This is a genomic window from Streptomyces griseoloalbus, assembly GCA_014650015.1.
Lineage (GTDB): Bacteria > Actinomycetota > Actinomycetes > Streptomycetales > Streptomycetaceae > Streptomyces > Streptomyces griseoloalbus.
Genome location: BMUD01000008.1, coordinates 286,740 through 334,593 on the forward strand (window position 1 = coordinate 286,740; position 47,854 = coordinate 334,593).

At 69.2% G+C, this 47,854-nt stretch carries 44 protein-coding genes and 1 pseudogene (1 of these 45 running past the window's edge); 9 read left to right on the forward strand and 36 right to left on the reverse strand.

Features of this window, described 5'->3' with window-relative positions; translation table 11 throughout:
* Window positions 1-53, forward strand: the final stretch of a protein-coding gene (locus tag IE178_RS15160) for a thiopeptide-type bacteriocin biosynthesis protein (RefSeq protein WP_193512619.1). Its footprint begins 946 nt before the window's first position; the window shows 53 of its 999 coding nt (coding positions 947-999); the start codon falls outside the window, past its left edge; it ends in the stop codon at window positions 51-53.
* 106 nt (window positions 54-159) lie between these two features.
* Here IE178_RS15160 and IE178_RS15165 read toward each other — a convergent pair whose 3' ends face one another.
* The 6 genes from IE178_RS15165 to IE178_RS15190 all read right to left on the reverse strand — a co-directional run bounded on the left by IE178_RS15165 (window position 160) and on the right by IE178_RS15190 (window position 4,491).
* Window positions 160-438: a hypothetical protein gene (locus tag IE178_RS15165; RefSeq protein WP_318280067.1), complete on the reverse strand. Its 279-nt coding sequence runs from the start codon at window positions 436-438 to the stop codon at window positions 160-162.
* Window positions 439-579: 141 nt separating this feature from the next.
* The gene (locus IE178_RS15170) at window positions 580-1,617 is read right to left on the reverse strand and encodes a hypothetical protein (RefSeq protein WP_193512620.1); all 1,038 of its coding nucleotides are present in this window, start codon (window positions 1,615-1,617) and stop codon (window positions 580-582) included.
* Between the two features lie 313 nt (window positions 1,618-1,930).
* Window positions 1,931-2,401 (reverse strand): hypothetical protein, encoded by a 471-nt coding sequence (locus IE178_RS15175; protein ID WP_193512621.1) that lies wholly within the window; start codon window positions 2,399-2,401, stop codon window positions 1,931-1,933.
* Window positions 2,401-3,519 carry a hypothetical protein gene (locus IE178_RS15180; RefSeq protein WP_193512622.1) on the reverse strand — a complete coding sequence of 373 codons (1,119 nt, stop codon included), beginning with the start codon at window positions 3,517-3,519 and terminating at the stop codon, window positions 2,401-2,403. Before IE178_RS15180 ends, IE178_RS15175 begins: the two co-directional genes overlap by 1 nt.
* A gap of 342 nt (window positions 3,520-3,861) precedes the next feature.
* The gene (locus IE178_RS15185; RefSeq protein ID WP_193512623.1) at window positions 3,862-4,074 is read right to left on the reverse strand and encodes a hypothetical protein; all 213 of its coding nucleotides are present in this window, start codon (window positions 4,072-4,074) and stop codon (window positions 3,862-3,864) included.
* A 69-nt stretch (window positions 4,075-4,143) separates the two neighbouring features.
* Window positions 4,144-4,491, reverse strand: coding sequence for an SPDY domain-containing protein (locus IE178_RS15190; RefSeq protein ID WP_193512624.1), 348 nt, complete (start codon window positions 4,489-4,491; stop codon window positions 4,144-4,146).
* Window positions 4,492-4,708: 217 nt separating this feature from the next.
* On the opposite strand from IE178_RS15190, the gene IE178_RS15195 reads away from it, so the two are divergent.
* Window positions 4,709-4,972, forward strand: a complete 264-nt coding sequence (locus IE178_RS15195; protein ID WP_193512625.1) for a hypothetical protein — start codon at window positions 4,709-4,711, stop codon at window positions 4,970-4,972.
* Window positions 4,973-4,976: 4 nt separating this feature from the next.
* On the opposite strand, the gene IE178_RS15200 is transcribed toward IE178_RS15195, so the two are convergent.
* The 16 genes and pseudogenes from IE178_RS15200 to IE178_RS15270 all read right to left on the reverse strand — a co-directional run bounded on the left by IE178_RS15200 (window position 4,977) and on the right by IE178_RS15270 (window position 18,612).
* On the reverse strand, window positions 4,977-5,465 hold the full coding sequence (locus IE178_RS15200; RefSeq protein WP_193512626.1) for a hypothetical protein: 489 nt from the start codon (window positions 5,463-5,465) through the stop codon (window positions 4,977-4,979).
* A 71-nt stretch (window positions 5,466-5,536) separates the two neighbouring features.
* Window positions 5,537-6,487 carry an SPDY domain-containing protein gene (locus IE178_RS15205; RefSeq protein WP_193512627.1) on the reverse strand — a complete coding sequence of 317 codons (951 nt, stop codon included), beginning with the start codon at window positions 6,485-6,487 and terminating at the stop codon, window positions 5,537-5,539.
* A 113-nt stretch (window positions 6,488-6,600) separates the two neighbouring features.
* Window positions 6,601-7,446 (reverse strand): winged helix-turn-helix transcriptional regulator, encoded by an 846-nt coding sequence (locus IE178_RS15210; RefSeq protein ID WP_193512628.1) that lies wholly within the window; start codon window positions 7,444-7,446, stop codon window positions 6,601-6,603.
* 23 nt (window positions 7,447-7,469) lie between these two features.
* Window positions 7,470-8,297: a large ATP-binding protein gene (locus IE178_RS15215; protein WP_193512629.1), complete on the reverse strand. Its 828-nt coding sequence runs from the start codon at window positions 8,295-8,297 to the stop codon at window positions 7,470-7,472.
* Window positions 8,294-8,962, reverse strand: coding sequence for a hypothetical protein (locus tag IE178_RS15220; RefSeq protein ID WP_193512630.1), 669 nt, complete (start codon window positions 8,960-8,962; stop codon window positions 8,294-8,296). The genes IE178_RS15215 and IE178_RS15220 overlap by 4 nt, the downstream gene beginning before the upstream one ends.
* The gene (locus tag IE178_RS15225; RefSeq protein ID WP_193512631.1) at window positions 8,959-9,435 is read right to left on the reverse strand and encodes a type II toxin-antitoxin system RelE family toxin; all 477 of its coding nucleotides are present in this window, start codon (window positions 9,433-9,435) and stop codon (window positions 8,959-8,961) included. The genes IE178_RS15220 and IE178_RS15225 overlap by 4 nt, the downstream gene beginning before the upstream one ends.
* A complete protein-coding gene (locus tag IE178_RS15230; RefSeq protein ID WP_193512632.1) occupies window positions 9,432-10,208 on the reverse strand; it encodes a glycosyl hydrolase in 777 nt (258 codons plus the stop codon). The genes IE178_RS15225 and IE178_RS15230 overlap by 4 nt, the downstream gene beginning before the upstream one ends.
* The gene (locus IE178_RS15235; RefSeq protein WP_193512633.1) at window positions 10,205-10,804 is read right to left on the reverse strand and encodes a DUF4913 domain-containing protein; all 600 of its coding nucleotides are present in this window, start codon (window positions 10,802-10,804) and stop codon (window positions 10,205-10,207) included. The genes IE178_RS15230 and IE178_RS15235 overlap by 4 nt, the downstream gene beginning before the upstream one ends.
* A 93-nt stretch (window positions 10,805-10,897) precedes the next feature.
* A complete protein-coding gene (locus tag IE178_RS15240; RefSeq protein ID WP_369075346.1) occupies window positions 10,898-11,794 on the reverse strand; it encodes a DNA cytosine methyltransferase in 897 nt (298 codons plus the stop codon).
* A gap of 121 nt (window positions 11,795-11,915) precedes the next feature.
* Window positions 11,916-12,026: pseudogene (locus IE178_RS35965) on the reverse strand (DNA cytosine methyltransferase); the annotation flags it as partial.
* A gap of 119 nt (window positions 12,027-12,145) precedes the next feature.
* The gene (locus IE178_RS15245) at window positions 12,146-13,369 is read right to left on the reverse strand and encodes a DnaB-like helicase N-terminal domain-containing protein (RefSeq protein WP_193512634.1); all 1,224 of its coding nucleotides are present in this window, start codon (window positions 13,367-13,369) and stop codon (window positions 12,146-12,148) included.
* Window positions 13,370-13,592: 223 nt separating this feature from the next.
* The gene (locus tag IE178_RS15250; RefSeq protein ID WP_193512635.1) at window positions 13,593-15,380 is read right to left on the reverse strand and encodes a type IV secretory system conjugative DNA transfer family protein; all 1,788 of its coding nucleotides are present in this window, start codon (window positions 15,378-15,380) and stop codon (window positions 13,593-13,595) included.
* Window positions 15,381-15,537: 157 nt separating this feature from the next.
* Window positions 15,538-16,266 carry a hypothetical protein gene (locus tag IE178_RS15255; RefSeq protein WP_193512636.1) on the reverse strand — a complete coding sequence of 243 codons (729 nt, stop codon included), beginning with the start codon at window positions 16,264-16,266 and terminating at the stop codon, window positions 15,538-15,540.
* Window positions 16,267-16,449: 183 nt separating this feature from the next.
* A complete protein-coding gene (locus IE178_RS15260) occupies window positions 16,450-16,947 on the reverse strand; it encodes a hypothetical protein (RefSeq protein WP_193512637.1) in 498 nt (165 codons plus the stop codon).
* Window positions 16,948-16,973: 26 nt separating this feature from the next.
* Window positions 16,974-17,738: a hypothetical protein gene (locus IE178_RS15265; RefSeq protein ID WP_193512638.1), complete on the reverse strand. Its 765-nt coding sequence runs from the start codon at window positions 17,736-17,738 to the stop codon at window positions 16,974-16,976.
* Window positions 17,739-17,838: 100 nt separating this feature from the next.
* The gene (locus IE178_RS15270) at window positions 17,839-18,612 is read right to left on the reverse strand and encodes a hypothetical protein (protein ID WP_438874379.1); all 774 of its coding nucleotides are present in this window, start codon (window positions 18,610-18,612) and stop codon (window positions 17,839-17,841) included.
* 801 nt (window positions 18,613-19,413) lie between these two features.
* Between IE178_RS15270 and IE178_RS35970 the strand changes: the two genes are divergently transcribed.
* The 4 genes from IE178_RS35970 (at window position 19,414) to IE178_RS15290 (ending at window position 22,521) form a co-directional block, all read left to right on the forward strand.
* The gene (locus tag IE178_RS35970) at window positions 19,414-19,947 is read left to right on the forward strand and encodes a tyrosine-type recombinase/integrase (protein ID WP_318280071.1); all 534 of its coding nucleotides are present in this window, start codon (window positions 19,414-19,416) and stop codon (window positions 19,945-19,947) included.
* 4 nt (window positions 19,948-19,951) lie between these two features.
* Window positions 19,952-20,278 carry a helix-turn-helix domain-containing protein gene (locus tag IE178_RS15280; protein WP_193512639.1) on the forward strand — a complete coding sequence of 109 codons (327 nt, stop codon included), beginning with the start codon at window positions 19,952-19,954 and terminating at the stop codon, window positions 20,276-20,278.
* Window positions 20,279-20,649: 371 nt separating this feature from the next.
* Window positions 20,650-22,035 carry a site-specific integrase gene (locus tag IE178_RS15285; protein ID WP_318280068.1) on the forward strand — a complete coding sequence of 462 codons (1,386 nt, stop codon included), beginning with the start codon at window positions 20,650-20,652 and terminating at the stop codon, window positions 22,033-22,035.
* 60 nt (window positions 22,036-22,095) lie between these two features.
* Window positions 22,096-22,521 (forward strand): hypothetical protein, encoded by a 426-nt coding sequence (locus IE178_RS15290; protein ID WP_193512641.1) that lies wholly within the window; start codon window positions 22,096-22,098, stop codon window positions 22,519-22,521.
* Between the two features lie 85 nt (window positions 22,522-22,606).
* On the opposite strand, the gene IE178_RS15295 is transcribed toward IE178_RS15290, so the two are convergent.
* The 5 genes from IE178_RS15295 to IE178_RS15315 form a co-directional block, all read right to left on the reverse strand.
* Window positions 22,607-24,049, reverse strand: coding sequence for an SCO6880 family protein (locus tag IE178_RS15295; RefSeq protein ID WP_193512642.1), 1,443 nt, complete (start codon window positions 24,047-24,049; stop codon window positions 22,607-22,609).
* Window positions 24,050-24,183: 134 nt separating this feature from the next.
* Complete coding sequence (locus IE178_RS15300; protein ID WP_193512643.1) at window positions 24,184-25,602, reverse strand: SCO6881 family protein; 1,419 nt, start codon at window positions 25,600-25,602, stop codon at window positions 24,184-24,186.
* Between the two features lie 28 nt (window positions 25,603-25,630).
* Complete coding sequence (locus tag IE178_RS15305) at window positions 25,631-26,311, reverse strand: hypothetical protein (protein WP_193512644.1); 681 nt, start codon at window positions 26,309-26,311, stop codon at window positions 25,631-25,633.
* On the reverse strand, window positions 26,311-26,619 hold the full coding sequence (locus IE178_RS15310) for a DUF6112 family protein (RefSeq protein ID WP_023421641.1): 309 nt from the start codon (window positions 26,617-26,619) through the stop codon (window positions 26,311-26,313). The genes IE178_RS15305 and IE178_RS15310 overlap by 1 nt, the downstream gene beginning before the upstream one ends.
* Before the next feature lie 87 nt (window positions 26,620-26,706).
* Window positions 26,707-27,849 carry a C40 family peptidase gene (locus tag IE178_RS15315; RefSeq protein WP_193512645.1) on the reverse strand — a complete coding sequence of 381 codons (1,143 nt, stop codon included), beginning with the start codon at window positions 27,847-27,849 and terminating at the stop codon, window positions 26,707-26,709.
* A 576-nt stretch (window positions 27,850-28,425) separates the two neighbouring features.
* Here IE178_RS15315 and IE178_RS15320 point away from each other — a divergent pair.
* Complete coding sequence (locus tag IE178_RS15320; RefSeq protein WP_193512646.1) at window positions 28,426-29,172, forward strand: DNA-methyltransferase; 747 nt, start codon at window positions 28,426-28,428, stop codon at window positions 29,170-29,172.
* 96 nt (window positions 29,173-29,268) lie between these two features.
* On the opposite strand, the gene IE178_RS35975 is transcribed toward IE178_RS15320, so the two are convergent.
* Window positions 29,269-29,523: a hypothetical protein gene (locus IE178_RS35975; RefSeq protein WP_318280069.1), complete on the reverse strand. Its 255-nt coding sequence runs from the start codon at window positions 29,521-29,523 to the stop codon at window positions 29,269-29,271.
* A 669-nt stretch (window positions 29,524-30,192) separates the two neighbouring features.
* Window positions 30,193-30,630 carry a hypothetical protein gene (locus IE178_RS15330; protein ID WP_193512647.1) on the reverse strand — a complete coding sequence of 146 codons (438 nt, stop codon included), beginning with the start codon at window positions 30,628-30,630 and terminating at the stop codon, window positions 30,193-30,195.
* 801 nt (window positions 30,631-31,431) lie between these two features.
* On the opposite strand from IE178_RS15330, the gene IE178_RS15335 reads away from it, so the two are divergent.
* Window positions 31,432-33,414: a DNA (cytosine-5-)-methyltransferase gene (locus tag IE178_RS15335; RefSeq protein WP_193512648.1), complete on the forward strand. Its 1,983-nt coding sequence runs from the start codon at window positions 31,432-31,434 to the stop codon at window positions 33,412-33,414.
* Here IE178_RS15335 and IE178_RS15340 read toward each other — a convergent pair.
* Window positions 33,329-33,823 (reverse strand): very short patch repair endonuclease, encoded by a 495-nt coding sequence (locus tag IE178_RS15340; RefSeq protein WP_193512649.1) that lies wholly within the window; start codon window positions 33,821-33,823, stop codon window positions 33,329-33,331. The genes IE178_RS15335 and IE178_RS15340 overlap by 86 nt on opposite strands.
* 55 nt (window positions 33,824-33,878) lie before the next feature.
* On the opposite strand from IE178_RS15340, the gene IE178_RS15345 reads away from it, so the two are divergent.
* A complete protein-coding gene (locus tag IE178_RS15345; protein ID WP_085573376.1) occupies window positions 33,879-34,067 on the forward strand; it encodes an AbrB/MazE/SpoVT family DNA-binding domain-containing protein in 189 nt (62 codons plus the stop codon).
* Between the two features lie 19 nt (window positions 34,068-34,086).
* Here the strand turns inward: IE178_RS15345 and IE178_RS15350 are convergent, their stop codons facing one another.
* The 6 genes from IE178_RS15350 to IE178_RS15375 form a co-directional block, all read right to left on the reverse strand.
* Window positions 34,087-36,096 carry an AIPR family protein gene (locus IE178_RS15350; protein ID WP_193512650.1) on the reverse strand — a complete coding sequence of 670 codons (2,010 nt, stop codon included), beginning with the start codon at window positions 36,094-36,096 and terminating at the stop codon, window positions 34,087-34,089.
* Window positions 36,089-37,099 (reverse strand): PD-(D/E)XK motif protein, encoded by a 1,011-nt coding sequence (locus tag IE178_RS15355; protein ID WP_193512651.1) that lies wholly within the window; start codon window positions 37,097-37,099, stop codon window positions 36,089-36,091. Before IE178_RS15355 ends, IE178_RS15350 begins: the two co-directional genes overlap by 8 nt.
* Window positions 37,096-39,879, reverse strand: coding sequence for a Z1 domain-containing protein (locus IE178_RS15360; protein ID WP_193512652.1), 2,784 nt, complete (start codon window positions 39,877-39,879; stop codon window positions 37,096-37,098). Before IE178_RS15360 ends, IE178_RS15355 begins: the two co-directional genes overlap by 4 nt.
* Window positions 39,880-39,942: 63 nt before the next feature.
* Window positions 39,943-41,418 (reverse strand): ATP-binding protein, encoded by a 1,476-nt coding sequence (locus tag IE178_RS15365; protein ID WP_193512653.1) that lies wholly within the window; start codon window positions 41,416-41,418, stop codon window positions 39,943-39,945.
* Window positions 41,419-41,702: 284 nt separating this feature from the next.
* On the reverse strand, window positions 41,703-43,601 hold the full coding sequence (locus IE178_RS15370) for a DUF8724 domain-containing protein (RefSeq protein ID WP_193512654.1): 1,899 nt from the start codon (window positions 43,599-43,601) through the stop codon (window positions 41,703-41,705).
* Window positions 43,601-47,056 (reverse strand): helicase-related protein, encoded by a 3,456-nt coding sequence (locus tag IE178_RS15375; RefSeq protein ID WP_193512655.1) that lies wholly within the window; start codon window positions 47,054-47,056, stop codon window positions 43,601-43,603. The genes IE178_RS15370 and IE178_RS15375 overlap by 1 nt, the downstream gene beginning before the upstream one ends.
* Window positions 47,057-47,854: the final 798 nt, after the last annotated feature.

Here is a 47,854-nt window from a genome sequence, read left to right on the forward strand (position 1 = left end):
CCTGGGCAGCCAGGGCAGCGATCCTGCACCAGACAGCCTGTGCCGGCCTTTGAGCTTGGCGTTTAACCTCACTGGGCTTGGTGTTCCTTGACTGATTCGGCGCGATTGCTAGGCGGGCTGACTGCGAGGCACGGATTGTCCTTCTTCTCATGCTCCGGCTCAGCGGGTGAACGCTTCGGTCAGGCTGATGCGGTAGCCGTCCTCTTCCATCAGCACGGCGGTGACGCCGAACGGGTCGGGGTGGTCCAGCTTGATGGGGGTGAAGGAGAAGTTCACCGCGGCCTGAATCGGCGGCACCAGTTCGCCGCCGGGTTGCGGGACGGGGGCCGGCCTCCAGCCGGGGGCCACCGACGCCCAGCCCTCGGGGCTGCGGGACAGGAGCTGCTCGCTGTAGGGGAACTGGTGCAGGACACGCCCGGCCAGGATGGCGAGCATCATGTTCAGGCAGGGTGCCGGGTCGACGATCGGCAGCTCGCCGGCGGTGGCGACGTCATGGGTCTCCCAGGCGAGCCAGACCTATAGCTCACGGATGAAGCCAGCCGCCCAAGGGGCGCGTACCGTTCCGGCGAAGAGCGGAAGTTATTCAGCGGCGATCGCTTCGCGCAGGCATCCGTCGCAGACGGATTCGCCGTCCGTCGGAGCGTACGGCTTCCCGCAGCGGACGCACTCCTCCATCCCGGAGAAGGTCTCGCCGCAGTGGAAGCACAGGTCGACCGGGTTCCTCGGGGCGGCGGCAGTGAGCACCTCACGCACCAAGGCCTCGACGTCGCAGGCGGGACACCAGTAGACCGGATCCAGTTCGCCGCGGACCGCCGACCACTCGGTGCGGTCCAGGACCTCGTACGCGTATGCCGACGCGATGTCGTCGGGCCCGCGCCGGTAGTGGCAGTACAAGCAGTAGGCGCCCTCCTTGCCCCCGACGATCAAGGCGCACTGGTCGCAGTTCCAGCACTGGACGGTACGGGACTTCACGGGGTCGAGGTCGGGGCGCAGCCGCCGCATCCGCGCCGTGACGTAGCCACGGATCTCGTCGAGCCCTTCGCGGATACGTGCCAGAGACTCAGCCGTCTCCCCGTCCGGTGGGTCGAGGCGGGGCAGCAGTTCGGAGTCCACGAAGTGGATCAGGAACTCCAACACGTCCGCGGCCTTCGCCTCGATCACGTACCGGTTGACCTTGGTGTCGTGCAGGCGGCCATAGTGCTGAAGTTGGTTGCGGAGGCTGGCCAGCTGTTTGAGGTCTTTGTCCTCCTTCGAGCTGATGGCGACACCCGCAAGGTTGACGAGGCGAGTGATCGTCTGATCCACGGTGCAGGTGGTCAGGCTGCCGTCGTCCAGCTCACCGCGCTTTGCGTCGCCAGGGTGTTTGAACACCAGGCTCCAGTGCTCCAACTCCAGCCGGTATTTCAGCAGGCACTCGACGGCGGCCTGCAGGTGTACCACGGCGTACTTCAGCTCCCGGCGGCCGACCTCCTCACCACGTAGGTGATCGACCACGCTGACCAGGTAGTCCAGACCGTTTTCGACCGGCGGGTAGTGAACCTCGGCGGCGAGGTCCTCGCCGCCCGTCGCCAGCGCCGCCTGCTCGGCCGGCGCCGCACCCTCCTTCTCGCCCGTCATCGTGGGTGTGCTCTCCTCTCGGTTCGGCCATTCGATGTCGGGATTTCAGTCCGTCCGCGCGCCCACTGACACCCTTGGCCACACTGGCCATCGCCCCTTGGGCCCGGGTGGGCGATGGACAACGCTACTGCGACGGTGGAGGTGACTTCGACATTTTTTAGTCGCGCCTGGCATGACCGTAGTCCGCTGGGGGCCGGGCGCCGCCCCGACGGGGACGGCTTCTGCTGGGGGCACGAAGCCGCACAGCTTGGTGGGGCCTGTCAGCACCAGATCCCGGTGACGCCGCCCAGAGCGCCACCGGGATCCACCCTTGTCAGCTCAGGCGACGGGCCAGCAGCCGCGGCGGCAGGTGAAACTCCACGCTGGGCTGCCGGGAGCCGTCGTACGGCGCCAGGTTGCGAGCAGCCCACCCCTCCGCTGCCCGAACAACCGACTTGGGGGAGCCGATTAGCAGTGGCAGGACCGACAGCAGCATCCACGTGGCCGATCTGGACTCGCCGTGGATCTTGTTGTTCAGGTGCTCGTTCAGGCGGACGGCTACTGCGTCACCGCGGGTGCGGGAGACGCTGCCGACGTAACGGCAGGTCCCGTGCCCATCCCACACCACATACACCGCCGCAGGCGCGACGACCCGGGCACGGACGATGTGGGGGCTCGCGACGCAGGTGTATGCCTGGAGCTTCTCCTCGTTGACCTGTCCGTCGGCCAGTACGGTCGGTGAAAGAAGCGGCTGGAGCAACGTGGCCACGCCGAGCAGGGGGCGGCGAATGGTTCGGGGAAGCATCAGCCGTCCTCCCCTTCCTCGTTGCTGTGGTTCAGGACCGCTGTCATGGCGTCAGTGAGCGGCTTCAGCGGCTTCTTCGGCCCGTACTCCAGGAAACCCTTGACGCCGTCAAGGCGCTGCTTCCACTCGTCGACCGCTTCCCAGGAACCGAACACCCTCGATCCCAGAGGGTCCGTCTCGGAGAGTTCGGCGAGCGCGTGCGCTGCCTTGGTCGCGGCGGTCACGGCGGAGTCGAGGTTCCTCTGCTCCTTGACGTGCGGAGGGAGAGGGAGTTCGCCGTCCTCCTTGCCGGCCGCAGCCAGCTCCTTCCGGGTCGCGACAACGGTCTCCTCGGCCAGCTTGGTGTCGGCGTACCAGGCCAGGTCCCACTCGAAGCGGATCGACACCTGGGCACGGGCCTTGTCGATGACGGGATCGCCGTCTTCCACCGTGCGCCCGTCGATCACATCGCCCCGCGTGTGGAACGCCTTGACGGTTCGGGTGTCCGTGACGTGGGCGCAGGCGATCGAATGCAACATCTTGCGGCCGCCGAGAGTCGAGGCCAGGAGCGTGAGGAGCCGGGTGGGAGTGGCCCGGTAGGGGGTCTTGAGCGGCTCGGCCTTCACCCCCAGCTTGGAGCCGCGGTCACGGGTGATCAGCCCACGCAGGATGGCCGCGGTCCCTCCGAGAACGGTCAGCTCCGCGATGGCTGCCTCGTCACCGACTAGGGCCTTGGTGAGGATTTCGTCGAGCACCTCCATCGGATCCGATCCCTTCGTGAGCTCCCAGGGGCGCTTCCAAACCAGGTCGGTGATGGTCCCGCCGTTGTCAAAGGCGCGCAGCGCCTGGTCGATGGTGTCGCTGCGATAGGGGGAAAGGATCAACGCGCCTGTGCGCTTGCCGATCAGCTGCCGGTCGGCGCGCCGGAACCCGAATTCCTGGCGCAGCAGCTCCGTCATTTCCACCGCCCGACTTCCGGCCAGGAGAACCTGCTGGTGCACAGCCGAGGCCCACAGCCGGTGCGGAGGAAGGCCGAGGAAGGTGCGGAGGTCGTCGACTCGGGCGGTACCGGTGAGGATCTTGTACTCGTGATCGTTGACCAGACCGGTGGCCCCGGCGTTGCGGTAGACCCGTCGCATGCCCTGGGAGTTCTGTATTCTCAGCTTGGTGGTCTTCAGCCAGCTGCCTGCTGAGAGTGGAACAGAACCTGAAGCCGACCATGCTGGTGCGGCGAGTGGCGCGAATGCTTGGCCGAGCTGCGGGCTCCCAGTGCAGACGGATGCGGCCGAGGGGGAGTCCGGGAGTTCCGGCGGCGAGCCAGGTGACGTCGAGGGGGCCGTCGTGCTGGGTGGAGACGCGCCGGACGAGCGCGCCGCGCATGCCGTCAGGCATGGGGCGTACGGCGAGGTTGTGCAGCGGAAGGAGAAGCGAGGGGTGAGACCGCGACGAGATAGGAGCCTCCGTGGTGTTGAAGGAATTGGTCAGGTCCAGGCGAGGGCGTCGCGTGCCCCCACCGGGAGGTAGCCCTCTTGTCCGTCGTCGGCGATGTACGCCATTCCATCGCGGACGACGACGTCGGCTCCCACGTAGTGGGCGAAGGGGAAGTCGGGGTTGACGGCGAGGCGGACCGGCAGGTCGGGGTCGAGTTCCTGGAGCTGGCGGAGCAGGTGGCCGACGGTCAGGTACTGGGGCAAAAGAATCTCCGAGAGCGGTGGGAGGTGACGAGGCAGCCGGCAAGAAGGGCGAAGGGGTCTGCCCGGCGGTCAGCGCGAGGAATGGGCGACCAGGGCGACGAGGAACCCGGCGACGGCCTCGGACGGGGTGTGGAGACCGAACTCCTGGACCCAGGGGTCGCCGTCGGCGGGCTGTGCCCGGACGTGCCAGACGATGTCGCGCTTCCACGCAGCCGGGTCTTCGGGGAGCCAGCCGACGTAGACACGGCCGTCGGGACTGGTCGCGTGGACGTTGGCCTCTTGGGTGTCGACGATCGCCCAACCCAGGGCGCCCAGGAGATCGAGCACCGGACCGGCGCAGTGGTCGGAGGAGAGCCAGTGGTGGTCGTTCGCTGCGGGGCGGACGACGGCGGGCAGGAGGGTGGCGGAGGTGCTCACGGTTGGACGATTCTTTCGTTGACCTGCGGTTTTCCCGACACCCGTACGTTGGCATGCGGCATCCCGAAGTACGTAGTCGTTTCCCCAGGGATGACGTCTGCCGTGGGCGAACTCGAGGTTGCCAGCGGGTGACTGGAGGCCGGGAATGGATCGGCGGCCACGGTTGTCGTACCGGGGTTGCGGCGACGGGCCGCACGGGACCGAAGGGGGAGCAGGAATGGCCGAGGCGAGCAGACACCGGGACGGTGCCGGGCTGGAGCGCAAGATCCGCGCAGCCGGGCGGCCGTGGACCGTGGGTGACATCGCGATGGTCGCCGACGGCCAGTGGGGCGTCGGGGCGCAGCCCGACCGGTGGCCGGACGAGGAACTGGTGGAGCACCGGATCGCGGAAGGCCGGCGCGTCGAGCTGACGATGGAGGAGCTGGCCCGCGCGGTGGGCCTCCGCGTCGAGGACACCCACCGCGACGAGGGCCCGCGCTGACCGTTCAGCGACGTGGCCCCGTGGTGGGCAGCGGTGGCCCGACGACGGCCGACGGAGACGACGGTTCGGGTACGCGGCCCGAGGCGTGCGGTGCCTGCCCGGAGCGGGCGACAGCGGCCTGGGCCAGCCGGACCGCCGGGGCCTCGGCCACGGGCACGGCGGCCTCACGAGCCTCGACCACACGCCTGATCGCCTGTAGGTACGCACGGCTCTCCGCGTGGGCGACGCGGAGGCTGGCCGCCGATTCGGTGATCCGGTCCAGCTCGTAGAAGTCCGGCACGTACCCGCGTCGGGTCAGAGCGTGCAGACGGTCCTGGTGGGCGGTCACCGCGTTGTCGGTGATGGCCAGGGCCGTACGGATGTGCATGGCCGAGCGCAGGAGCGGGTCCTCGCTGGGGCGGCGGACTGCGAGGACCTCCAGAGCTTCGATGGGCCGGCCCCAGGCTTCCTCGATCATGGTCGTCGCCTGGTCGAGCATGGTGGTGGTGGGCATGACGGAACTCCCGTTGTGCAGGGACGGTTTCGGGTGGTGCGGTATCCCGGAGAGGCCCGGGGCGGCCGGAGTCAGCGGCCGTGCCGTGACGCCGAGGGACCGGTCGGCAGCCGGACGGTGGTTGTGGGCGTGAGGCTGCCCGAGCGGTTCTGCACCGCACCCGCGGAGCGGCTCCGGGCGGCCATCACCCGGAGATCGGCTGCCGTGCGCGGAGCCCGCGTGGCACGGTGGACGGCCTGGGTGACCGCCGTACGGCGTACGTCCAGCGGGGTCGGAGCGCGGGAGACCTGAGCATTGGCGGTCGGCATGACCGAGGCCACCGGGGTCATCGTGACCAGGTGCTGCATCCGCTGGTCGATTTGGTGCCGTTCACGGATCACCGGGGCCGACTCCGCCATCACGGCCGCTGTCGCGGCGATCAGGTGGGACGGGGTGCGAGCGGTGAACACGGCCTTCGCCCGAGTGCCCCACCCCGGTGGACCAGCCCACAGGGTGACGGTCTCGTCGTCTGGGCCGTGGTCGCGCCTGTCGATAACGGCGCCGGCCTGGCCGTCGGGGGCGACGATCTCGATCGTGCCGGGCGAGTCGGGGACGCCGCGCGTCCAGCCGGCATCCGTCAGTGGCCGGACGGCGTCAGTCCAGTAGACCGAAGGGTGCGCCAGGAAGCGTCCGTTGCTCTCGTAGGCGTCGGCCTCGGCGTAGTCGTGGGCGAGCGCGGTGGTGAGGCCGGCGACGATCTCGGCCGGGGTGACGTGGTTGAAGGTGGCGGTCCAGCGGGTGGCGGAGGCGGCCTCGGTAGCCGCGCTGATCTTCCACAGCTCGAAGTCGTCGCCGAACCAGCCGATCCTGATCCGCTGGTCGGGCGAGGTGACGAGGAGCTGACAGGGCCCCTCGTCGAGGTAGTGGTGTGGCCAGTGGGCGACGGGGGCGAAGCCGGCCTCGCCGGTCCCGTTGAAGCCGGCCAGATACATGGGGCTGACCAGCACCTCTTGGTACCGGTTCGGGTCATCAGGGGCGTGCATGGTCGAGGCTCCGGAAGTGAAGGAGGGGAACACGCCCGCGTGCGCGGCAGGACGAGCGGCTGAGCGCACATGGACGCCGTGGCAGTGACGAGTGGTTTCTGGTTCTCACGACGTCACCGACTCCGGCCCGGTGCCGGCTGGGCGGTCAGGGCCGCCAACACCCGCGGCTGGGGCGCGTGGCTGAACATGACGTTCGGCGCGGCGGCGCTCCGCCGCAGGGCCGCCGCGGTCCGGGCACTGTCCGTCCCCGCCCCCAGCGGGACGCTGGTGCGGGTGCGCGTGGCCGTCGCTGCCGGACGTGGGACCGACGCGGCCCTCCGCAGGGCGACGGGCTCGCTCCAGTGCTCGACACTTGCGTAGACGGCCCCCAGCGCCTGGCCAGCATCGGCCAGCACGTAGGGGTCACCGTGTCGAGGGCCCGTCCGGGCGACCAGGCCGTCGGCCTGAAGCCGGAGGAGCCGCTGCCGCGCGAGGCCATTGTCCAGACCGGCCTTCTCGACGATGTGCACGAACCGCATCGGGCCGCCGCCCGAGTCGAGGACCTGGATCACGGCGGTCGAGTGCCGAGGACGCAGCCGGCGCAGGGCGTCCTCGACACGTTCGGCTTCGGCCATCCGGCCTTGCGGCAGGTGGGCGCGGGACCAGTCCGACACCGTGCGCAGTACGGGAGCCAGAGACGTGCCGAGCGCGCTGAGCTGATACGGCGCTCCGCGACGGTCGTCGTCTCGCGTCACCAGTCCGTCAGCGTGCATCGTGGCCAGCCGCTTGCCGACGAACTGCTCGCTGAGGAAGGGGAACTGGGCGGCGACGTCGCGCACGCGCATGGGACGGTTCTCCTGGGCCAGGGTCATCGCTGACCAGGTGGTCCACTTCGGTCCGATCCGGGCAAGCGCATCCTCGACGCGCTGAGCGTCGATCGCAGCGATGGAGAAGGTGGGGGGCTGTGCGGGGGCGGGCATAGTGGCGTCCTGTCGGGGTGGGGTCAGCGGGAGCGGGAGGACGTGGGGGGCGTCCTGGCGACGGGTGCGACGGCTGAGCGAGCAAGGGCGCCGGAGCTGGCCGGGGTGGTGCTGCGGCCGAGGGCGGCGGACACACGGGTCGTCGTCGCGCGAGCGTCACGCAGGGCGGCTTCGCCCTGCGGTGTGAGCGAGAGGAGCTGGCCGGGCCGGTACAGGTTCTCGCTGGTGTCCTGGTGCAACAGCCCCTCGGAGACCAGTCGTTGCACGGTCTCTGACCAGATCGCCGGGGCCTGTCGCTGGGTCTTCTCCCGCGAGACGTACGCGTCCTCGCCGATCGCGGTCCGGCGGAACCGGACGTCGCCGGCCTCAACGGCTTCGAGAGCCACGAGTCGGCGCTCCCTCGCGACGACCCAGTCGTCATCCCGGTCGGAAGTCGTCCTCTGGGCTGGCCCTGGGCCCTTGTTCGTCGAGCGTTGAGCCGAATCCGGCGCGGGTAGAAGACGCCGGTAGGTGGAGATGGACGCGAGGAGCTGGCCGTAGGCCCGGTCCTGCTGCGCGAGAAGGTCTCCGAGTCCGGGGACCGCGGTCCGCAGCAGCGCGTACGACACCCGCGCACCGTCGAGTTCACCGCGACCGACGGGTTCGAGTAGCCGGAGAGCGTCCTTGGCCGCGTGCGTCACCCGGCTGTGCAGTTCGTCCAACTCGTACGCAGCGCCGATCACCTGCGTCACAGCCCGGTACAGCGGATCACCGAGGCGGTACGTGGTGTTGAGTGTGCTGACGTCGGTGACGCCGAGCGTCTCGGCGACGAGGTGGGCTCCGGGGTGCGTGGTCGCGTCGTACGGGTTCACTCCGCCGCCTCCATCCGGGCGAGCAAAGAGCGGACCAGCGTGGGGAGGCCCTTGGGCCCGTCGCCGAGCCAGATCTGGTCGCCTGCCTCGTCGAGCACGTACGCGGCGTCTTCGAGCAGGCCACTGGAGATCTCCATGCAGGCGTCGGTGATCCGGGAAGCGGCGAGCAGCGACTGGGAGAGGACCTCGACGTAGTCGTCCGGCGCGAGACCGGCGGCCTCGGCCGCGGTGCGGATCGCCTGCAGCTCCAGTGCGCTGAATGCGAAGTCGAACTCGTCGTCCCGCTCGGTGTCGCCGGACGTGGCGACGGCCGGGTTGCTGGGCTCCGTGGGGATGCCTACGCGGGTGCAGATCTCGTCGACCGAGGCGGTCAGCTCGGCGAGGGACTCGGTGAGCCACCCCAGCGCGGAGGCGTAGGAGGCCAGGGCGAACAGGCCCGCCGGCGTGGCGGGGCGCGGCTCGGCAGCCACGAACTCTTCGAGTCGGTCGTTCAGCTCGCCGACCACCCGGGGCCCGGCGGCCAGCGCGCCCAGCACGGGGTGCAGGTAGGAGCGGGTGGCGGCCGTCGGGTACTCGGCGGTGAGGATGACGGAGACGCTCTGCGCGGCATCGGTGAGGAGGTCCGCCAGCTCTGTACGGGGCAGCGGGGCGCGGTCGGTGGTCATCGCTGGGGAACCTTTCGGGGCGCAGCAGCCGGGGGAGGCGCCGTTGTCGGAGGGTTTGCTTGGCTTGCCGTCAGCCGGCCGAGGGTGGCGGACGACCGGGACCGGGCGGCCTGCACGCGGGCCTCCGTGGCGGAATCCGTCTCGACGTTCTGTCGGGGGCCGGTGCGCAGGTGGGCCGCGTGGTAGACCGCGTAGTCCTTGCGGCTGCCGGCGGCGACGAGGTAGATCTCGCGCCTGTGGGTCGAGGTCGGCGGGGCCGGGCGGAACTGGATGACCATCCGGTAGGCGACGGAGGGGTCGACGTAGACCTTGTGGAAGCCGGCGAGACGCCCCTTCAACGGCAGGCAGTCGTCGCTGCCGTGGACCAGGTTCTGTAGCTCCAGCAGCGCCAGGTCGCGAATTTCGTCGGGGAGTCGCCGCAGGTCGGCGATGGCGTCGGGGTGCGCGGCGAAGGCGAAGCGGGCGTGGCTCACAGCAGCCTCCCCCGTACCGGACGCCGGACCGGTCCCGCCGGGGTCGTGCGGGGTGCGTCGAGGCCGGTCCGCGGCGTCGCGGAGGCACCGGCCGACCGGGCGAGGGCGATGCGGGCGATGCGGGCCCGGACGACGGCGCCGTCGTGATCGCTGTACTCCGGTGGCTCGGGCAGCGGCCCGCTGCGCTCGTCCAGCCAGGTCTGGGCGGCACCGACGTCGGCGAAGGCGCCCTCGCGCACCGTGTACGTGCCGGCGTCGTGGTCCCACTCCTCGTGGAAGAGACGAACCGGTGCCTGGGCGGCGCGGGAGTCGCGGACAAGCGTCCACGCCTCGCTGGGGTCGTGGTCGGAGGTACAGGTGTCGAGGACCTCGTAGCGCGTGCCCGACCTCTGGATCTGCTGTTCCACCTGAACCGTGAGGTCGTCGGCGGGCTCGGCGTGGTCGCCACCTCGCAGAGCGGTTCGACCGAGCGGGCAGCCTCGTTCTGCAAGCCAGTTCTGGGCGAAGGACGCCGTGGCGTGGCGGCTCGTCTCGAACGTGAACGTGGACCGGCTGAGATCCCGTGCGACCGCGATCGCAACGAGCTGCGGCTCGCCGGGCACCCCCCACGTGACCGACCGGTCGTGGGCGAGGACGAAGCTGTGGGAGCCGTTAGGCGCGGTGTGGTGCTGGGACAGCACCGTCAGGTCGCCGGCCCGGAAAGCCTCCATCGCTTCCTCGGAGGTTTCGTCTGCGGGCACGAGGTCGGCGAGGTCGAAGTCGAAGGCGTTCACGCCGTCACCACCGTCTGCTCGGGCGCCGGGATGGCCAGCACACGATGGTTGGGGCGGCTCACGCTCGTCGTGCAGGCCGCGAAGGGCCCGTCTGGGGCACGCAGGTGCGCCAGCGTCTGGTCCAGGTGGTCGCGGTGCCAGGTCGACGGGCCGGACAGGCCGGCCTCCGTGTCGGTGAACTGCTGCCAGGCGAGCCAGAGCGCGTGGAGCCGTGCGACGGCTTCGGGGTGCTCGTGCCACTGCGCGCACCACGGACGGCTCGTACTGATCTCCCGGCCGTACACCGGGAGGAAGAGGTGGTTCACCCAGTCGCTGAGGGCGGCGAGCTCGACGGCGTACGCCTCCCCGCCCAGGGCGAGGATGAACACCGAGGCGGGACCGTCGGCCTGCCTGTCGTCGGCCGCCTCGGCTTCCGGGGCCTCGTCCGCCGGCTGGCCGGCAGCGGATTCGGGCTCGGAGCCGAGGCGGTCGAGGAGGAAGCCGTGCTGCCTGACCTCGGCCATGGTCTTGGCGAGGGTGCTGGCGAGGTCGTCGAGGTCTCCGTCGGAGACGCGGAACGGCTCGGGTCCGGGGGTGGTCGGGCTGGTGTCGGGCATGGGGGTGTGCTCCATCTGTGGGACGGCGACATGCCCGAGAGGATCCGGAGAAACCGCGGGTTGGTCCGGCCGGAGAAACGCGGTAGTGGAGCGCTACTCGCCCGCGCAGCGGGGACAGCGAGGGAAGGCTGGTGCCAGCAACTGCAACGCCCGAGCGGCTTGTTGCGGGACCACGCCGTTCCCGAGCGCGGTGAGCTGTGCCGGACGCCCGAGCCCCGGGGTGGCGGTGACCCAGCCGGCGTCGAGGCCCTGCATCCACTCCACGAAGTCCGCGCGGAGCCGACCAGCCGCGTCCGTGGGGGCCGGGGCGGGACGGGTGAGCCTCTCCCATCGGGTGATGGCGGCTCCGTACGCTCCCCATCGCCGGTCTGTTCCCCGGCCTCCGGCGACTCCTCCGCCCAGAGCGGCAGGACCACCGCCGACAAGGGGGTTCGCCATCCCTCCCCGGGACGGCGGCCCGGTGTGCCCGTGTCGCCGGCCCTCGGCGTGGGCAGCAGTGACGCCGCCGCACTGGGTAGGGTCATGTCGCCGTTGCCGTGCCGCTGGTTCGGCGAGCCCTTGGTCCCGTCCGACGCCTTCGGGGTCGGCAGCAGCAGCCACTCGACCTCGTCGGCCAGGTTCGGCCCGTGACCCCCGCTCTTCCTCTTCGACGGATGCTGCGAACCGCCGTTCCTGCCGATGTTGCTGGTCGGCGTCTTCAGCAGGATGTCCGGTGGGCCAGGCGGCGAGGAAGACGCGCTCGCGGCGGTGCGGGGCCCCGACGTCGGAGGCGCGAAGCACGAGCCACTTCGCGTCGTACCCGATGTCGGCCAGGGATCCGAGTACGGCACCGAGTGCCCGCAGAGCAGGCTGACCTGCGGTGTCTCCCAGACACCACGGGCAGGGTTCCACGCCGCCAGGGGCACCGGCGAGTGAGGTGAGAAGGCCGCGCACATTCTCGATCACAACCAGGCAGGGTCGGAGGGCCTGGACCGCACGGGCGACGTGCAGCCAGAGCCCGGAGCGGGTCTGGGCGTTGAGTCCGGCCCGGCGGCCGGCGACCGAGACGTCTTTGACAGGGGAAGCCGGCCGTCAGGACACACACCCGCGGGACGGCGAGCCAGTCGACGGTGGTGATGTCGCCCAGGTTGGGGACGCCGGGCCAGTGGCGGGCCAGGATGCGCGAGGCGTTCGGATCGACCTCGGCGTGCCAGGCCGGCGTGCCACCGAAGGCGGACTGCACGCCCAGGTCGAGGCCGCCGTACCCCGAGCAGAGCGACCCGATCAGCGGGGGACGCGCCGAGGCGACGAAGGCCGACGTCGTGGCGCGATGGGCCAGTGCAGCGGAGGGAGGGGTGTTAGTCAACGCGAAGTCCCTGAAGAGGAAGGGGAGGTGTGCTGGGTGGTGAGGTGTGAGGGGTGGCCGCGCGAGGGCAGCCGGGCGGCGGCCGGCGTGGGGTCGGGGCCGGTCAGGGTTGGGGGTGATGCGGCTGGGTGTGGCGTGCTGCGGGCGCGGGCGGCCTGCACCCGGGCGGGAGGCGGTCCGCCCGCTGACGGAGCGGAGGCCCTGGGCTTCGGAGCCGGGCTGCCGTTCGCGGTCGCCCAGCGGGCACGCACCTCGTCGAGCGGGCCGAGCGCGTGCAGGGCGTGGTTGATCAGCCGGCCGGGGCTCAGGGCCTCGTCCTTAGCCAGGGCCCGGATGGCACGCGCGGAGGCGGCTGCGGTGCGGGTGAGAGAGGAGCGCATCACCCGGTGCCCGAACCAGTCGGCGCTGCCGGGGACCATCCCGTCGCAGACGGCGGTCAGTCGCTCGCTCGACAGGGTGCCGTCGGCCAGGAGGCCGCGCCGCTGGGCCTCCCAGAGCAGGGTGATCCGGTCGATGGGTTCGCCCCGGTGGTGCAGCGGGCTCAGGCACCGGTAGAGCTGTCCGTGGGCCGGGTCGGCGAAGTCACCCGGCCGTAGCCAGGCCACCACCTCGTCCATGGCCCTCGGCTGCTCGGTGAGGACGGCCAGGAGGAACCGCTCGTCCTCGGCGACATGGTCGGCCTGGACCGGCGGCGGGACGGCCGAGGCGACAGTGGGCGCACCAGTGGGCGCGGCCGGACGGGGGTCGGTGCCCCAGCGGCGCGCAAGGTCGGTGAGCACTCCGTTCAGGACGTCCGCCGTACGCAGCGCTCCCTCGACCTCGCCCTGGACGGCGTCGGCCCGAGCCGCCTGGTGGAGACGGATCGCGTGCTGGGCGATGGTGCGGTGGATCGCCCCCTCCAGCACCATGCGGCCGTACACCGGGGCGTGCTCGGTGCGTGGACACGCCTGGACCAGGGTGTGGGCGTACGCCGCGGTCAGCCCTCGCACGTGCAGGCCGGCCTCGTCGACCGCGTCGGTCACCCACGACAGCGGCACCGGACCATCGGCCGAGAGCGCGGGGTGACCGTCGCTGCGGAGCTTGCGGAGCGCGCCGAACAGCGCCTGGTGGACGGGCCGGTAGAAGTGATCGGGTGCGAGCCAGTCCAGGTACGAGAGCTGGTCGGGGTCGAGGAGCACGGCACCGAGAACCGCCTGCTCGGCACTCAGCAGCGGGTTCATCGACGGTCTCCCGGATCAGGTGCCGAGAGCTCGCTCTGCCGGAGGCGGAGGCCGGCGACTGCCCGGTCGGCAGCAGCCATCGCCTGGGCGAAGTCGTCCAGGACGGTGGTGAAGGCGGGATCCGAGGCGGGGACCGAGCCGGTCCTTCCGATCAGCCACCACTGACCGCTGCGCAGAACTACCGGAGAACGAGGCAGCCGCCGGGGACGCGGCGTGGGCGCGTTCATGCTGACAGCCCGAGGTCGTCGTGGCCGATGTTCTTCGCGAGGGCCCGCTCGGTGATCGCCTTCGTGGCGCGGGCGGAGGCCGGACCGACCACCTTGGCGGAGGGCTCCTTGTACCAGGGCTTGAGGTCGAGCATGGCGACCCGGATACCGGTGGCCAGCAGCAGCACCTTGCCCTTGGGCAGGGCGCGGATCGCGTCCGGCGGCAGGATCCGCTCGGTGCGCATGCTCACCGAGGTGGACTTACCGCCCTCGCTGGTGGACACCGAGGTGGTCTGGACGTCGTGGTCGCCTACCTGCCTGCTGAGACGGTCGGCGAAGTCGGCGTCGTCTATACCCGATCCGATGATCTTGACGGTGGCGGCGGAGTACAGGGCGTCCATGCCGGCCTCGCCCCAGCACCGCTGGCCCTGCCGGTAGGACTGCAGGATCGTCATCGGGATCACGCCCCGGCTGCCCAGGTGGCTGTACAGGTCCGGGAGGTCCGAGATGCGGCACACGTTCGCCGCCTCGTCGAGGACGCACAGGGCGGGCGGGTCGAGCCGGCCGCCGGAGCGCTCGGCGATGATCACGGCCGCCCGCATCACGGCATCGGCCGCCGCCGCGATGATCGCGCTGGCGCTGCCGCCGCCGTCCTTGCTGAGCAGGTACAGGGTGTCGCGGGAGGTGGCGAAGGCGAACGGCTGGAACTCGGGGAGGTCCTCGTCCGGCGTGACCCAGGCGGCGACGTCGGGGTCGAGCAGGCAGCTCGCGTACTGCCGTGCCGTTTCGTAGATGCCGTCACGGGTCTCGGTCGCGCCGGAGACGGTGCCCTGGAGCTGGGCGGCGACCGCGTCGTGGCCGGCGTCGGTGAGCAGGTCCACCGGGGTGCGGTCGGCCGGCATGGCGAGCCAGGCCAGGACGTCGGTGATCGGCCGCCGGTGGCTGGCGGCGGCCAGGAACAGGGCGCCGAGGGTGTTGCTCGCGGCGGTGGACCAGAAGTCGGAGCCGCTGGACTCGTCCACGCTCGCGGTGACGAAGTGCCCGGCCAAGCGTTTCGCTCCGGCGAGGTCGCGGGCGTCGGCGAGGATGTCCCACCACATCTCGCGGGGATGGTGGGCGATCTGCTGGGGGTCGAGGGTCCACATTGTGCCGACCTCGGCGCGGGCGTCCACGGTGGCGGTGAAGGCGTCGTTCGCGGCCTTGTTGCTGGTGAGCAGGACCGGGCCGGGCGCCGAGAGGATCGCTGGGATCGCGAGCCCGGACGTCTTGCCGGAGCGCGGAGCCATGATCGCGACGATCACGTCCTCCCAGGACGCGCGGACCTCGGCACGACCGGGGTCGAGGGTGCCGAGCAGGATGCCGCGGTCAGCGGGGGCTACCTCTTTACCCTCCAGGCCGCCCAGAGACGGACGCAGACTCTTCGCCTTGGCGACGATTTCCTTGTCCAGCAGGGGTGCCAGGTCGGCCTTGCGGGCGAGGCCGGACTTGGAGGCGCCGCGCCAGCGGATCCACAGCACCGCTCCGGTGGTAATCAGGGCCATGGTGAGCATGCCGGGAACGACGCGGGCCCCGACCAGCAGCGCGGTGGTGCTCAGGTTCGGCCACAGCACGTCAGGGTGCAGCAGGGCGTCGGTGGCGTGGAACGGGGCCCACGGCCCGTTTCCTGTGAGGGTGTTGGTGAGGTTTCCGGTCAGCCAGGCGAGGGAGCCGAAGGCCACGGCGGCGCCGAGGACTCCGAACAGGAGGTGGAGGAGCGCGTCCGACCCGGCGGTGGTCGAGGGCGCGCTGGTGCGAGGGGAGGGCACGGCGGTTCCTTGGGTGTGCGAGCGAGCGGGCGGGGGCGGGGCGCGCTCGGCTCTCGTGCAGCGCATGGGGCTACTCCTGGGGGCTTGAACGGAAACGCTTCAGCGAGGGCGGCCGGCGGGGCGCGTGGCAGGCCGGCGGTGACGAAGACGACCTGGGTCACCGCCGGGGGCCCGAGAGGCGCGGCGAGTGTCCGGCCGCGTTGGGCCGCGCCGTTTCGGAACCGGGCGCCGAGGAGACCTTGGCCTTGGCCGCTGCGGGCGACGTGGCCAGAGCGGCACTCCGGTGATCGCGCAGCGTCCGTGCCGCGGTGTTCACCTCTGACGCGGTGCCGACGCGGCGCAGCTCGGCCTCGGAGTCGATGAGTTCGGACTGCGCCGAGCTGACGAACTCCGAGGCGAAGCCGAACCGATCGGCGAGTGCGTACGCCTCCTCGTCCAGGTCGTTGACCTGTTCCCCCACCGCCTCCAGCGCCTCCCGGACACGCCCCAGAGCACCGTGCTCGGGGTGAAGGAGGTGGCCGACCGCCTGCTGGAGGTCGGCCCCGTTCTCGGCCGCCCGGATCCGGTCCGTGATCCTGAGGAGTTCCGCGCCGGCGGCGTAGAGCCCGAGCGGATGCACCGGAGAGCTCATCCAGACCGTGTCGAGAGAGGGCGGAAGATCGACTTCGTAACGGGCGGCGCGAAGCATCTCAGCCGCGTGGGTGGCGATGGCGACCTTGTCGGCGAGTGGGGTGGTAGTGGGAAGACGATGGCGCCGGCCGTGCCAGTCGTCGATCTGCTGAAAACCGGCGTGCCTGAGGAGCTGGGCGGAGAGGCCGTCGGTGGCGCCCTTGGCGACGACGCTGCCGTTGAGCTCGGACTTTATGGTGATCGAACGTGTAGGCAAGAAGGTTCCTGGGCTCGGGGAAAACAAGGGACCCGGATGATCGGGGCAGCAGGGAGAGAATCCGGCGCATCCGGGATTTGGCTCGGCCGGGGATCGCTGGTAGAAGCCGCAGGCAGCTTGGGGCCCCGGCGCGCCAGTGGCGGAAGGAGGCGGGTGCCCCGCCGCAGCGGGGCACCCGGTCGGTCAGAAGTAGGGGTTCTCGGCCGGCCGGTCGGCCCCGGTAGCGGCTTGGAGCAGCTCGGTGAGGTCGTCCGGTTGGGAGGAACGCTGATCGATCCACCACCCGGCGCGGGTGACGGTACGAGCGCTCTCCTCGATCCCCTCCCACTCCGCCTCGCTGGTTTCGCCCTCGGTGACCAGCGTGGTGTAGGCGGCGGTCAGGATCTGGTGGCGACAGCGCACACCCCAGGCGACGGCTCGCTCGGTCCCCTCCAGGGGAGGCATCCGGTACTGCTCGGACCAGGCTTCGGACGCGGCCTGCTCCTCGGCGCGCTTGGCCTTGAGCCAGGCGGCCCTGTTCTGCTCGTCGCCCTCTTTGGAGGCACGCCAGCAGTCGGTGCACTCCTGCCTGGCGAGCCATTCGGCGAAGCCCGCCCGGCGGTCGGCCGGTCGGTCGGACAGGTCGCGGTCGGCATGGTGACCGCAGGTGTGATCGATCGGCCAGATGGTCTTCACGGCCATGGGAAGCCCTTCTTACGGGAGTTGGATCAGCGGTCGCGTGAGAACGCGATGCGGGGGTCGACCGGCCGGACCGCCGCCGCGGGGACGACGGGGGCGGGGACCGGCGCCTTGCCCGAGAGGCCGACGCGGGCCGGGCTGGCGGCGAGAGCGGCGGCACTGATCGGAGATGCACGAGGTGGGACCCGGCCGCGTGCACGGGGCGCGGCCGGCGCGGCAGCAGGGCGGGGACGTGCTGCTACGTCCTGAGCAAGGCGGGGCTGCACTGCGACCCGTAGACCCGACCGGTGCAGGGCCAGCGTGGCGTCGGCCACCTTCCCCAGGGCTTCGCCGCGACCGGTGGTGGAGGGCAGTGTGTAGATGTCCAGGCCCGAGTCGTGCCGCCAGCCGTGCTCCACCAGAGCCAGCCCGGTAAGGCCGGAGGCACGGTCGTCGAGGGCAGCGACGATGCCGAGCTGTGGGTGCTCGGCGATGGCGACGTCGGGCTCACCGAGCGGGCCGCGGTCGCGGACTGGTGCCGTGTCGGGTGTCAGAGCGGGGTCGAGTGCGGCGTCCGCGTCAACCCGGTAGCCGGCCTTGCGCAGCAGTTCGATCGCGCGGGTCGTACGGCCCTGCCCGTCACGGTTCTGGTTGGCCAGCGCGTACAAAGTGGGCTGGTTTGGGACGGGGTGGAAGTCGAACCCCTTCAGCATCCACGTGCTGGCTGCGAGGTTCTTCGGGTTCGCGGCGACGATGCCGTAGACGGGGTGGTGGCCGAAGGCCAGATCGGGCATCGCGTCGTAGTGGCTGGGCACGGCAGATCCATCCGGGGTGAGCGCGGTCGGAGGTGTGGGCGGCGAGGGGCGAATCGCTTCTGCCGGTGCGGTACACGAAGGGCTCCAAGGCGGTGGGTGGTCAGCGACCGGGGACGGACGAGGGGCGTGCGGGCGGCAGCGTGGTGCGCGCGGACGACTCCGCCAGAGGACCGGCCGGGAGCGCGTACTGCCCCGCCGACGGCGAAGGGGCGAGAGCGGCGCTCACCCGGGACGAGGCAGGGGGCAGCGGATCCGATGCCGGGGGGACAGGAGACGAAGCGGGCGGGACGCCACGGGCGCCGGGAGCGGACCGGGTGAGAGCCACGCGCGCCCGTTCGGCCTGCGACGGCCGTTCGGCGTCCGCCCGGTCGGCCAGGTACTCGCCGGCCCGGACGAGCGCAGGGCCCTGGTAGGACAGCTCGTGCGCGTAGTGCCAACCCTCGGTGTTGCGGTGCTCCTCCGCACGCTCCTGGTAGAGCTGGAGCGAGCCCGGTTGCGAGCTGTCCATGAGCGCCATGATCTGGTCCCACTCCTGCCGGAGCTGACTTGCTCGGACCAGGGTGGTGCCGATCTCGCGCAGCCGGCGCAGGTCGTCGCTGATCGGCCCCTCGACGTAGTCGGGGCCGTCGGCGGCGGCGCGGACCTCGGCCAGCACCTCGGGTCCGTGGTCGAGGAACACCTCGGCGTGCTTCCACGCCTCGGCGTCGCGCTTGACCTTGCCGTCCGCGTAGGCGTCCTCGTCGAGGGGCCAGCCGTCCGTGTCGCAGAGGGAGTCCGAGACCGCGTCCCAGGCGTCGGACGCCTCGTTGATGCCGACGGCGGCCAAGGCCAGTGCCGGGAGGTGCCGCCGCCACACCAGGGGGTCGGTGGCCACCGGTGGCTGGCTTTTACCGGAGGCGGGAGAAGTGGAGGAAGCAGACATGATCGATCCTTGTGCCTGTGCTGGTCGTCCGGTTGGGTTATGTCTCTACTCCCGCGGGTTCGATTCCCGCGGGCACGTTGTTGTGACCTGCAGGTGCAGGCCGGCGGGGGTTCACTCGGCGGGATGAAGAATCCGTCGTTCCGTCGGAAATCCTGAAGTCCTGGCTGTATCTCTGACGTATGCGCCAGTTCTGTGAACCGAGCGGCCGATGACCCTTGCTGTCGTCCGTAACCTGGCCTCGGCCCGAGCCCTGCTTACGGCCGAGGAGGTCGAGGTCTTCGAGCAGGAGATCGTCGACCAGTACGCGTTGGCGATGGCCGCCGCCGGCCTGACCGATGGCTACATCGGGAACAGTCGGTCGGTCGTGATCGACTTCGCGCGCACCCTGTCGGGTCCTCTGTGGACGGCCACCTGCGACGACGCGGACCGGTTCCTGGCGGGCCTGCGACGGCTGGGTAACACCGCCAACACCCGTGCTGGCAAGGCCGGTACGGTGGCACAGTTCTTCGACTTCGTGATCAGCCGCTACCAGGGCGACATCCATGCGCTGACGGGATACGTCGTCGAGCGCCGATCGACGAATACAACCGGCCTCCGGGCCGGACGGCAGGGGAACTGCGCATCCCTCCGTCCGACACCGAAGTCGACCTGCTGTTCCGCCAGTGGCGCGCGAGCATTCCCGAGGCGCGTAAGTACCTGCCTGCGGCGCGGAACTACTTCGCCGCCTCGCTCTGGCGACGCCTGGGCCTGCGGATCAACGAGACGGTCATGCTCGACATCCGCGACTGGCGCCCCGATCTCGGCGAATTCGGGAAGTTGCATGTCCGGTTCGGCAAGGGCAGCAGAGGCCGCGGTCCCAAGCCCCGGCTGGTCCCCGCCATCAACGGCGCGGATCAGCTGATCGACTGGTGGTTGGCCGAAGTCCGCCACCAGTTCGGGGCTGACTGGTCGGATGCGGACGCGCCGATGCTGCCCAGTGAGCGTCACGACGAACTGCTCAACCGGTGTGCGCGGGTCGGCGACGATGCCCTGCGTCAGGCCCTGAAGACCCAGACGAAGCTGTGGCTCCCTGCGTGGGCCGGCCACCTGACTCCCCATGTTCTTCGGCACTACTGCGCATCCTCTCTGTACGGCGACGGCATGGATCTCAAGGCACTTCAGGAGCTCCTCGGACACGAATGGCTGTCCACCACGACCCGCTACATCCACGTGCGCAGCGAGCACATTGCACGGGCGTGGACACAGGCCAATGAGCGGCTCGAAGCTCGATTCGGAATGGAGGTGTGACCTCGTGCGCTGGAATCTGCGGATGAAGGCCGCCGAGCGCGGCATCTGGAAGTCCACGGACATGCGCCGCCAACTTGCCGCAGCAGGACTGGAGATCAGCGCGGGGAAGATGTCAGCGCTGTGGACTGGCACCCCGACCACGATCCGCCTCGATGACCTGGACATGATCTGTGCCGTACTCGACTGCGATCCCACCGCGCTGCTGATCCGAGAGCCCGAGAAGGTCGCCGCCCGCCGCCCCCAGCCGCAGCAGGCTGCGTCCGCCACGTCGGACACATCCGTGGTGGTCACGCCGAGGTTCGGACGTCCCCGATCGGAACCGCCCCTGTGAGCACTCCGCCGCCCTCGAAGTGCGCGATCTGCCAGGTCCACCGTGTTGCATGGACCAAGCCGCGGATGGATTTCTGTTACGAGTGCCTTCCCGGGGGCCCGGTCGCGCCGCCTCCGTGCCGAAGCTGTGGGTCCCGTGACAGGTACTTCAGTCAGGGCCAGTGCGACTCGTGCCACCCCGGCGCCCCGATGTATCCCGGGGCGTGCCGTAGCTGCCTGGCCTGGGGGGTCTATCGCGCCCACAGCTGGTACTGCTGGAGCTGCCGCTGGTGGGCGACCCACTATCCGACGGCCGAATGCATGGTGTGCGGCTTCCATACCACGATCGGCGATGCTGGAATGTGTCGCCTGTGCAGCGTGGAAGGACGCCGTGTGAAGGAACCCGGCCGGGCTGTAGACCTCGCAGCGGTCCGCCGCAACGGCCAGCAGCTCTACCTGGCCAACCTGCACCACACATACGTGCCGCGCGGCAAACGGCACCGCTCGCACGGTGAACCAACAGACGTTGGGCCACTCCAACGTCGCCTCGATGTAGCTGAGTTCACTCCACTGAGATGGAGGCAACTGCTGCTGTTCCGCATGCCACCGAACCAGAGCGCCCTGAAGCGACGTATCGCCGTCCCCGACACCGAAATGCTGGCCTACTGCGACTCCGTCCTGCGCGAGCACGCCGCCCGGCACGGCTGGAGCAAGAAGCTCACCAACGAGGTCAAACGCTCCCTTAAACTCCTGCATGCCCTCCAGGACACCCCCGGGGCGAAGATCCATGCCAGCGACGTCCTCGAACTGCCACGGATCGGCGGCACCGCGCTGTCGACCCTGGAAATCCTGGCGGCGGCCGACCTGCTCATCGACGATCGCAGCCTGGCCGTACGGCACTACTTCGCCAAACACACCGCCGACCTGCCGCCGACGATGGTCAGTCAGCTCCAGACGTGGCTCGACGTCATGATCGAAGGCAGCCAGCAGGTGCCTCGCAGGCGTGCACGGCACCCGCAGACCGCGCATCTGCATATCCTCGGCATGAGCCCCATCCTGCGAACGTGGGCGGAAACGGGCCGCCAGTCCCTGGCTGAGGTCAGCCGCAAGGACTTCGTCGCCGCTCTCCCAACCAGAGGGGCGCACCGCAACTTCGCCGAGCAAGGCTTCCGCTCGCTGTTCAAGGTCCTCAAATCCCGAAAGATGATCTTTACTGACCCGACGCGTGGCGTTCCCATCACTCCCGTCAATGCCACAGTGCCCCTCCCGCTGGACAGCGAGGCCATCCGCAAGGCACTCAATTCGCCCGACCCCGCCGTGGCCCTGGCCATCGCGCTCGTCGCGTTCCACGCGGTGACCAGCCCGCAGCTGGCTGCGATGCAGCTGACCGACATCCGGGACGGACGCCTCATCCTGCAAGACCGAACAATCCCGCTGGCCGGCCCGGTCCTGACCCGCCTGGCCGCTTACCTGGACCACCGGACGAAGACCTGGCCCACGACCCTTAACGCGCACCTCTTCGTCAACCGGAAGACCGCACCGCGAACCACACCCGTTAGCCGGAACTTCCCCTGGATCGCAGCCCAGCTGAAACCACAGGCTCTGCGGGAGGACCGCATCCTTCAGGAGATCCACGCAACCGGCGGGGACGTCCGACGCATCTGCGACCTGTTCGGACTCTCGATCACCGCCGCACTCCGCTACGCCAACACCCTGGACCATCCTGACCTGGTCAACGGCGCCATCGGCAACTCGGTGGCCCCCGACGCGAATCATTGAGATCTTGGGTGGGCGGTGATCAGCCGAGCTGCCCCCATCCCAACTGGAGGATCCGCCCGCGTGACAGGCCCCAAATCCGAGCGCACCCTCACCTACGCCGCCGAGCTCACACGCGAAGACATCATCGCCTTGGAGACGTTCCTCAACACGCAGCTGGGGCGGGTATACGAGGCAGTGGGTAGGACTGGCGAGACCTCCTTCGCCATGCAGTCCCTGCTCATCCTGGTGAGTGACTCGGCCGGGTTCCTGCATACTCTCCTCCGGCTGGAGCGGCCCGATCCGTGGCAGCGGGCCGCGATCGTGCGTGAGTGGCAGCGATTGCGCAGCACCGCGCATCCCTTCAACCACTGCGACGGTTTCGATCACGACCGCTGGTGGAACGAAGTGCGGCACTACGACGCCACCGATGAGAGGGCGGAAAGGGAGCGGATTCTCCGGTTCGTCGATGAAGCTGTTCTCGACGAAGGACGGGGGCCGACCGTATGAGGTGTTCCGATAGTGGACGTGTGGTTCGCGTATCGCGCCTCGGCCCAACCGAAACACCCCTTGAGTAAGGGGCGTCATCGGCCCATCACCCTTGGGTGAACGCCTCGGCCTGCTGCCAGGTCAGCGGCCGGAGGTCGAGCTGGGCACCGACGGCCGCGGTCTCCACCACGGCGCAGGCGGTGCGCAGTTCGTCCTCGGAGTCGGCCGAGACGGTCAGCAGCCCGGTCAGGGCGACGTCGGCGTGACCCGCGATGAGCTGTCGCTCACGTGCCTTGATGTCCTGGTACTCGATCGAGTCCGCCTCGGAGTCGACCTGGCCGCGCCGGGCCCGCTCGGCGGCGTCAGCAAGGACGCTGGACTTCCTCCGCCGGACGTCGCGCAGGGCGGCGTCCAGTCCCTTCGGCTCGTAGGAGAGCGACAGCGTGCGCCGGACCCCGCCGGTGAACAGCAGCTGGTGCAGGAACCCGGCCGACGCCTCGGTCCGGGGCCAGTTCTCCACCCAGTACGTGGCGTGGACGGCCGAGTCGGTCGCGATGTGGTCCGCCTTCTCGACGACCACGACGGGTCCTGCGGCGGCGGGGTCGGCCTCGGGACGGCCGGCGGTGGACCACCGGTCCAGCGTCGCCAGTGCCCTGGGGTCGTAGGCGGTGCGTACCACGGCGGCGATCTCACGGGCGGTGAGCCAGCCGGTGGGGGTGAGTCCGGCGGTCCGCGCGGCCTGGTCGAAAGTGGAGGTGAGCTGCGCCAGGACGCCGAAGGCACCGGTGAGGCCGCCGCCGGCCTGGTTGATCAGCCGTCGTGCCGCCTTGGTGTCCAGGGACACCGCGACGTACGCCTCGTGCGGGGCGGCTGCCGGGCCCGCGCTCTGGATCAGCTCGTTGTAGATCGCGCCGGCCATGGGGGTGTCGGGTCGGCCGTGCTCTTCCCAGTAGCGGCGAAGCGCGTCGCCGGAGTCCGGGACGGTGCGCTCGATCACCTGGATGCGGGCGATCTGCCCGGTGCGGGCGAGCGTGGCCAGCGCGCGGCCCCAGCCGCCCACGTTGGCCTGCTGGGTGCCCGGGTCGAGCAGGGCGTAGGCGCGGGAAGAGACCCTGACCACCGCGGTCAGCGTGCCGGTGTGTGGGTTGTGGACCGCGCCGTAGTGTCCGTCGGGAGCGGTTACCACGCGCAGGCTGGCGGCGGTGCCAGGAAGGTGGAGCAGTCCTTCGCGGGTGGGCCGGCGGGAAGGCCGGGCGAGCCAGACGAGCTGGCCGCGCATCCGGCGCAGGGCGTAGCGGGCGACGATCGGAGCCCAGTCCGCCAGGGCACGGCCCCGGTGGCGGACGAAGACGAGGAGGGCGATGACGGCCCACAGCGGGATGAGCTGGAGTGCGCCGGCCACGCCGCGCGTGAGGACCACGACAAGAAGGAGAAGGCCGGTGAGGCCGGTGACGGTCAACTGCGGGGCGGTCAGGCCGAGCAGAACGCCGCGCCTGCTGCGGTGGGGGAACTTCACGGTGGGCGCGGGGGACTGGTGCTTGCCGGACATGGTGTTTCCAGACGTGGGAGCGGGCGGATGACGAGGCGCGCGACGCTCTTCTGGAGGTCATGGCGAGAAATCTCCTGCTGGTCGGGTGAGGTGGGGGCGGACCGTGGAGTGCAGCCCGCCCCGTGGATGGTGGGTCAGGAACCCGACGGCGGCTGGGTGGGGAAGACCCAGTTGGCCGGCGTGGAAGAACCGGCGGTCGACGGTCCGGCGGGAGACGGCGGTGCGGCCGGGGCGCCGGAGGACGAAGACGCGGGACCGGCAGGTGGCATGGAGGTCATGCCACCGCCCGGAGCCGATGCGCCGGCGAGATGACCGGAACCACCCGCGGCGCCTTGGACGGTCCCCTCGGACCCCTCCGGCTCGTCCTCGCCGGGACGCGTGATCAGCGGCGGAATCCCCGGGCGCTGGATCAGGGCCCGGCCCTTGTCACCGGTGGAGTTCGGGTCTTCGCCGTACCGGAAGCGGGTCTGCGGCCTGGGCGGGCCGGCGTCGATGTCCTCCTTGCTGAGGTTGCCGCCGGAGGGGTTGATGCCGGAGGCGACACCGTGGGTCCCCGCACCGGGGACCCAGTTCGGACCCTGCGGTGCGGGGGTGCCGGTGCCGGCCCGCAGTGCGAGGCTGCCCGCGGTCTTCGCCGCGCCGGCGGCGACCGCCATGCCGGCGACTCCGGTGCGGTGCATGTCGTCGTGGCCGCCGCCGTCGCTGGCCCAGTGGACGAACTTGTACGTCGCGTACGGGCAGAGCAGCACCAGGACCATCACGACGATGCCGGCCATCGCGTCGGACAGGGCCGCCATCCCGTCGCCGGCGTCGCTCTTGCCCATGGCGGAGACGCCGATGAGGAAGACGACGGTCATCAGGAGCTTGGAGACGATCAGGGTGCCGGTGGCCTCGATCCAGCCGCGCCGCCACCGCTTGGCGACCTCCCAGCCGCCACCGGCCCCGGCGAACACGGCGAGCGCGACCATGATCAGGACGCCGACCTTGCGGGCGACCATCACGCCCCAGTAGAGGAAGGCGCCGATCGCGCACCCGAAGGCGACCAGTGCGGAGACGCCCCAGCCGAGGCCGTACATGGCTCCCATCTGGTCGACCTTGACCACGCGGCGGATCGCGTCGTCGATCGAGGTGTTGGCCGCTTGGAACAGCCCGTCGGACAACGCGTCGACCACGGTGACGGCGACGGTGGTGAAGGCGATGGCGGAGAAGCTGAACAGGACGCCGGTCATGGTGCCGAACGTGGCCTTGGCGAGGGCGCGTTCGTCACGACGCCAGGCCGCGGTCATGAGTTGGATGCAGAAGATGCCGACGGTCAGGGCGAGCCCGATGGGCAGCAGCAGCTCGTAGTTGTCCCGGAACCACCCGGCGTTGAGGTCGATGGCCGTCGTCTTGTTGACGGCCTTGGCGGCCAGGTCGGCCGCGCTGGCCGCCAGTTCACCCGCCGACTTCGCGATCCACGCCCCGAGGCCGTCGGTGACGGTGCCGGCGGGATTGGTGGCGAAGTCGACGGCGCCGCAGACCTTGTCCATCAGCGGGAAGTCGCAGACTCCCATGGTTCGTACCTCCTTACTGAGGCGGGGGTCAGGGCGCGACGGACGGCATGACGCCGACCAGGGCGCAGGGGTGGTCGGGTCGGCACTGGACCGCGAGGGTGGTGGACCGGCTCTCCGCGCCGCCCGCCGGCGAGCCCTTCCAGGCGATCGACTGCTTTCCGGAGACCGTGACGGCGTAGACGTACGCCTCGGTGATCGCCCCGGGGTCGGCCTGGAGGGCCTGGGTGAAGGCGTGCGGGAAGTGCCCCTCGTTCACCTTGGCGGTGGCGAACTGGCCGTTCGCGGCCATCTCCTTCCACAGCACGGGCGAGGGGACGACCTTGTCGACGGAGGCCGGATCGGCGTACTTCGACTCCTTGGTCAGCCAGCCGCGTAGCGCCTTCCGCAGCTCCGGCTGCGAGTAAGCGCGGGTGTCGTACGACCACAGCGCTGCGGCGGCTGCCTTCCCGTACTTGATCGGGTCCTGGGTCTTCGGCGGGACGGGAAGTGCATGGGATCGCGCGTGCGGGCCGGCCGGCGCCGTGGGCGAGGACGACGCCGCGGGCGAACTCGGCAGTGGAGCGGGAGCATCGGAGGGGCTCCGGCCGTCGCGGGTGAGGTACGCGGTCAGGCCGGCGAAGGCGACGAGCACCGCCAGGACGGCGGTGCCGACCAGCGCCCGGCGGCGCACGAGGGATGCACCGCCGGGGCGGGTGGAGCGCTGAGCCATTAGTGGACCTGCGTCCCGAGCGTCGAGAAGAACGCCACCACGCCGTTGGCCGCACCGAGCAGAAGGGCCGCGCCGGCGCTCACTAGCACGCCCTTCTTCCCGTTCGCCTCGGCCTGGTGACCACCGGAGTGGTGGCCCCAGGCCCACACGCCCGCGCTGACGGCGAGGGCGCCGACCACGGCGATGAGTCCGAAGAGGTTGATCGAGCCCATCACCTGCTTGAGGACGTTGAGGCCCGGCAGACCGCCCTCGTTCGGCTTGATCCCGGGATCGTAGGCGAGCTGTATGACCTGGTCAGCGAGATACAAGGGGAACTCCAGTTCGAATGAATGCACGCCGAAGCCCGAGCGGGCGAAGCAGTGCTGCGGGAGGAGAGGAGGGAGGGGAGGCGCCGGTCAGACGACTCGGCGGGCCGCGAGAATCCGCGTTTTCCAGGACGCGAGGGTCGTGATCCGCACCACGTCACCGGTGTGCGGGGCGTGGACGATCAAGCCATGCCCGATCACCATCCCGACGTGCTCGGGCACGGCGGCCGTCCCTTCGGTGAAGAGGAGGTCGCCCGGCTCAAGGGCGTCGACCGAGACGGCCTTGCCGTCCTTGACCTGCGTGTACGTGGTCCGCGTCAGGGTCACCCCGGCGGCCTTGTATGCCTGCTGCATCAGGGACGAGCAGTCGCAGCGGCCCATCGGGTCGGTGCCGTGGGAGTCGGTGCAGCTCCCACCCCACTGGTACGGAGTGTCGAGCTGACCCAACGCCCACCGGATCGCCGTCTGAACCTCTCGCGGGGCAGTGGCGGGGATCTCGTACTCGTCCGGCAGCGCACCGGCCGGGATGGTGCCGAAGTCCGTCCCGCTCCCGTCCGCCGAACAGCGGCCCGCGGCACTGGGTGAAGGACTGCTTGCGTCGGCCGAGCCGGACGGCGAAGGACCCGGCGACGGGTCGCCGGCCTTCTGCAGCAGGGGCTCGATCGCCTTCTGCAGGGCGGTGGCCAGCGGCTCCCACTTGGCGTACGCATCTGGGAAACCCGACTTCTGCACTGCTTGGGCGGCCTGAGTGATGGACAGGGACTGCCAGCCGGAGACCTTCTTGAGTCCTTCGTAGAACTTGGTGCTGGCGTGCACCGGGTCGAGGATCTCGTTCGCCGTTCCCCAACCCATCGACGGCCGCTGCTGGAACAACCCCAGCGAGTCGCGGTCGCCGTAGGTCAGATTCCGCAGGCCGCTCTCCTGCAGGGCGGTCGCCAGGGCCACGACCTGTCCCCGGGCGGGGATGTCCATCGCGACGCCCGTGGCCTGGATCGTCTTGGCGTTGGGCACCTGCTCGGCCGGGTCGTCCAGGCCCGGCACAGAGACCGAGCCCTTGTCGCCGCCGTCCAGGATGGCCATCACCTGCTTGGCGACGGCGGCGGTATCCACACCCTGTGCAGCGTCGGTCGAGCACGCGGCCGAGGCGGTACCGGCGCCGATGGCGAGGATCGGGAGGGCCAGCAGCAGCGGGCCAGTCGCGCAGAGACCGAGGAGGGCTCCGGTCGCCTTCATCGCCGCCGCCGTTCATCAGGATGGCGGTGACGGCCAGGTGACAGCGGTGGGTCGGGGCGCGGGTGTATCAGGGCATGCTGCATCGCAGCGGCTCCTCGGTGTTCGTAGGAGGCGCGGTGCCGACTTCTCGTGCGAAGCCGCCAGCACCGCGCCGATGCGCATCCGCCTCTCGGGCGGGTCCGGGTCTGAGGAGGTGGTGGCTCCTGGACGCCGGTTTCAGGTCACGCGGCAGTCAGCCGCGCTCGTAATCTCAGGCAGTACACCGGGACCTCCGAAAGGCACTCGGGGATGCATGGTCAACGTGCCTCCGACGCTGCTCGATTGGACGAGAAGGCACGGATAAGTACAGGTCAAAAGGGGGGAGCGGGGCTCCTGCCCGGTGACACGGCGAGACAGTAGACCCGGATTCCGGCCGCACCAAACGACTGCCACCTCGGGGCCCGCAGCACGGGGCAGCTCGTTAGGTGCGGCCGGAATCGGCCGTTAACCTCCGGTGCAACCCCGTCCGAGATGACCGCTGCTGAGCGCTGTCCTGAGCGGGCTCGGATCCGCCGTGCCCGAAGAGAGGTCCTCCCCATGAGCTACACGCTGCACCGGGGCGACGCCCTGACCGTCCTGAAGTCCCTCCCCGACGAGAGCGTCCACGCGGTGATCACCGACCCCCCGTACAACTCCGGTGGACGCACCAGCTCGGAACGCACCGGCCGCACCGCGCGAGCCAAGTACGTCACCAGCAACAGCGCCCACGACCTCGCCGACTTCCCCGGCGAGAACCGCGACCAGCGTTCCTACCGCTCCTGGCTGACCGAACTGCTCACCGAGGCGTACCGGGCCTCGACCGAGCACGCGGTCGCCATGGTCTTCACCGACTGGCGTCAGGAGCCGACCACCTCCGACGCCCTGCAGATGGCGGGGTGGACCTGGAGCGGCACCATCCCGTGGATCAAGCCCTCCAGCCGGCCCCGCAAGGGCGGTCCGAAGCAGGACTCCGAGTTCATCGTCTGGGGCGTCAAGGGATCCCTCGACAACACCCGCGACCTCTACCTGCCCGGCCACTACATCGCCTCCCAGCCCCGCAAGGGCCGGGTCCACATCACCCAGAAGCCGGTCGAGGTTATGCAACAGCTCGTCCAGGTCTGCCCCGAGGGCGGCACCGTCCTCGACCCGTTCACCGGCAGCGGCTCCACCGGGGTCGCGGCCCTGCGCGAGGGACGCCGCTTCGTGGGCGTCGAGCTGTCCGCGCACTACGCCGACATCGCCGAGGAGCGGCTGCGCGCCGAGCTGACGAAGGACGACTTCGGGCTGGCCGGACCGGAGGCATGAGCATGAGAGCGGAGAGCCCGGGGCCGGTGGCCCGCAGACGCCGAAGGGCGGCTGGTGCATCGAGTAGCCGATGCATCAGCCGCTCTTCCCGTTGCGTCAAGCCGCTTCGAACGCCTGCCGGATGAGCGGCGCCGCCTTCTCCAAGTCGGCCGCCGAAACGAGGCGCACCTCCAGGTCTCCGGTTCCCAGGTGCCCGATGCCGCGCATGTCCCGGGTGAAGCCCTCCTCCAGCTGGACCGTGTCCGGGTCGAGTCTGAGGTACGTCAGGATCGCCTCGTGCTTCGGACGGAAGATCACCGACGCCACGTTCACCAGCCGCCGGTAGGCGATGCAGTACTGCAGCGGTGCCACCTCGACCTCGCCTCACGCTGTAAGCGCGTCGTCCAGCTCCCCGTACAGGTCCTGCAGACACTCCGGGACGAGGCTGGCACCAGCCGGCGGAGGAGTCGCCGGGGCGGCCGGCGCGCCGCCGACCACCGCGTCCCGCTCCTGCCTCTGCCGAGACGAAGCGGCGCTCGGTGAGCTGGGCGAGGAATCGACGAACAGCAGACTCAGCAGGCCGTCCCTCGAAGACCCGGTAGCGCACCAGGTCGATTTGCTCGGCCAGCCACTGCACGGCCACACGGTCGTTGTGGGAGAAGCCGGCCGCGATGCAGACCATCCGTGGCCGACGCCAGTCGATCGACTCGTCGTTCTCCGCGCTCAGTACCTTCCGGTTGAGCCCCTCGGACTCGTGCTGTGCCGAGCGCAGCCAGGACAGGTACGAGACAGCCTGTGACAGCACCCCGCTGTCGGAGCCCTTTTTTGAACTCGACATTACCGACCGCAGGAGCTCGGATACCTGCTCTGAACTGCGACGATTCATGGACTACATGTCCGTGACGACGTATTGGAATGGTTGCCGTTGCTCGTCTGGGTGGTCTCATAGGACAGCCTGCCCACCGGGCCTGTGGACGGGCCGTGGGGACTTGGCCTCGGGAGGTCGGAACAGCCGCTGGCACTGGGCTGTTCCACCCTTCCTCAGGGGAGCGCCGGAGGTGTGGGGTCGGATAGCGCGCCGCCCACCACGATTTCCCCGACCACCATGCGGTGGACCACATCACCGAACTGACGACATGTGACCACTTCGCACCGGGTGACGGTTCCGGCGATGGCGTACTCGATCAACGTCAGCACGCCCAAGCCCTCTTCGCACATGTACCTGTCCAGGTTCAGCTCCCGTGGGCCGAGCCAGACTTCATCGTCAGGGTCGAACTTCCCCTTGAACGCCTGAGTGGACAACACGACACCTTCGCCCAGGGCATCTTCCTTGACCTCTTCCATGGCCTCCTCCCACACTCCCCGGGCATCGGCGGACATGGCTTTGAGAACCCGTTGAGCCTTGAGCCGTATCTCGGTATCGATTACGTGCCCAGGGGCAGGGAACTGCATGGTCAATTTGTATTCCTTCATCGGCATCGGGGAACAAGAGACGTCCTCATTGTTCCCCGAAGCCGCGTTCAGCGGGACTGGATCACGTCGTTGGCCTCGGAGCGGTCGTGTACTCCGACGCCACGAACCGGATGCCGAGCATCTGCTCCAGACCGGCCTCGACCTGCCGCTGCAGCTCCACCTCCAGTGCCACCGTCGAACCGGGCAGCTCGACATCCTGACCGTCCGCTTCCTACCGGAGCAGCATCGGCTCCGCCACCAGCGCTCCCTCCCGCGATCTCTGTGAAGGGCAATCAACGGGAGACTGTGGGTACTCCGCCGTCGGGAAGCAGGAGGGCGGCATGCCCGGTCTCCGGGCGGGCACGCCCGTGCCATGGGCAGACGCCGGCCAGTGGCTCGAAGTCCTGACTCGCGTCAGTGTTCGTAGTCCTCCGGATCTTCCCCGGACGTTCGGAGACCTTCCAGCTCGACCACGGGATCGGCCAACTGCAGGACGCCGGCATCACCTCGGAGCGGAAGCGATGCCGCGGACGAGGCAGTGGCATGAGTCTCGGTGCCTGTGCCGCCACGAGCGATGCCTGTCTGCTGGGTGGGATGGATAACAGGGCTCTTGGTGACCTTGTCAGTGTTTGTCCGTATGATTGGCCCTCTCTGGAGTTACTGGGGGGCTGCTTTCCATCACAGGGGTGGGTGCCGCGTAATATTCTCGGGGCGCCTGGTGCGCCCCAATCGATCCAGTCATCCGAGGTGGACGCCGGATTCTTGATCTTGCCAGAGGTTGTGTGATCTCCTGGTGCTCGTTCTTCTCGTCCGATGGAGGTTGGCGCAGTGCGTAGGCAGCACTATGGGGTGCCTCTGGAGCGGAGCGACTGCCTGGAGCTCAGGCGTCACAGGAACAGCTGCAAGCCCGAGAACTTCGAGAAGTGGCTCGGTGGCTTCGGTGCTAACAAGCGTCTGGCCGTCGACCTCTTCTCCGGAGCGGGTGGACTGAGCCTCGGACTGGAGCGAGCAGGGTGGACGGTCGCAGCCGCGGTCGACTTCGACGAGCGGGCGCTCCAGACGCACGCCGCGAACTTCCCGGGCATGAGCCTCCACATGGACCTGGGCAATCCTGACGAGCGTGACAGGCTCGTCGAGATGCTGGCGCCGGCCAAGATCGATCTGGTGGCCGGCGGCCCTCCTTGCCAGCCGTTCAGCAGGGCCGGCCGGAGCAAGATCCGCAGCCTCGTGGAGCATCACGGCCGCGATCCCCATGATCGCCGCAAGGAATTGTGGAGCGCCTACCTCGACGTCGTGAAGCGCCTCCGGCCGCGTGCGGTCCTCATGGAGAACGTGCCGGACATGGGTCTCGGCGACGACTTCTTCGTGGTGCGCACCATCGAGGAGCAGTTGGAGGACCTCGGCTACGCGACGCAGGTCCGTCTCGTCGATGCGTGGAAGTACGGCGTTCCGCAGCACAGGAAGCGACTGATCCTGCTGGCGAGGAACGACGTGGAGCGCTTCGAGTGGCGTCAGGAGCTGGAGCACGATCAGCGGACCACGCTGCGGGACGCCATCGGTGACCTGCCGGTGTTGCCGGTCGTGCCCACCGAGCGTGTCGGGCAGCGCGAACTGCCGTACGACGAGCCGTCCGAGCTCTCCAAGTTCGCTCAGGACATGCGTAAGTGGGCGCGCAAGGACCGGGTGTGGGACCACATGACCCGACGGGTCCGGAAGGACGACGCGGAGATCTTCTCCAGCATGGACTCCAGGACCCTGTACTCGCAGATCTCCCCGGAACTGCAGCGCTACAAGGCCGACCACTTCACGGACAAGTACAAGAAGCTCGACTGGGCGGACCTCAGCAGGTCGATCACCGCCCACATCGCCAAGGACGGCTACTGGTACATCCATCCGGACCAGGACCAGCCGCGCACCCTCACCGTGCGGGAGGCCGCGCGGGTGCAGACCTTCCCGGACAGGTTCCGCTTCGCCGGCACGCGCAGTGACGCCTTCCGCCAGATCGGTAACGCGGTGCCGCCCCTCCTCGGTGAGGCCGCGGCGGAGGCCCTGCTGCCCGTGGGTGACGAGCAGCCGAGCGAGGGTGGACTCCAGCCGCACTGGCGCACGGTGCGAAGGGATCTGACCGCCTGGGCCGAAGAGCGGCGTGAGTCGGAGGACTGGTACCAGCTTCCGGGCGACCAGATGTCCGGGTTGCAGGCCGCAGTCGTGGCCATACTGTCCGGGACCCGGATCCAGCCCGCGCAGCTTGCGGAGATGGTCGAGGTCGTGCGGGGGCAGGCGTCCCTGAGCAAAGCCGCGCTCGAGACACTTACTGCGGCGGCACCCTCCGAGGCGGTGAAGGTCCGGGTCGCCCGGCTCACCGCGGTGATCGACCAGCCGAGCGTCTGGGACGACGAGGAGAAGGTCCGTGAGCAGCTGAAGCTGAAGCCGGCTGAGGCGACGGTCTACCGGCTGCTGGTCGGCGAGGACCTCCTGTGGGTCGGGCAGGGCGCGCTGCGCGTCGCAGCCCGTCTGCACGGCAGCGATTCGGATCGCACGAACAGGCTCAGCGACGGTCGAGTGGACTTGGTGAAGCTCGTCGGAGCCGGCGAGGACGCGCCTCTGCGTATGGCGGCGCTCCGGCTCATCGGAAGCAGCTTCTGCCGGGCCAAGGAGCCGCTCTGCGAGGCGTGCCCCCTGAGCAAGTACTGCGTCGCCAGGGAGAGCGTCTCGGGCGACCTGTTCACGGACGCGTTGACCGGGACCCACGGACGGGAGACGGCGCCGACCCAGGCTCGCGAGTCTGGTCGCACTGCCGGGCGACGCTGAGCGCAGCGCGCTCGACGTCAGCCCGGATCTCGCACTCCCAGACACGGACGACGGTCCAGCTGGCGGCCTCGGCTGCTGCGGTGTTCCGGCGGTCGCGCTCCTTGTTGGTCTCGATCTTCGCTTCCCACAAGGCGGCGTTCGGGCCGCGGAACGTCTTCGGGCCGTGCACCGGACAACCGTGCCAGAAGCACCCGTCGACGAACACCGCCACGCCGTACCTGGGCAGGACGAAGTCCGCCGTGCAACGGGCAGCCACCTTGCGCTGTAGACGGAACCGGAGGCCGAGCTGGTGTACGGCACGCCGGAGGGCCACCTCCGGTTTCGTGTCGCGGGCGCGCCGACCGCGCAGGTGGCCGCTCAGCTCCGTGCTGACCCACTTCGCGCTCGTGGTGTCCTCACCTGCTGCCATACCTCAGCCCCAGCCCGTCGTCGGCCTACGGGTGTGAGGGTGCCACACTCGTCCCATGCTTCGTGAACCCGCAGAACTCCGTGTCGACGACCACGGCCGGGTCGAGCTCCCCGTCGGCCTGCTCGCGGAGGCGGGCATCGCACCCGGGGCGGACCTCCTGGCCTTCAGCGACGGAGACGGGCGGATCGTGCTCCGCCGCGCCGAGGACGCCATGAGGGATCTGCTCGAGCACGGGGAGCTCTGAGGGCCGGGACGAGTCGGACCTACGGACCGGGGACGAACCCGAGCGAAAGCGCCTCGTTGCGCGCGTGCAGTGCCTGTACCGCCTGTGGTTCGGGGATCTCCTGTTCGAGTTCGAGTCTTCGGCCGACGTACTGCGCGAGCTGGCGCTGCGAGGGATCCAGGTTGTGCGTCTCCTTCGCCCAACGCTCGATGGCGTACCACTCGTCCGCCGGGATCGACGTCACCTCGTCGCTCGCCCCGCGGTCGCCTTCCGCACCGCCCGCGAGGGCCTCGTCGTCCAGCGGATGATCACGGAGCTCGGCCTCCAGGCCGCGAGGAACGGACCAGGGCACGCGGGAGACGGCGTCCCAGCAGGCGGGCTTCTTGGCCCACTCGCCCACGTGGTTGCCCTCACGTGGCCTGGTGACGACCCGCATGACCCGGGGGCACAGGTCGTCGATCGCGGCTTCGAGGGTCGGCGAGACCCTCTGTTCGCGCCAGATCCTGTCGAGATCGATGCGCTGTTCCGTGGCGAGCGCCAGACGGGCCATGGTGTAGGTCGTGATCATGCTCTTGTAGCTGCCCGCCTCGTGGTTCGCCGCGATGCGGTCGACCGCCTTGAAGAGGACCGCCATGGCTATCACCCGCTGGCAGTACCGGACGTCGACCCGAGGGGGCGCCTCGCTGATCCGGTCCATGAACGCGACGAAGTTCTTCTGCGCGCCGCGGCTGACGCTGAACGGGAGGAGACTCCAGGAGTTGACGTACTTCGCGAGGTCCGCCTTCGTGAACTTCCGACTGGTCGGGTTGAGCTTCTTGAAGGTGCGCTGCTTCGCCGGTGTCCGGGCTTTGGCCACCTCGTCGGTGTACTGGCCGCGCGCCCTCTCGTAGAACCAGTGGGTTTCCTGGCCGCTGCCGTCCGTCGCCGGTGCCCACAGGGACCGGGTGATCCGCTGGACGGCCACGTGGTACGCGTGGTTCGAGCTGAAGTCGACGAGTGTCACGCGGTTCTGGGTGTTGGAGTACTCGGAGATCATCGGGACGATCTCCGAGAGCCGCTCGGGAGAGACCTCCGTCAGCTTCATCTGGACGGTCACGTGGGACAGGTCGGCCTTGTCCCGGCTCGAGGCGTAGTGCAACGAGGCCGTGGTCTGACCGCCGTTCACCACCTGGAGCCCGTGCACCCGGGAGATGCCCGTGGGGGTGCCGTCCGGGCCGTGCACGAAGTCGACCTGGGACGCGGTCGCCGTGATGCCGTTGTTGTACGCCAGGAACTTGCCCGGTGAGTGCAGCAGGGTCTCCCTGATTCCCCGGTTGACCGATCCGCGGGCCTGCAGGAAGGACCGGACGTTCAACTCGAGAAGTCTGGTCCCGTACTCCCCGTACAGTTCGGCCAGTCTCTGGCCGGGGATCACGGCCATGGTCACCGAGTGGTCCGGCTCGCTGCTGGGTGCCGAGACGCAGGGCAGCGGAGGGTCGAACGAGACCACGATGGGCTCGCTGATGCTGCCGGACGTCTCGTGGCGGTGCAGCCGCGCCAGGTCCCACACCTCGTGGGTCACGGGAAGGCCGTCGAACTCGGTAGGCGGGAAGGAGGTACTCGTGCCGACGCGGTTGCTGAGCAGGAAGAGCCGGATCCTCCGTACCTCGGTGAGCGCCTTCTCCACTGCCGCGCACATGTCGTACACGTCGAAGGACTCGTCGATGTGCTGACGCAGGCCCTCCCGACACCGGCGGACGAACGTCAGCAGGCGCCTGAACGCGGTCTCCGCCTGCCCCTTCGTGAGTTTGGACTCCAGCGGGTCCAGGTCGAAGTCGGTCACGAAGAGGTCGAGGCACTCCCCGGAGTCCCCGATGCCGTACCCGTGCACGAGATGGCCGTGGGCCGAGTGGTAGGCGGTGAACGTGTTGGACACGATGCCAGCCCGTTCCAGGTCCTCGAACACGCGCCGCGTGAACGTCTCCGGGGTGGTGGTCCCCTCGGCGTCGGCGGTGGCCTGGACGTCCGTGACGACGTCGTGGGCGTACTGGGACAGGTCGAGCTCAGGCATGGGGTCCCCCGATCAGTGCGGTCACCTCGTCGGTCGTGGCGCGGTGGTGGTCAAGTCCCGAGGTGTTCACGTGGTACGAGCACTCACCGACCCCCTCGGGAAGATCTGCCTCGACGAGTCTCGGGAAATTCTCCCCCACGCGCCAGAAGCGCAGGTCGCGAACGGTGTAGCGAGGCTCCTCGTAGACGTCTCGCTGGCCGGGGAGATAGCCGGCCTGCACGAGACGACCGTCGAAGGCGGCTCGGACGACAGGGCTCGTGAGCTGCTCCCGTATGCGATCCACCAGGCGGTTCAGACTCTCTCCTGATCCGCCCCGCCGTTCGTCGAGCATCGCCAACGCCAACAGGAGCGCAGGCGTCCCGGTGGCGTCCAGCTGGCGCTCGCTGGCGATCCGGATGCTGCGAGGGCGTTTGGCGGTGCTGGCCTTCGCCTCGACGGCGACTCCGGGCAGCTGGAAGTCCTGGTTGGTTCCGCTCGGCCCCGTCCACGCGTCGACGGCCTCGGCCGGCCCGACGACGGGCAGGATGTGGTCGCGCAGCACCAGGAGCTCGCCGACGAGTCCACGACGGGCCTCAGGGCCGAGACCGTCTCTGCCGACGGCGCGAAGGAGGTCCTGCCACCGCTCGAACCTCTCCACCGCTGCTGTCAGGGCTGCCGAGGCCCCAGGGGCTTCTCGGACCGTGTCAGCCACGTCCGTGACGAGCGGGTTGAACACCTCGCGTAGCTCGTCGGCGGTGAGGACCACCTGGAGCTCGTACTCGAGACGCGACACAGCACTCACGTTCATCTCCAGCCCGGCAGCGCGAGGCAGCTGGCGTACGGAGCGCACGATGTGGTTGGCGGAGCGGGCGTCGGCCCTGAGCACGAGCATGCGCTGCTGCGCCGGGTGGGAGACGGAGAGGAAGACGTCCAACGGGGCGTCCGGGTACAGGCGGATACGGGACCTGCCCGGGGCCCCCTGAGGTGCCTCCAGGTCACGCCACTCGGCTTCGGTGACGGTCACTCCCCGTCCTCCTGGTCGTCGAGGGCGTCAAGGCCCTCTTTCTGCCAGACGGCGTTGACCACGTACTCGGTGTCGGACTGGTGCTCGGAGCGAGGAAAGCTGACCTTGAAACCGACCAGGGGCGGCCGGGCAGGACTGTCCTCGGTCGCCGGCCGCTCGATCAGGTAGACGAGCAGCAGTGCCTGGTCCGCTCGGCGCTGCCAGCGGACGTGGTCTCCCGAAGGTGACTGGGGCACCCTCTCCCGTTTCTTGATGGCTGCGGCCTTCTGTGTCGCTTTCAGGGCGGCGTCCACCTGGTCGGGATCAAGGTCGAAGCGGTACTCGTCGGGAGGGCTGAGCAGTCGGCGGATCGTGTACCGACCGTCGTTGTCGACGTCGTTGAGCGCCGCGCGCTCCACGGGACCCAGGCTGTAACCGGAGACGTCCTGCGGGTCCTTGGCTGCCTGCTTGCCGACCAGGACAACCGTCCAATGCGGGAGCTCACCTACGGCCACGCACTGTTCGATGTACTTTCCGATGAAACGAGGGCGGACCCTCTGGGCCATGCGGTCGGTCTCGTAACGCGTGAGGAAGTCCACGATGGCGTCGGAGGGCACCTGCTTCCACGTCACGTTGGCCCCCGGCGTCGTCTGGTCGCCGGTGGCCAGGCCGTCAAGTCTCCGGACGAAGTCTCCGAGTACTTTGAGGTTGTGTTCCGGGATCCCGTCGGAGACGTTGAAGATCACCGTCTCCGGCCCCTCCCCGGAGTAGCTGAGCATGACCTTCGTACCCTGGCGCATCTTGTTGGCAGCCGTGACGGCGAGGCCCAGGGAGGAGGCGCGGACCTTCAGACCGAAGTACCTCGGACTTAGGTTCAACGCCGCCATCTCCTCGACCTCACGACGCAGTTCGTCGGTCGCGGCAGTCACCTCGATGTACTTCGCCTGAAGATCGGGAGTGGTGTACAGGCGGCAGAGGTCCTCGTGCCCCGGCCGGTATCCGAACCAGCGTCCCATCTGGAGCAGGGTGTCGTACGTGCTGGAAGTGCGCAGGTAGTAGCTGACCGTCAGCCCTTCCAGGGTGAGACCCCGGGAGAGCTTCTGGCCTCCGATCGCGATGACCGAGAGACCGGTCCTGCGGTGCTCGTAGTAGTCGAGTGCGTCGCGGGAGGCGCCGTTGACCGTCTTGACCACGATCTTCCGTAGCGCGGGCATGAGCTGGCTCGACACGTCCTCCCAGGTGACGCGTCGGGCCTCGTCCGCGGGGAAGTGGTCTGTGGTGGGGACGAAGTCCCGCTCCCACAGGGCCCGGAACTCGGCCATGCGCTGCGGTGCCTGTCCGTACCGGTCACGGAGCGAGTCCACGAGGAGCCGCAGGTAGTCGTCCACCTGGTCGCGGACGATCCCCTGGACCGCCGTGAAGCGGGTGACGTGCACCAGCATGGAGTTGTGCACCTTCGTCTGTCCGCGCACCCGCCGTACAGCGCTGGCGAGGACGAACGAGGCGATCGCCTCCCGGAGGGACCGCGGAAGGTCGTCGGAGGGGACGAAGGAGGACTTGTGCTTGCTCGGGATCCAGCTCTCGGCGTCGTTCACGGCGCGTACGAGCGGAAGCGGGGGCACGTCCTCCTCGTCGTCGTTGTCGACCTGGAGACCGAACACCCTCTCCGGGCCCAGGTAGTTGGTCGGCGAGGGCAGGGTGCGGATGAAGCTGTCGGGAAAGAGGTCGGCGCCGAGTTCGGCGTGGTCGACGTCGGGATCGATGTAGATGTTGGCGAACGGGGTGGCGGTGTACCCGACGTACGCCGACTTCTCGAAGCTCTTCATGAGCTCGCGGATCGCGCCGTTGGTCCTGGTCGGATCCGCGTCGGGGTCGCGTTCGGTGTTGATGGAGGCGTTGTCCGCCTCGTCGTCGATGACGAACAGCGGGATGTCGCGTACGACCTTGTTCCCGCTCTCGTCCTCCGTGCCCTGGACCTCGGTCACCCACGTCCGTAGGTACTCGAGGATCTTCCAGTGCTTCTTGACGACGAGCACGACCGGGAAACGGCCGAGCGGGAAGTTGACGGCGTTGGCCGCCTGCCGGCCGAAGTCGCCCTTCTCCGAGCTGTTGGTGGGAGACGCGATGTCGAGCTTCTTGGCGCCCGGCATCCTGCCGGCACCCATGAGACGGGACTTCCCGTTCTGGTTGGACCGTTGCTGGTGCTGGGTGTCGAAACCCAGCAGCCCTTCGTCGACACGCAGCTGGGTCTGACTCCGGAGGTCGTTGTGGATGCCGGCAAGGATCACCACGAACTGGTACCCCGCGTCCACGGCCTTCGCGGCGAGCCCGATGTACTGGCCGGTCTTGCCCGACTGGACCTGCCCGATCACCAGGCCCGTCCGGCGCCACGAGCCGACACGGCGCGGGTCCTCGAGCTGGCTCAGGACCTCGTCCGTGCTCTGGTCCAGTCGGCGCACGACGAGCGGCGGGAGGTTGCGGACGTCCTCCAGGTAACGGCGGTAGCGTTCCCAGAAGTCCCAGGCCCGGTCGTTCTTGGCTTCGGGCAGCCAGGGCTCGTGCCCGCTGTCGCTCTCCAGCCCGGAGGAGCCCTCCTGGAAGACCGCCGTCAGGACCTCGATCTCCTTGGCCAGCTGGTCACGGTCGAGGACCTCGCCCTGGCCGGCCAGCATCCCGAAGATGACGGTGACCGCGTTCTGCACCTCGTCCGGCGTCGGCTGACGGTCCTGGGACAGTAGTGCGAGAACCAGGCGACGGGCCTTGGCAAGGGACTCGAGAGAGTCCTCGGGGGTGGAACTCACAGCAGACCTCCGGCTGGGCGGGAACGGCATGGGGCAGGCTAGGGGCGGGCACTGACAACGGGCTCACCCGTCCCAGAAGCCCTGCATCTGGTCGAAGGGGGGCATCGTCCGGAGGCGTTCGCGAGCGGCCGCAGGCGAGCGGCCGTCTGAGACCAGTGCCTCGTAGATGCGCTGTGCGACCTCCGTGGCCTCGGCGTCGGCGGGCCCGGGGCCCCCGAAGGGCTCGGGGTCGTCGCTGGTGTCCGTCTCGTGCATCACGCGGAGGGCGGTGACCGGCACCGTCTCCTCGAGCAGACGGATCAGGGCACGTACGTCATCCGAACCGGCACCGCCAGAGCGCAGAGCTGCCTTCACCAGGGGGTGACCCCGGTTGATCCGACAGGTGACCTGGTCGTCGACACGGCGGACGTTCCACGCGTACACGAGCGGATCCCCGTGTGTGCGCGCAGCGATCTGCCCGCGGTGCCGAAGCACGTCGGCGGCCCTTCTCCTGGCCTGCAGGGCGATGCGCCGTAGATGAGAACGCAGTGCGACGGGCGGGACGACACTGGACTTCCGGACGTCGACCCCCCATTCGACATCCGTCTCGGCGGGGATGTCCACGGCGATCCGTGCCAGGTTGTACTTCTCCTCGCGGCGCAACCCGCGTTGTCCCAGCCAGTCACCGGCAAGGATCAGACGGTCCCGGCGGTACACGTAGAACCCCTGCTGGTCGAGCCACCCACGCGGGCCGCCGGCCTTCTCGTACTCGTCCGGGGCGAGCCTCTGGGCACTGGGGAGGACGAACGCCTCCACCCGTACGGAACCCGCCCCCAACCGCAGACGCTCGACCGGAAGCGGTTGTACGGACGGGTGACGGGACAGGAACGGGTCCCAGGGCTCGACGGGGCTGCCCGACACACGCAGGTTGCGGCGTCGGCTTCCGGTGAGGAACCTGCCGAAGACCATGCCCAGGTGGGACTCCGTGCGGGCGGCCTCCGCGTAGAACTGCTTCTGTGTCCGCTCGTCCTCCACCGTCACCGCGTCGACGTGGTAGCCGTTGAGGCGCCGCCACAACACGACGGTGCCGTGGTCAGCCTTACCCCGGATCCTGTCGAGCAACTCAGTGGTCGTCTCGTCCGCGCCGCGTAGCAGCCGCCACTCGCCCGACCTCTCGACGACGTCGAGGTCCCACGTGCGCACGTGCCATTCGCCGGCGGTGGCGGTGGCGACGGTGAGCTGCCGGGCCTGTGAGAACGAGGCCGACTTGAGGCCGACGCCGAAGCGCCCCAGGTCCGTGGCGCTTCGGGGCGTCGCAGGGCCTCGCGCGGCCACGGTCATGGCGGTCACGAGCTCGCCGGCGGTCATCCCGGCACCGTCGTCGGCAACGGCGATCCAGGAGTCCTGCCCGGCCCAGGTGAACTCGACGTCGACCGTGGACGCACCCGCGGAGATGCTGTTGTCCACGAGATCCGCGATGGCGGCAGGCAGGGAGTACCCGAGCGAACTGAGCGAGGCGACCATGCCTGCCGGTTCCGGAGCCGCTATGTCGTACGTCATGCCGAGTTCCAGCCCTGTTTCCCGTTTCTGATACTGGATGAGATTATCCACCTATGCCGTCCGGTCTTGGGCGGCGGCTGGGCACGATGATCCGCTGACGTGAGGCGAGTCCGACGCCCTGTGCGCTTTGAGGCGTGCTGCAGATACGCAGCGCCTTGCACAAGCCCCCAGACGCTGAAGGCACCCGGATTCCAGTCGGGCACGATCGGCGGTCGACGCACCCCGCGACCTCTGGCAGCGCGGATGGTGGGGAGGGGCGAGAGCGGTTCCTCCCCACCGGGCCTTCACAGAGTCGGGTCCCAGTACCCGACTCTCGACCCGTCCGGAGAACCGAACAGGTGCCAGCGGGAGAGATTCCGGTTCCAGAACTGACAGGCTGTCTCCGGTAGCTGGAGACAGCCGTGGTCCGCACCCTCGTTCGTGATCATGCAGTTCGGATCGTACAGACAGGCGTCGTTGTCGACAGCACGACTGACGACCGCGTCCAGGTTCTGTTCGAGTACCGTCCGCATCGCACCGAGGCTGAAGTCGCTGCCGCCGTTCGGGTAGATGGCGAAGGCCAGGTCGTACGGGAAGAGGTACTCCGAGAGACTCGTCTCGCTGTAGCCGCTGTCAACGGCTAGGGCTCGCAACAGCTGGTGGGACAGTGAGTGGAGCAACCCGAACAGTTCGTGGACTGGCAGGTCCGGGTGTCCGGGCTCCGGGCGTGTCTCGTGCGAGAGGGCCTTGCCGTCGCTCGGCCCCAGCTGGTGCACCAGCCACTTGGCCACGCCGTCGGCCTTGTCAAGGGTGTCGGGACTGACCAGATCGTTACGGACGAGCCACCGGCTCACGCGCTCCCGATCCACGGGAAAGAGCAGTGCCTCCGCCTCGGTGGGGTGGGCGTAGACGAGCGTCTTCTCGGGGGCTCCTCGTGCGGCACGCCCCCTGTACGGCACCAGATCCGCCTCCTCGGGACTGAACCCGGTCCGGCTGTAGCCGATCGCGAGGTAGGTGATCGGGAGATCACTCACCAGGCAGGTCTCCTGCCCGAGACCGGCGGATGCGAGGACACCGGGATAGCGCTCGTACAAGGCTCGGCGCTCGGCGTTGCGCGCCTCCCGCTGAAGGCGGGGTACACCCAGGCGTTCCAGGTTCAGAACCCGCCGATAGGTGTGCAGCTCAGCCGCGAGCCCGCGTGCGTCGTCGCTCTCGGTGTCGAGTCCGAGCGCCTTGCCCACCTGGTCCCGCAGATGATCCACCTCGACCGGCATGAAACGTGCCCGAAGTGCACGTGCCTGGTCGTGCAGGCCGGCGTCCTCCATCACACGGATGCTCTCGACGACCTCGTCGGGGACGTCAACCGTGTGCCCGTCGGTGAGCCGCCGGAACTCGTCCTCTGTGATCTCACCGAGCCACCAGCCGAGAACGGCAGTTGTGTACATGGGGTTGGTCTGACGGGTGGCCTCCTCGGTCGTCGTGACGTTCACGAGTGTCAGGCCCTGGCCCACGTGCGCGGTTCCCGCGGTGTGGAGCAGGGGGTTCATGAACTTGTCCGGATAACTGCACGACGAGTTGCTGCAGCTCCACTGCACGCCCAGAGGGAAGCCGCAGGTCATGCACTCCCATCGGAAGTCACGGAACCGACTGGCGCGGTCGTCGAGCCTGAAGCGTGTGTGCCCCCTGGGGCACTTGCTCGGCGGGTACATGGGCGACATCTCGCCGCACTTGTGCGCGAAGACGAACTGGAGCTGCCGGTTCCCGACGGCGTTGCCGCAGGCGGGGCAGGCAGGCGGCCAGTCGTCCGTTCCGGGGCGCGGGTCACTGGCAGTCCAGACGTGTCCACACCTGCTGCTGGAGCAGCGCACCACTCGTGGCCAGATGCGGCAGAAGACCTTGCCCGGTACCACGACCTCGTAGTGTCGGTCGGCGAGCCGGTCCTCGTCCCCGGGGAACTCCGGCGCCCGGTCGGACCCGGCGGAGAAGGCACGCCCGGCGGCCCGCCACCTGCGTACGAACCGCATGGTCTCCTGCACCAGATGCTCGCGGTCGAGCGAGGGACCGTCGAACTCCTCGTCACGTCCGAACTGCACCACCTGGGCCGTGTAGCCGCCGCGATGGTCAAACGTCTGACCAGGGCGGTACCGGTAGAGGACCTGGCCCCGGTCACGGGCCATCTCGTCGTTCCTGGGGTTGAACGCCATCACGACCTCCGGCCGTCGGGCACGATGTGGAACGGGATGCCCTCGGAGACATCGCGGAGGCTTGTCATGGGCCGGTGCTCGAGGCCCAGGTAGTCACCCGTCGCGCGGTAGCCCCGGTTGTTCCCGCCCGTGAGACCGGCAGACGCGCCGGCGGAGCGGAGGCTGGCCAGGGCGTGTTCCACCATGTCCGTGAGATCACTGCGGAGTTCCTGCCCTTCCGGGCGCTCGGACTGGAAGACCGCGTGAAGCGCTTCCAGTAGCTCTGTGAGCTGGACCCCCTCCAGACCCCCGGCGGAGGGGTCACGGAGAGCGGCCTGCATCTTCGAGAGGTCGTGCAGGTGGCCCGGGGCGTTACCCGCCTGCCACCAGTCGCGGTTCACGATCTGGAGAAGCTGTCCCATCAGTATCCCCGGGAGGGTCTTGCGCACCGCGAACCTGCTCCAGCGGTTGATGGCCACCGGCTCGACCATGCGGTCTAGGTATTCGTGGAACTTGCCGTGGTAGCGGTAGTGCGACCGATCCCTCTCCCTCACAGGGTTGAAGAGCATGAAGACGAGGCCGTGGTAGGCGCGGCCGACCCTTGACGACGCCTGGATGTACTCCGCCATGGACCTGGGCATGCCGTTGAACAGCATGAGGTTCAACCGGTCCACGTCGACCCCGTGGCTGACCATGCTCGTTGCGACGACCATGCGCGTGCTGCCGTTTGGGCTGCCCAGGTCGTCCAGGACACCGCGTACCTCGTCCAGACGGGTCTCGCCCTTGAGCTCCGCTACCTTGAGATCAGGAAAGCCCTCCCTGCGCAGAGCCTCGTTGACCTGGGTGTCCAGTGAGCGGCGGATACGGCCGAAGTCGACGAGCGTGGTGGCGTAGGTGAGGCTCGTACGGTAGAGGTCGACCACGTCGTGGAGCTCATCCTCCGGCCAGCTTGCGAGAGCGGGGGGGAGGTCCTGTCGCCGATCAAGCTTCCATAGAGCACGATGGGCGGACGTCAGGATCCTGACCAGCGTCATCTCCGCCGTACCACGCGTCGGCATGACTCCGACGAAGCGGCGAAGCGGAAGGCTCCGGTCCAGACGCCAGTAGAAGCTCTCGTCGAGGTCGGGCCCAGGTAGGGGCACCACCACGGACCTCAGACCGAAGAGGTGCTCGCTCTGGCGGTCCTCGCCGCGGATGGTCGCGGTGGTGGCGACCACCTTCATCCTCACACCCCGGCCGTCGGGCCGCTGTCGGGACGACAGCGTGCGCTGCACCTCGGCCAGGAGGCCCTCGTAGTGGCCGGAGAAGGCTCCGAGTTCCTCGTTGACCATGTGGAGCTCGTCGATGATCTCCAGAGAGGGGGAAGGATCGTAGAGAGGGGCACCCAGGGGCTTGAGAGGCGTCTTCGGGTGGCCCGGAGCGTGACGTTCGTGGCACTTGCCGCCCCGGCCGAAACCGTGGGGAGGGCACCAGCAGTCGACATCACCGAAGAGAGCACCGAACTTGTCCGACAGCCCGATGTTGGCGAGCTTGTCCAGGGTTCCGACCACGACAGTCGGCAGGTAGCGGTAGATCTCGGTGTCCACGACGACGATCGGCAGCACCTTCCCGCACCGTTCGTTGCCGCAGACGTGTTCCAGTCTGAGCCGCTCTGGATCAGGCTTCGGGATGCGGACTGACCGTTCGCCGCAGTAAGGGCAGTCGTGAACAAGCCGGTACGCGTGCCGCTCCTCCTCGCTTGAGCGAAGGCGGTCGAACATCCGGTCCGACGTCAGCGAGTTGGGGGTGTTGCCACCGCCGGCGTAGAAGCCGATGAAGAAGGGCCACCCGGGGTCGCCGCCGACCTCCCTGAGCAGGTCGGCGTTCTGGCTGCGGACCGTCTCCGCGGCGGCGACGACGTCGAGCTGCCGTTGTGTCTGCTGCAGAGTCAACAGTCGAAGGGGGAAGCGGCACCATGCCGAGACCCCGACCTTCTTTCCTCGGGCGCGGTCGTAGAACATGCACACCAGTACCAGGCCGAGATACGCCTCGGTCTTACCGCCTCCGGTGGGGTACCAGACGACGGTTGCGGCCTCGGTCGGATCCACACCCTGGTCGTCCCCCCAGAGTCCAGGGGAGAAGAGGTGCTGCGGGTGTTCCCGCCAGGCCAGAGCACCGAGCTGGCTGACTATGGCCACCAGCTGGAACAGTCGCCATCCCCGACTAGGCCGCTTTCGCGCCCTGCTGAGCTCCACCATGGACTTGTTGGCGAGCTGGAAAGCCGCCAGGAGGCGCCGGTCCCGCCGCAGCCAGGCAACACCGTCACGGAAGCGGGCGACCTCCAAAGCCGCGGCCTTCCGGTCGGCTTCCTTACGGCGGGCCAGCTCAGGCCTGTCCTGGAAATCTGCAGTACTCCAGACGGGCGCCTCCAGATAGGCCTCCATCTCGTCGGCAAGCTCGTCGAGAACCGGGAGAGGGTCGACGGCGAGCGTCGCGTAACCCCAGCGTTCGTCGGTCCGGGCCACGGCGCGGTGGGTGTCGTGCTGTGGAACGGGCACGCTGCGTACGGCCACGAGCTGCCCCTTGTGCCACCGTGGCTCGACTCCGCAGTTGTTCGCGTACGCTCCGAGCTCTCCGGAGTAGCGGTAGGCGTCTGCACCGAGGTCCATCACGATGGGCAGTAGACGGTCGCCCTCGACCTCCAGCCCGGCACGGAACAGAGCGTTGTCCCTGGCCTCGTCGCGACGGGTACGGCCGGCGTTGCTACCCCGGCCCTGTACGGTCACGACGGGGTCGGGGGCGAGGTTCTGCAGCGTCGCGGTCACGCGGAGCCGTCCGGACGCAACCGGCCTCGACGTGACGACGACGTGTGCGGCGGGGGACGGTACCACGGGGTCCCCGCCCACCTCCCGGGCCAGCCACTGCTCGAAGGCCGCGTCGTCTGCCATCGCGGTAGGCGGGACCAGTCGCTCCCGGCGGTCGTTCCCGACGCGGCGGTCGATCCGAGGGTCTTGGAGGGCCAGCTTCACAGCCTCGTTGAAGGCGTGCTGGAACTCCCGTTCCAAGGTCTGGCGCAGCCCGGCCTCGTGCCCGAGAACGATCTCCACTGGCCCGACCGTCACTCCGAGTCGTCTGAACAACGGTGCCAGCCGGTAGGGCTCTTCTCGCTCGCCGGCCCACTCCAGCTGCTGGACTCGGGTCGGGAGAGTCGCGTAGTAGAACGACGCCCGCGCCTTGAGGGTGATGGAGCTGGCGTTCTCGGCCTCGAACTCGAACCCGAGGCTGTCCGGGGTCGTGCGGCCGTATCGCGGGGCGGCTCCACCGGGTTCGACGGCGTGCGGACCGAGGCTCTCCATGAAGTAGCGAGCACTCGGAGGTTCGCCCAGGCAGATGTCGCCTTGGGCCTCGCCGGTCGCGTCGGTGACCACTGCGGTGACGAGGTGCTCGACGAGAGCCGTCTGCTGGGCGACGCTCGGCTCGAACGGGGGCTTGGTCACCGTACCTCCCCGTCGGATGCAAGGCACTCTGCCGACAGCAGGGGAGGGGGGAGGGGGTGCCTGTCCGCACACGCGGCGTGAGGCGAGAGCCGAGACGACTCAGAAGGGCGTGCCGGTCCTGGCGGACATGCCAAGCCAGCCCGCAGGACATGCGTGTCCACGGGATCTCCAAGGTCCGCGAGTCAGAAGCCGCCATGGCACGGCGCCATGGTCGGACGTCTTCTGCTTCTCCGAACCTGAGCAGCATGGGCCCAGGCGGAGCGAAGTCACAAGCCGTTAAACCAAATTGGTCAAGTCTGTCTCGAACGATTCGATCTCTTGCCTGAATCGACCGAACGCGCCGATGGGCTCCGGGCCGGAGCGAATCCGGCCTCGGGACTGGTGCGCTTGCATGTTGAGGTGCCGTGTATTCCTGTCACCCCTCCGGTCACCCTGAGCGATGGCCGATGGCTCTCGCCCTGTCGCCACACTCTGGCGTGCTCTCGCGGAGTCGCTTATCATCCGAGAACTGATTGAGGGCGTGACCTCGCGGCTGCGTGGACCCATAGCGGTCCGCTGCTTTCCAGGGGTTGCACCGTCTCAGCCCGACCACCGTGCTTCGGTGGTCGGGCTGAGACGGCATGTCTCGGAACGGCCACCCTTCACAGAAGGATGTCGGCCGTTGAGTTCCGGACCTTTGACGCGCCTCCTACTCGTCGCCCTGAGGTTCCCCCGCTGCGTGGGAGTGGCTGACTAGCAGGTCAGGGCGGTTTGACGTGGTTTCAGGTTCACTGGTTCGGTCGCTGCCTGGCTGGCGTA

What these genes read in the sequence shown, in the direction of transcription:
- IE178_RS15165 (WP_318280067.1), bottom strand. Translation starts at nt 438, where the DNA reads ATGATGCTCGCCATCCTGGCCGGGCGTGTCCTGCACCAGTTCCCCTAC.
- IE178_RS15170 (WP_193512620.1), bottom strand. Translation starts at nt 1,617, where the DNA reads ATGACGGGCGAGAAGGAGGGTGCGGCGCCGGCCGAGCAGGCGGCGCTG.
- IE178_RS15175 (WP_193512621.1), bottom strand. Translation starts at nt 2,401, where the DNA reads ATGCTTCCCCGAACCATTCGCCGCCCCCTGCTCGGCGTGGCCACGTTG.
- IE178_RS15180 (WP_193512622.1), bottom strand. Translation starts at nt 3,519, where the DNA reads ATGCGACGGGTCTACCGCAACGCCGGGGCCACCGGTCTGGTCAACGAT.
- IE178_RS15195 (WP_193512625.1), top strand. Translation starts at nt 4,709, where the DNA reads ATGGCCGAGGCGAGCAGACACCGGGACGGTGCCGGGCTGGAGCGCAAG.
- IE178_RS15200 (WP_193512626.1), bottom strand. Translation starts at nt 5,465, where the DNA reads ATGCCCACCACCACCATGCTCGACCAGGCGACGACCATGATCGAGGAA.
- IE178_RS15205 (WP_193512627.1), bottom strand. Translation starts at nt 6,487, where the DNA reads ATGCACGCCCCTGATGACCCGAACCGGTACCAAGAGGTGCTGGTCAGC.
- IE178_RS15210 (WP_193512628.1), bottom strand. Translation starts at nt 7,446, where the DNA reads ATGCCCGCCCCCGCACAGCCCCCCACCTTCTCCATCGCTGCGATCGAC.
- IE178_RS15220 (WP_193512630.1), bottom strand. Translation starts at nt 8,962, where the DNA reads ATGACCACCGACCGCGCCCCGCTGCCCCGTACAGAGCTGGCGGACCTC.
- IE178_RS15235 (WP_193512633.1), bottom strand. Translation starts at nt 10,804, where the DNA reads ATGCCCGACACCAGCCCGACCACCCCCGGACCCGAGCCGTTCCGCGTC.
- IE178_RS15245 (WP_193512634.1), bottom strand. Translation starts at nt 13,369, where the DNA reads ATGAACCCGCTGCTGAGTGCCGAGCAGGCGGTTCTCGGTGCCGTGCTC.
- IE178_RS15260 (WP_193512637.1), bottom strand. Translation starts at nt 16,947, where the DNA reads ATGGCCGTGAAGACCATCTGGCCGATCGATCACACCTGCGGTCACCAT.
- IE178_RS15295 (WP_193512642.1), bottom strand. Translation starts at nt 24,049, where the DNA reads ATGTCCGGCAAGCACCAGTCCCCCGCGCCCACCGTGAAGTTCCCCCAC.
- IE178_RS15300 (WP_193512643.1), bottom strand. Translation starts at nt 25,602, where the DNA reads ATGGGAGTCTGCGACTTCCCGCTGATGGACAAGGTCTGCGGCGCCGTC.
- IE178_RS15305 (WP_193512644.1), bottom strand. Translation starts at nt 26,311, where the DNA reads ATGGCTCAGCGCTCCACCCGCCCCGGCGGTGCATCCCTCGTGCGCCGC.
- IE178_RS15315 (WP_193512645.1), bottom strand. Translation starts at nt 27,849, where the DNA reads ATGAAGGCGACCGGAGCCCTCCTCGGTCTCTGCGCGACTGGCCCGCTG.
- IE178_RS15320 (WP_193512646.1), top strand. Translation starts at nt 28,426, where the DNA reads ATGAGCTACACGCTGCACCGGGGCGACGCCCTGACCGTCCTGAAGTCC.
- IE178_RS15330 (WP_193512647.1), bottom strand. Translation starts at nt 30,630, where the DNA reads ATGCCGATGAAGGAATACAAATTGACCATGCAGTTCCCTGCCCCTGGG.
- IE178_RS15340 (WP_193512649.1), bottom strand. Translation starts at nt 33,823, where the DNA reads ATGGCAGCAGGTGAGGACACCACGAGCGCGAAGTGGGTCAGCACGGAG.
- IE178_RS15345 (WP_085573376.1), top strand. Translation starts at nt 33,879, where the DNA reads ATGCTTCGTGAACCCGCAGAACTCCGTGTCGACGACCACGGCCGGGTC.
- IE178_RS15350 (WP_193512650.1), bottom strand. Translation starts at nt 36,096, where the DNA reads ATGCCTGAGCTCGACCTGTCCCAGTACGCCCACGACGTCGTCACGGAC.
- IE178_RS15365 (WP_193512653.1), bottom strand. Translation starts at nt 41,418, where the DNA reads ATGACGTACGACATAGCGGCTCCGGAACCGGCAGGCATGGTCGCCTCG.
- IE178_RS15370 (WP_193512654.1), bottom strand. Translation starts at nt 43,601, where the DNA reads ATGGCGTTCAACCCCAGGAACGACGAGATGGCCCGTGACCGGGGCCAG.